Annotated in this window: 51 protein-coding genes and 1 tRNA gene (1 of these 52 running past the window's edge); 18 read left to right on the top strand and 34 right to left on the bottom strand. The window is 60.5% G+C overall.

Annotated elements, in window-relative coordinates; all coding sequences use genetic code 11:
- Positions 1–526, bottom strand: partial view of a class I SAM-dependent methyltransferase gene (locus V7714_RS14985; RefSeq protein WP_335710430.1) — the 5' end (the start) only. It extends 623 nt beyond the left edge of the window; only the first 526 of its 1,149 coding nucleotides appear in the window; its start codon is at positions 524–526; its stop codon lies off the left edge, out of view.
- 50 nt (positions 527–576) lie between these two features.
- Between V7714_RS14985 and V7714_RS14980 the strand changes: the two genes are divergently transcribed.
- The 8 genes from V7714_RS14980 (at position 577) to V7714_RS14945 (ending at position 7,914) form a co-directional block, all read left to right on the top strand.
- A complete protein-coding gene (locus tag V7714_RS14980) occupies positions 577–1,317 on the top strand; it encodes a pteridine reductase (RefSeq protein WP_335710429.1) in 741 nt (246 codons plus the stop codon).
- A gap of 101 nt (positions 1,318–1,418) precedes the next feature.
- The gene (gene ttcA / locus V7714_RS14975) at positions 1,419–2,363 is read left to right on the top strand and encodes a tRNA 2-thiocytidine(32) synthetase TtcA (protein ID WP_335710428.1); all 945 of its coding nucleotides are present in this window, start codon (positions 1,419–1,421) and stop codon (positions 2,361–2,363) included.
- Complete coding sequence (locus tag V7714_RS14970) at positions 2,363–3,148, top strand: polyamine aminopropyltransferase (RefSeq protein ID WP_284196966.1); 786 nt, start codon at positions 2,363–2,365, stop codon at positions 3,146–3,148. Before ttcA ends, V7714_RS14970 begins: the two co-directional genes overlap by 1 nt.
- 127 nt (positions 3,149–3,275) lie before the next feature.
- Positions 3,276–3,794: an RNA pyrophosphohydrolase gene (locus tag V7714_RS14965; protein ID WP_335710427.1), complete on the top strand. Its 519-nt coding sequence runs from the start codon at positions 3,276–3,278 to the stop codon at positions 3,792–3,794.
- A gap of 129 nt (positions 3,795–3,923) precedes the next feature.
- Positions 3,924–4,937, top strand: a complete 1,014-nt coding sequence (gene galE / locus V7714_RS14960) for a UDP-glucose 4-epimerase GalE (protein ID WP_335710426.1) — start codon at positions 3,924–3,926, stop codon at positions 4,935–4,937.
- 103 nt (positions 4,938–5,040) lie between these two features.
- Positions 5,041–6,102: a dTDP-glucose 4,6-dehydratase gene (gene rfbB / locus V7714_RS14955; RefSeq protein WP_335710493.1), complete on the top strand. Its 1,062-nt coding sequence runs from the start codon at positions 5,041–5,043 to the stop codon at positions 6,100–6,102.
- Complete coding sequence (gene rfbA, locus V7714_RS14950; protein ID WP_335710425.1) at positions 6,099–6,980, top strand: glucose-1-phosphate thymidylyltransferase RfbA; 882 nt, start codon at positions 6,099–6,101, stop codon at positions 6,978–6,980. Before rfbB ends, rfbA begins: the two co-directional genes overlap by 4 nt.
- Complete coding sequence (locus V7714_RS14945; protein ID WP_335710424.1) at positions 6,961–7,914, top strand: glycosyltransferase; 954 nt, start codon at positions 6,961–6,963, stop codon at positions 7,912–7,914. Before rfbA ends, V7714_RS14945 begins: the two co-directional genes overlap by 20 nt.
- Positions 7,915–8,060: 146 nt before the next feature.
- Here V7714_RS14945 and V7714_RS14940 read toward each other — a convergent pair whose 3' ends face one another.
- From V7714_RS14940 to V7714_RS14905, 8 genes are read right to left on the bottom strand one after another with little or no spacing between them, the layout of a single operon-like run.
- On the bottom strand, positions 8,061–8,690 hold the full coding sequence (locus V7714_RS14940; protein ID WP_335710423.1) for a sugar transferase: 630 nt from the start codon (positions 8,688–8,690) through the stop codon (positions 8,061–8,063).
- A complete protein-coding gene (aroB, locus tag V7714_RS14935) occupies positions 8,690–9,757 on the bottom strand; it encodes a 3-dehydroquinate synthase (RefSeq protein ID WP_335710422.1) in 1,068 nt (355 codons plus the stop codon). The genes V7714_RS14940 and aroB overlap by 1 nt, the downstream gene beginning before the upstream one ends.
- Positions 9,738–10,283 (bottom strand): shikimate kinase, encoded by a 546-nt coding sequence (locus V7714_RS14930; protein WP_308447505.1) that lies wholly within the window; start codon positions 10,281–10,283, stop codon positions 9,738–9,740. Before V7714_RS14930 ends, aroB begins: the two co-directional genes overlap by 20 nt.
- Before the next feature lie 20 nt (positions 10,284–10,303).
- A complete protein-coding gene (gene pilQ / locus V7714_RS14925) occupies positions 10,304–12,382 on the bottom strand; it encodes a type IV pilus secretin PilQ (protein ID WP_335710421.1) in 2,079 nt (692 codons plus the stop codon).
- On the bottom strand, positions 12,379–12,912 hold the full coding sequence (locus tag V7714_RS14920) for a pilus assembly protein PilP (protein ID WP_335710420.1): 534 nt from the start codon (positions 12,910–12,912) through the stop codon (positions 12,379–12,381). The genes pilQ and V7714_RS14920 overlap by 4 nt, the downstream gene beginning before the upstream one ends.
- 14 nt (positions 12,913–12,926) lie before the next feature.
- Positions 12,927–13,592, bottom strand: a complete 666-nt coding sequence (locus V7714_RS14915; RefSeq protein ID WP_335710419.1) for a type 4a pilus biogenesis protein PilO — start codon at positions 13,590–13,592, stop codon at positions 12,927–12,929.
- Positions 13,589–14,185, bottom strand: a complete 597-nt coding sequence (locus V7714_RS14910) for a PilN domain-containing protein (RefSeq protein ID WP_335710418.1) — start codon at positions 14,183–14,185, stop codon at positions 13,589–13,591. The genes V7714_RS14915 and V7714_RS14910 overlap by 4 nt, the downstream gene beginning before the upstream one ends.
- Entirely contained in the window at positions 14,182–15,252 is a 1,071-nt protein-coding gene (locus V7714_RS14905) for a pilus assembly protein PilM (protein WP_284196955.1), read from the bottom strand. Before V7714_RS14905 ends, V7714_RS14910 begins: the two co-directional genes overlap by 4 nt.
- Positions 15,253–15,423: 171 nt before the next feature.
- Here V7714_RS14905 and V7714_RS14900 point away from each other — a divergent pair, with 171 nt between their 5' ends.
- Complete coding sequence (locus tag V7714_RS14900) at positions 15,424–17,733, top strand: penicillin-binding protein 1A (RefSeq protein WP_335710417.1); 2,310 nt, start codon at positions 15,424–15,426, stop codon at positions 17,731–17,733.
- 97 nt (positions 17,734–17,830) lie between these two features.
- Here the strand turns inward: V7714_RS14900 and V7714_RS14895 are convergent, their stop codons facing one another.
- The 6 genes from V7714_RS14895 to V7714_RS14870 form a co-directional block, all read right to left on the bottom strand.
- Positions 17,831–18,421, bottom strand: a complete 591-nt coding sequence (locus tag V7714_RS14895; protein WP_335710416.1) for a Maf family protein — start codon at positions 18,419–18,421, stop codon at positions 17,831–17,833.
- Between the two features lie 34 nt (positions 18,422–18,455).
- Complete coding sequence (gene rlmH, locus V7714_RS14890; protein ID WP_335710415.1) at positions 18,456–18,923, bottom strand: 23S rRNA (pseudouridine(1915)-N(3))-methyltransferase RlmH; 468 nt, start codon at positions 18,921–18,923, stop codon at positions 18,456–18,458.
- 45 nt (positions 18,924–18,968) lie between these two features.
- Positions 18,969–19,370: a ribosome silencing factor gene (gene rsfS / locus V7714_RS14885; RefSeq protein WP_284196951.1), complete on the bottom strand. Its 402-nt coding sequence runs from the start codon at positions 19,368–19,370 to the stop codon at positions 18,969–18,971.
- Between the two features lie 296 nt (positions 19,371–19,666).
- Positions 19,667–20,833, bottom strand: coding sequence for a methyl-accepting chemotaxis protein (locus V7714_RS14880; RefSeq protein WP_335710414.1), 1,167 nt, complete (start codon positions 20,831–20,833; stop codon positions 19,667–19,669).
- Between the two features lie 273 nt (positions 20,834–21,106).
- Positions 21,107–22,123, bottom strand: a complete 1,017-nt coding sequence (locus V7714_RS14875; protein ID WP_335710413.1) for a DUF2804 domain-containing protein — start codon at positions 22,121–22,123, stop codon at positions 21,107–21,109.
- Positions 22,101–23,357 carry a glutamate-5-semialdehyde dehydrogenase gene (locus V7714_RS14870; protein ID WP_335710412.1) on the bottom strand — a complete coding sequence of 419 codons (1,257 nt, stop codon included), beginning with the start codon at positions 23,355–23,357 and terminating at the stop codon, positions 22,101–22,103. Before V7714_RS14870 ends, V7714_RS14875 begins: the two co-directional genes overlap by 23 nt.
- 97 nt (positions 23,358–23,454) lie before the next feature.
- Here V7714_RS14870 and V7714_RS14865 point away from each other — a divergent pair.
- A tRNA-Ala gene (locus V7714_RS14865) sits at positions 23,455–23,527 on the top strand.
- Between the two features lie 686 nt (positions 23,528–24,213).
- Here the strand turns inward: V7714_RS14865 and V7714_RS14860 are convergent.
- The 4 genes from V7714_RS14860 to V7714_RS14850 all read right to left on the bottom strand — a co-directional run bounded on the left by V7714_RS14860 (position 24,214) and on the right by V7714_RS14850 (position 28,465).
- A complete protein-coding gene (locus V7714_RS14860; RefSeq protein WP_335710411.1) occupies positions 24,214–25,092 on the bottom strand; it encodes a hypothetical protein in 879 nt (292 codons plus the stop codon).
- Positions 25,093–25,099: 7 nt separating this feature from the next.
- A complete protein-coding gene (locus V7714_RS14855) occupies positions 25,100–26,785 on the bottom strand; it encodes a hypothetical protein (RefSeq protein ID WP_335710410.1) in 1,686 nt (561 codons plus the stop codon).
- A 105-nt stretch (positions 26,786–26,890) separates the two neighbouring features.
- Positions 26,891–28,129 (bottom strand): N-6 DNA methylase, encoded by a 1,239-nt coding sequence (locus V7714_RS20630; RefSeq protein ID WP_442891262.1) that lies wholly within the window; start codon positions 28,127–28,129, stop codon positions 26,891–26,893.
- A gap of 60 nt (positions 28,130–28,189) precedes the next feature.
- Positions 28,190–28,465: a hypothetical protein gene (locus tag V7714_RS14850; RefSeq protein ID WP_335710409.1), complete on the bottom strand. Its 276-nt coding sequence runs from the start codon at positions 28,463–28,465 to the stop codon at positions 28,190–28,192.
- A 127-nt stretch (positions 28,466–28,592) separates the two neighbouring features.
- On the opposite strand from V7714_RS14850, the gene V7714_RS14845 reads away from it, so the two are divergent.
- Together V7714_RS14845 and V7714_RS14840 are read left to right on the top strand one after the other, a co-directional pair.
- Positions 28,593–29,051 (top strand): MOSC domain-containing protein, encoded by a 459-nt coding sequence (locus tag V7714_RS14845; protein WP_335710408.1) that lies wholly within the window; start codon positions 28,593–28,595, stop codon positions 29,049–29,051.
- Between the two features lie 34 nt (positions 29,052–29,085).
- Positions 29,086–29,358: a DUF6968 family protein gene (locus V7714_RS14840; RefSeq protein WP_335710407.1), complete on the top strand. Its 273-nt coding sequence runs from the start codon at positions 29,086–29,088 to the stop codon at positions 29,356–29,358.
- A gap of 97 nt (positions 29,359–29,455) precedes the next feature.
- Here the strand turns inward: V7714_RS14840 and V7714_RS14835 are convergent, their stop codons facing one another.
- The 6 genes from V7714_RS14835 to V7714_RS14810 all read right to left on the bottom strand — a co-directional run bounded on the left by V7714_RS14835 (position 29,456) and on the right by V7714_RS14810 (position 38,079).
- A complete protein-coding gene (locus tag V7714_RS14835; protein ID WP_335710406.1) occupies positions 29,456–31,039 on the bottom strand; it encodes an RICIN domain-containing protein in 1,584 nt (527 codons plus the stop codon).
- A 216-nt stretch (positions 31,040–31,255) separates the two neighbouring features.
- Positions 31,256–31,594: a DUF1801 domain-containing protein gene (locus V7714_RS14830; RefSeq protein ID WP_335710405.1), complete on the bottom strand. Its 339-nt coding sequence runs from the start codon at positions 31,592–31,594 to the stop codon at positions 31,256–31,258.
- A gap of 77 nt (positions 31,595–31,671) precedes the next feature.
- Positions 31,672–33,546: an ABC transporter ATP-binding protein gene (locus V7714_RS14825; protein WP_335710404.1), complete on the bottom strand. Its 1,875-nt coding sequence runs from the start codon at positions 33,544–33,546 to the stop codon at positions 31,672–31,674.
- Between the two features lie 44 nt (positions 33,547–33,590).
- Positions 33,591–36,464 carry a type 2 lanthipeptide synthetase LanM family protein gene (locus V7714_RS14820; protein WP_335710403.1) on the bottom strand — a complete coding sequence of 958 codons (2,874 nt, stop codon included), beginning with the start codon at positions 36,462–36,464 and terminating at the stop codon, positions 33,591–33,593.
- A gap of 51 nt (positions 36,465–36,515) precedes the next feature.
- Positions 36,516–36,704: a DUF6229 family protein gene (locus V7714_RS14815; protein ID WP_290331372.1), complete on the bottom strand. Its 189-nt coding sequence runs from the start codon at positions 36,702–36,704 to the stop codon at positions 36,516–36,518.
- A 796-nt stretch (positions 36,705–37,500) separates the two neighbouring features.
- Positions 37,501–38,079, bottom strand: a complete 579-nt coding sequence (locus V7714_RS14810; RefSeq protein WP_335710402.1) for a hypothetical protein — start codon at positions 38,077–38,079, stop codon at positions 37,501–37,503.
- A 199-nt stretch (positions 38,080–38,278) separates the two neighbouring features.
- Here V7714_RS14810 and V7714_RS14805 point away from each other — a divergent pair, with 199 nt between their 5' ends.
- A complete protein-coding gene (locus V7714_RS14805; RefSeq protein WP_335710401.1) occupies positions 38,279–39,289 on the top strand; it encodes a helix-turn-helix transcriptional regulator in 1,011 nt (336 codons plus the stop codon).
- 121 nt (positions 39,290–39,410) lie between these two features.
- Positions 39,411–39,650: a hypothetical protein gene (locus tag V7714_RS14800; RefSeq protein ID WP_335710400.1), complete on the top strand. Its 240-nt coding sequence runs from the start codon at positions 39,411–39,413 to the stop codon at positions 39,648–39,650.
- An 8-nt stretch (positions 39,651–39,658) separates the two neighbouring features.
- Here the strand turns inward: V7714_RS14800 and V7714_RS14795 are convergent, their stop codons facing one another.
- Positions 39,659–43,018 (bottom strand): diguanylate cyclase, encoded by a 3,360-nt coding sequence (locus V7714_RS14795; protein WP_335710399.1) that lies wholly within the window; start codon positions 43,016–43,018, stop codon positions 39,659–39,661.
- A gap of 271 nt (positions 43,019–43,289) precedes the next feature.
- Here V7714_RS14795 and V7714_RS14790 point away from each other — a divergent pair, with 271 nt between their 5' ends.
- Positions 43,290–45,962, top strand: coding sequence for a cation-translocating P-type ATPase (locus tag V7714_RS14790; RefSeq protein ID WP_335710398.1), 2,673 nt, complete (start codon positions 43,290–43,292; stop codon positions 45,960–45,962).
- 23 nt (positions 45,963–45,985) lie between these two features.
- Here V7714_RS14790 and V7714_RS14785 read toward each other — a convergent pair whose 3' ends face one another.
- Both V7714_RS14785 and V7714_RS14780 read right to left on the bottom strand, forming a co-directional pair.
- Positions 45,986–46,567 (bottom strand): hypothetical protein, encoded by a 582-nt coding sequence (locus tag V7714_RS14785; RefSeq protein WP_335710397.1) that lies wholly within the window; start codon positions 46,565–46,567, stop codon positions 45,986–45,988.
- A 163-nt stretch (positions 46,568–46,730) separates the two neighbouring features.
- Positions 46,731–47,573 (bottom strand): heme-binding protein, encoded by an 843-nt coding sequence (locus V7714_RS14780; protein ID WP_335710396.1) that lies wholly within the window; start codon positions 47,571–47,573, stop codon positions 46,731–46,733.
- 568 nt (positions 47,574–48,141) lie between these two features.
- Between V7714_RS14780 and V7714_RS14775 the strand changes: the two genes are divergently transcribed.
- Together V7714_RS14775 and V7714_RS14770 are read left to right on the top strand one after the other, a co-directional pair.
- Positions 48,142–50,073 (top strand): thiamine pyrophosphate-binding protein, encoded by a 1,932-nt coding sequence (locus tag V7714_RS14775; protein ID WP_335710395.1) that lies wholly within the window; start codon positions 48,142–48,144, stop codon positions 50,071–50,073.
- Positions 50,074–50,135: 62 nt separating this feature from the next.
- Positions 50,136–51,722, top strand: coding sequence for a flavin monoamine oxidase family protein (locus tag V7714_RS14770; protein WP_335710394.1), 1,587 nt, complete (start codon positions 50,136–50,138; stop codon positions 51,720–51,722).
- A 97-nt stretch (positions 51,723–51,819) separates the two neighbouring features.
- Here the strand turns inward: V7714_RS14770 and V7714_RS14765 are convergent, their stop codons facing one another.
- From V7714_RS14765 to V7714_RS14740, 6 genes are all read right to left on the bottom strand, one after another.
- Positions 51,820–52,299 carry a DUF1203 domain-containing protein gene (locus V7714_RS14765; RefSeq protein WP_335710393.1) on the bottom strand — a complete coding sequence of 160 codons (480 nt, stop codon included), beginning with the start codon at positions 52,297–52,299 and terminating at the stop codon, positions 51,820–51,822.
- A 167-nt stretch (positions 52,300–52,466) separates the two neighbouring features.
- The gene (locus tag V7714_RS14760; protein ID WP_335710392.1) at positions 52,467–52,949 is read right to left on the bottom strand and encodes an SRPBCC family protein; all 483 of its coding nucleotides are present in this window, start codon (positions 52,947–52,949) and stop codon (positions 52,467–52,469) included.
- On the bottom strand, positions 52,946–53,290 hold the full coding sequence (locus V7714_RS14755; protein ID WP_335710391.1) for an ArsR/SmtB family transcription factor: 345 nt from the start codon (positions 53,288–53,290) through the stop codon (positions 52,946–52,948). The genes V7714_RS14760 and V7714_RS14755 overlap by 4 nt, the downstream gene beginning before the upstream one ends.
- 238 nt (positions 53,291–53,528) lie before the next feature.
- Positions 53,529–54,365 carry a PA4780 family RIO1-like protein kinase gene (locus tag V7714_RS14750; protein WP_335710390.1) on the bottom strand — a complete coding sequence of 279 codons (837 nt, stop codon included), beginning with the start codon at positions 54,363–54,365 and terminating at the stop codon, positions 53,529–53,531.
- Positions 54,366–54,822: 457 nt separating this feature from the next.
- Positions 54,823–55,302 (bottom strand): DUF1579 domain-containing protein, encoded by a 480-nt coding sequence (locus V7714_RS14745; RefSeq protein ID WP_335710389.1) that lies wholly within the window; start codon positions 55,300–55,302, stop codon positions 54,823–54,825.
- Positions 55,303–55,428: 126 nt separating this feature from the next.
- On the bottom strand, positions 55,429–56,922 hold the full coding sequence (locus tag V7714_RS14740) for an AMP nucleosidase (RefSeq protein ID WP_284196930.1): 1,494 nt from the start codon (positions 56,920–56,922) through the stop codon (positions 55,429–55,431).
- Between the two features lie 178 nt (positions 56,923–57,100).
- Between V7714_RS14740 and V7714_RS14735 the strand changes: the two genes are divergently transcribed.
- Complete coding sequence (locus V7714_RS14735; RefSeq protein WP_335710388.1) at positions 57,101–57,487, top strand: DUF423 domain-containing protein; 387 nt, start codon at positions 57,101–57,103, stop codon at positions 57,485–57,487.
- Positions 57,488–57,671: the final 184 nt, after the last annotated feature.

Genomic DNA, 57,671 nt, shown 5'->3' with positions numbered 1-57,671 from the left:
CCAGCCGGCATGGCATAGCATCGAGCACCTCGTTGCCGACAATGGCGCCGACAAACGCCTGCGGCAGCGCAGTCAGCCAGCTCACCCGTGCCAGCAAGTCGGGTTCGGCAGCCAGCGTCTCACGCTGCCGCTGCGCCAGCTCGGCCGATAATTCCAGAATCAGATAGCGCGCCGGCAACTGCCCCAGCGCAGCCAGCGCCTGCAGCATGTCCAGCGCCAACCTGCCTGAGCCCGCCCCCACCTCAAGCACATCGCCACCGCACTGCCGCAGCACCTGGGCCACAGGCCGGGCCAGGCACTGGGCAAACAGCGGCGACAATTCCGGCGCCGTGATGAAGTCCCCGGCGGCACCGAACTTGCGGCTACCGCCGCTGTAGTAACCCAGGCCAGGGGCGTACAGGGCCAGCCGCATATAGTCGGCAAAAGATAGCCAGCCGCCAGCCTGGTTCAGTTCATGCTGTATCAGTTGCAACAGGGCCTGGCTGGCGGCCTGTTGCGCAGCGCTGGGCGCGGGAAGGGAGGTCATGTGCTAGATTCGATGCCATCAGAGAACACGCAGTTTAACGAGGGTGCATCATGCAGGGCAAAGTGGCATTGGTAACCGGCGGCGCCAAGCGGGTAGGCGCCAGCATCGTACGGCGGCTGCATGGCGCCGGCTGGAACATCATGCTGCATTACCGCAGCTCCAGCACCGAGGCGCGCGCGCTGGCCGCCGCACTCAATCTGCAGCGCAGCGGCAGCGTCGCCCTGGCCCAGGCCGATCTGCTCAATATTGCCGGCCTGCCCATGCTGGTACAGCAGACCCTGCAGCAATTCGGCAGGCTGGATGCCCTGGTCAACAATGCCTCCAGTTTCTTCCCCACCCGCGTGGGCGATATCAATGAAGACAACTGGGCCGACCTGATAGGCAGCAACGTCAAAGCCCCCTTGTTCCTGGCGCAGGCCGCCGCGCCCGAACTGAAAAAAAGCCATGGCTGCATCGTCAGCATTGCCGATATCCATATCGAGCGCCCCATGCGCGACCATGTGGTTTACACCATAGGCAAGGCCGGCCTTGCCGCCATGACACGGGCGCTGGCGCGTGATCTGGCACCCGAAGTCAGGGTCAATGCCGTGGCACCTGGCGCCAATGTCTGGCCCGATGCGGACTCGGTGTTCGATGAGCTGCATCGCCAGCGCATCGTCGGCAGCATACCGCTCAAGCGCGTGGGCGAACCCGACGATCTGGCCCGCACCATCCAGTTCCTGATCGAGGATGCCCCCTACATCACTGGCCAGATCATCAACGTAGACGGCGGCCGTAGCGTATATCTCTGATTTGCCAGGGCGGCCGGCCATGCTGATTTTCGTGCAAGCAGACGGCGCCAAGGCAAAAAACCCTGTAAAATCACGCCCTTTCGCATTTCAGGGTGGCCGATATGGACGCCGTAATACAGAAGCCGGCACTGACCGACGCCGAGCAAAAAGCCAAATACAACTTTGACAAGCTGGCCAAGCGCCTGCGCCATGCCGTGGGTGACGCCATCGACGACTTCGGCATGATAGAAGCCGGCGACCGCATCATGGTCTGCCTGTCCGGCGGCAAGGACAGCTACACCATGCTGGATATCCTGCTGAGCCTGCAAAAGAGCGCGCCCATCGATTTCGAGCTGATTGCCGTCAATCTGGATCAAAAACAGCCCGGCTTTCCCGAGCACGTGCTGCCCGCCTATCTGGACAAGCTGGGCGTGCCTTACAAGATCGTCGAGGAAGATACCTACTCCATCGTCAAACGCGTGGTGCCTGAGGGCAAGACCACCTGCGGCCTGTGCTCGCGCCTGCGGCGCGGCATCCTGTACCGGGTCGCCGACGAACTGGGCTGCACCAAGATCGCGCTGGGCCACCATCGCGACGACATACTGGAAACCCTGTTCCTCAACATGTTCCACGGCGGCCGCCTGAAAGCCATGCCGCCCAAGCTGGTGAGCGACGATGGCCGCCATATGGTGATACGCCCACTGGCCTACTGCCGCGAGAAGGACATAGAACGCTACGCCGAACTGCGCGCCTTCCCCATCATCCCCTGCAATCTGTGCGGCTCGCAGACCAATCTGCAGCGCGTGGTGGTGGGCGATATGCTGCGCGACTGGGACAAACGCTTCCCCGGCAGGCTGGAGAGCATGTTCCGCTCCCTGCAGCATGTCGTGCCCTCGCACCTGGCCGATCCCCAGCGCTTCGACTTCAAGGGCCTCAAGACGCAGGACACCCCCTTCGAAGATGGCGATACCGCCTTCGATGCACTGGAACTGCCGCAACCGCCTGAGGGCAGCCTGCGCGGCATCAGCATCATGGATAGCCGCGACAAGCTGGAAGGGTGCCACTGATGCGGCGCTTCGGTAAGCGCGTGCACAAGTCGCCGCACGAGGAGGTCGTGGTCGACGTCAGCGAGAAGGACGGCATACGCTCGCTGCACCTGGGCTCGGAGGCCATACAGAGCTCCATGCGGGTACGCGACCCCTATGAGCTGGTGCTGGGCTACAGCCGCTGCATGTTCTCCTTCCTGCTGTTCCGCGAGCCACCGCGCAATATGCTGATGGTGGGCCTGGGCGGGGGCTCCATCGCCAAGTTCGCCTACAAGCACCTGCCCGAGACCCGCATCGTGGTGGTCGAGCTGCTGCCCCAGATCGTCAGCGTAGCCCGCTCCATGTTCTTCCTGCCGCCGGACGATGAACGGCTGCAGGTCATCGTCGGCGACGGTGCAGACCATATCGAGAACATGGTCAATCCGGTGGATGTGATCATGCTGGACGCCTACGGCGCCACCGGCATAGCCGAACCGCTGTCCACCGAGGACTTTTTTGGCCGCTGCCGCGATCACCTGACACCCGAAGGGGTGCTGATGGTCAATCTGTGGGGTTCGGACTCGCGCTTCAATGCCTATGTGGACAGGCTAAGCCGCGCCTTTGATGGCCTGGTGCTGTGCCTGCCCGCCCGCCAGCGCGGCAATGTCACCGCGCTGTGCTTCAAGCGGGGCTGCAACAGCCCAACCTGGTCGGCGCTGACCGAGAAGGCACTGGAACTGGAGCAGCGCTACCCGCTGGAGTTCGCCGAGTTCGCCAGCGACCTGAGCCGCATGAATGTGCACAACGACCGTCGGCTATTGATATAGCAGGAGTTTTTCCAGCCAGGCGCAAACCCCCGCCGACTTGCTGCAAAGCAGCATCAGCCTTTGCTTTCCATCACCGTGCCGATGTGAAAAAATCAAGACAACTTAACGATTTCCTACGGTGATACCCATGCTCGATCGAGACGGTTATCGCCCCAACGTTGGCATCATTATCTGCAACGACAAAAACCAGGTTTTTTGGGGCAAGCGTGTTCGCGAACATTCCTGGCAGTTCCCGCAGGGCGGCATCAAATCGGGCGAAACGCCCGAGCAGGCCATGTTTCGTGAGCTGATGGAAGAAACCGGGCTCAAGCCCGAGCATGTCCGCATCCTAGGGCGCACCCGGGACTGGCTGCGCTATGACGTGCCCACCCATTGGGTGCGGCGGGAGTGGCGCGGCACCTATCGCGGCCAGAAGCAGATCTGGTTTCTGCTGCGGCTGGTCGGCCGTGAGTGCGATGTCTGCCTGCGGGCCTCGCACCACCCGGAGTTTGATGCCTGGCGCTGGAATGAATACTGGGCGCCGCTGGAGGCCGTGATCGAGTTCAAGCGCGGCGTCTACGAGCAGGCACTGTCTGAGCTGGCACGCTTTCTGACACCCCATCCTCGCCAAAAAGCACTTCCACGACAACAAGAAGCACCACGCTGACTATACTCCTCGCTGAAACGCCTCTCGGCAGCTAGTATTCAGCTGCCGTTAGGCTTACACGGATTATATTGGCCCTTTGAATGCAATCGTGGTCTTGGTTGCGCCGCACAATAACGGTAGCATTGGCAGATGCGACAACAAATACTCGTTACCGGGGGAGCCGGCTACATAGGCAGTCATACCTGTGTGGAACTGCTGGCCGCAGGCTACGACCTGGTCGTCGTCGACAATTTCTCCAACAGCAAGCCCGCTGTGCTGGATCGCGTTGCCGCCATTGCCGGCCGCGCCATGATCTGGCACGAGGGTGATCTACGTGATCGTGGCTTGCTGCAGCGCCTTTTCGACAAACACCCGTTCGCGGGTGTGTTGCATTGCGCCGGCGTCAAATCCATCTCCGAAGCCCAGCAGTTCCCCCTCAAGTACTATCAACATAATCTCGAAGCCAGCCTGACCCTGCTCGACGCCATGGCGCGGCACAATGTACGCAGGCTGGTATTCAGCTCCTCAGCAACGGTCTACGGCGAAGCTGCCCGCGTGCCTTACCGCGAGGAAGCCCCGGTGGCGCCCAACACCGTCTACGGCCGCAGCAAGGCCATGGTGGAGGGCATATTGCACGACCTGGTACAGGCCGACCCCAGTTGGCGTATTGCCATACTGCGTTATTTCAATCCTGTGGGCGCCCACCCATCGGGCCTGATAGGCGAGGACCCCAGCGGCGCCGTCAACAACCTGATGCCCCACCTGTGCCAGGTTGCCGTTGGCCGTCAGGACGAACTATCCATCTTCGGCCATGACTACCCCACGCCCGACGGCACTGGCGTACGCGACTACCTGCATGTGTGTGATATGGCTGAGGGCCACGTCAAGGCATTGCAGCACACCGCCGGCGAAAGCGGCCTGCTGACCCTGAACCTGGGCATGGGCCGCGGCCACAGTGTGCTGGAAGTCATACGCGCTTTCGAGCAGGCCTGCGGCCAACGTATACCTTCGCGCTTCGTGGCACGCCGCCAGGGCGACCTGGCCAGCTACTATGCCGACCCCAGCCGGGCGGCCGATATACTGGGTTGGCGCGCCAAGCGCGACCTGCTGGAAATGTGTGCCGACGCCTGGCGTTGGCAATCGCAAAACCCGAACGGCTACTGAGCCGCCCTGCTCTACACCCGCCGGCCCATTCGTTGCTCCCGCACAACAGGCCGCCGGGGTTGGCGGGCCCGCCCAGCACTGCCGCCTTATCTATTCGGAGTGCATCTTGATTCTTGTTACCGGCGGCGCGGGTTTTATCGGCGCCAATTTTATTCTGGAGTGGCTCAAGCAGTGCGACGAGCCCGTCATCAACCTCGACAAGCTGACTTACGCTGGCAACCGCGACAATCTGCAAGTCCTGGCCAACGATGATCGCCACCGCCTGGTACAAGGTGACATAGGCGACAGCGCCCTGCTGGCACAGCTGCTGAGCCAGTATCAGCCGCGCGCCATCATCAATTTTGCGGCGGAATCGCATGTAGACCGCTCGATACACGGCCCGGCCGATTTCATCGAGACCAATGTACTGGGTACATTCCGCCTGCTGGAGGCCACACGCGCCTACTGGCAAGGCCTGGCGGCGGCGGCCAAGGCCGACTTCCGCTTTCTGCATGTCTCCACCGACGAAGTCTACGGCTCGCTGGAGCGGCAAGACCCTGCTTTCGCCGAAACCCACCAGTACCAGCCCAACAGCCCCTATTCCGCCTCCAAGGCGGCATCCGATCATCTGGTACGGGCCTGGCACCATACCTATGGCCTGCCGGTACTGACCACCAACTGCTCCAACAACTACGGGCCGTATCAGTTTCCAGAGAAGCTGATACCGCTGATGATTACCCACGCGCTGGCCGGCAAGGCCCTACCCATCTACGGCGATGGCCAGAACGTGCGTGACTGGCTCTATGTGGGTGACCACTGCGCCGCCATACGTCAGGTACTGGGTCACGGCCGCCTGGGTGAGACCTACAATATCGGCGGCTGGAACGAAAAGCCCAATATCGAGATCGTCCACCTGATCTGCGACCTGCTGGACCAGGCCCACCCCCGCCAGGATGGCCGCTCCTACCGCGAACAGATCAGCTATGTGACCGACCGCCCCGGCCATGATCGCCGCTACGCCATTGATGCCCGCAAGGTGGAACGCGAGCTGGGCTGGCGCCCCAGCGAGACCTTCGAGACTGGCATACGCAAGACCATAGACTGGTATCTGGCCCATCCCGACTGGCTGGCCCGCATTGCCAATGGCAGCTATCGTGCCGCGACCACAGAGAGCGTACCCGCATGAAGGGCATCATCCTGGCCGGTGGCTCCGGCACCCGCCTTTACCCCGCCACGCTGGCCGTCAGCAAGCAGCTGCTGCCGGTATACGACAAACCCATGGTCTATTACCCCCTGACCACCCTGATGCTGGCGGGGATACGCGACATCCTGCTGATCTCCACCCCGCAGGATACGCCGCGCTTCCAGCAACTGCTGGGCGATGGCTCGCAATGGGGCATACGGCTGCAGTACAAGGTGCAGCCCAGCCCCGACGGGCTGGCGCAGGCTTTTATCCTGGGCGAGGAATTCATCGCCGGCGACAGCGTTGCCCTGGTGCTGGGTGACAACATCTTCTACGGCCATGATTTCCAGTCCCTGCTGACCAATGCCGCCCAGCGCAGCGAGGGCGCCACCGTATTTGCCTATGCGGTGACCGACCCGGAGCGTTATGGCGTAGTGGAATTCAATGCACAGGGCCAGGCTGTCAGCCTGGAGGAAAAGCCCAAACAGCCCAAGTCGCGCTATGCGGTGACCGGCCTGTATTTCTACGACCACCGCGTGGTGGAAGTGGCCAAGTCCATCCAACCCTCGGCACGGGGCGAGCTGGAGATTACCGACGTCAACGCCCGCTACCTGGAATGGAATGCGCTGAACGTGGAGATCATGGGCCGGGGCTATGCCTGGCTGGATACCGGCACCCATGAATCCATGCTGGAGGCCTCTCTGTTCATCCAGACCCTGGAAAAGCGCCAAGGCCAGAAGATAGCCAGCCCGGAGGAGGTCGCCTTCCGCCAGGGCTATATCGACGCGGCGGCCCTGCAACGGCTGGCCCAGCCCATGGCCAAGAATGCCTACGGCCAATACCTGCTGAGCCTGCTGGCAGATGACAGGCCGTTCCGCTGATGCCAGCACCATGCGGCTAGGCCTGCTGGTCCCCACGCTGAATGCCGGCCCCCGCTGGGTCGAATGGCTGGCCGCCCTGGCCAGCCAGACCCGGCAACCAGACCGCACCCTGATCATCGACTCCAGCTCCAACGACCAGACCGCCGAGCTTGCCCGCGATGCCGGGCTGGAGGTGTGCAGCATCGCCCGCACGGACTTCGACCATGGCGGCACCCGCTTGTGGGGCCTGCAACGGCTAAACGACTGCGATGTGGTGGTCTGCATGACCCAGGATGCCCTGCTGTCCTCGCCCGAAGCCCTTGCCAGGCTGCTGGTGGCGTTCGAGCAGACCGATGTGGCCGCTGCCTATGGCCGGCAGCTGCCCCACCATGACGCCACGCCGCTGGCGACACATGCCCGCCAGTTCAATTATCCGGCCCGGTCCCACGTGGTGAGCTACGCCGATCGGCAACAGCTGGGCATCAAGACTGCTTTTTGCTCCAACTCCTTCTCAGCCTGGCGCCGACGCGACTTGATGGCACTGGGTGGCTTCCCACAGCGCACCCTGCTGGCAGAGGACATGCTTGCCTGCGCCAGGTTGCTGCAAGCAGGTTTCCGCGTCGCCTACGTGGCAGACGCCTGTGTAGCCCACTCGCACAACTACCCGGCCACGGCCGAATTCCGCCGTTACTTTGATACCGGCGCCCTGCATGCGGGCGAACCCTGGCTGCTGCACAGCTTTGGCCAGGTGGCGGGGGAAGGATTGCGCTATGTCAGGTCGGAGTGGCGCAGCATGCGCATGCACGGCCGGATATGGCAGTGGCGCAGCCTCAAGGCTAGCGGCATGAAGTGGCTGGGCTACCAACTGGGCAAGCGCTCGCGCCGGCTACCCCGTTGGCTATGCCAGCGCCTCAGCATGCACCCGCGCTGGTGGCAGCCCCCCGGCCGGCCTTAGCGCGGGCTATGGGCTTGCATCGCTGCGGCGAGGTGAAGTGGGTGATTGCCATCAGGGGATAGCCCAGGGTATCGGGCATCGCCGGTGCTTAGCGCCAGCATCCCTCTGTGCAAGCCCCATCCATAAGCGGTGTCGTTATCCGACTTTCAGTAAGCACCGCGCCGATTCAGCACCACCAGGCAGGTACGTAGCAGGATGGTGAAATCCAGCCACAAGCTCCAGTTGCGTACATAGTGGGCATCCAGCGCCACGCGCTGGGCATAGCTGGTGTCATTGCGGCCACTTACCTGCCACAAACCGGTAATACCAGGCCGAACCGCCAGGTAGCTGGCCAGGGCCTCACCATAGCGCGGCAACTCCTCGCTGACGACCGGGCGCGGCCCCACCAGGCTCATCTGCCCTCGCAACACATTCCATAGCTGCGGCAGCTCATCCAGGCTGGACTTGCGCAGGAAGGCACCCAAGGGGGTAACACGAGGATCCTGCTTCAGCTTGAAATCCTGCTGCCATTGCCGTCGTGCCTCTGGATCGCGGGCCAGCAGATCAGCCAAGCGCTGCTCGGCATCCACATACATGGTGCGGAACTTGTAGCAATGGAAAGTCCGGCCATGGCGGCCCACCCGGACATGGCCAAACAGCGGCCGTCCGCCCTGCAGGCACAACAGGCCATACAGCAGCAGCAGCACAGGCGCACACAGCAACAGCGCCAGCAGACCCAGCAGAATATCCAGCAGACGCTTGGTGCCGCTGTTGAAGCGGCTCAACAAGGGCGACATCAGCTCAGCAACTGGCGCAATTGCGCCGTATCGAGATGGGTCACATAGGCCTGGCTCATCGCGCGCAACAGCACGAAGCGTATACGGCCGGCTTCCACCTTCTTGTCCTGCGCCATCAATTCCAACCAGCGCTCAAAGCCCAGCGCGGGCGCCTCCACAGGCAAGCCGGCAGCCTGTAGCAGGCGGGCAATGCGCGCCACATCATCCTCGCTCAATTGCCCCAGCAGGTGCGATGCCTTGGCGGCCAGCAGCATACCCACCGCCACCGCCTCACCATGCAGCCAGGTACCATAGCCCAGGCCCGCCTCTATGGCATGGCCAAAGGTATGGCCCAGGTTCAACAGGGCACGCTGGCCTTCCTCGCGCTCGTCCGCCATCACGATGCGGGCCTTGTTACGGCAGGAACGCTCAACGGCATAGGCCAGCGCCGCAGTATCACGGGCCATCAAGCGGCCCATGTTCTGTTCCAACCAGACAAAGAACTCAGGGTCGTCGATCAGGCCGTATTTGATCACCTCAGCCAAACCTGCGGCATATTCCCTGGCGGGTAGACTATGCAAGGTAGCCAGGTCTGCCAGCACCAGTCTGGGCTGGTAGAACGCGCCTATCATGTTCTTGCCCAGCGGATGGTTGATGGCCGTCTTGCCACCCACCGAGGAATCCACCTGGGCCAACAAGGTGGTCGGCACTTGGATGAAAGGCACGCCACGCTGGTAGATGGCCGCAGCAAAACCGGTCATGTCGCCGATCACCCCACCGCCCAGGGCAATCAAGGTGGTCTTGCGCTCACAACGGCTGGTCAGTAACTGATCCATGATCTGGTTCAAGGTCTCCCAGGTCTTATAGGCTTCACCGTCGGGCAGGCAGATAGGCAGGACGCTCACCCCCTGCGCCTCCAGAGCAGCCTGCAAGGGTGCGAGGTAGAGCTTGGCCACGGTAACGTTGGTCACCACGGCCACCTTGGGCAAGGGCAGCAGCCGTACGATGGGACTTACGTCCGCCAGCAGATTGCTGCCGATCAGAATGTCATAGCTGGCGCGGCCCAGATCAAGATGAACGGATGTCATGGCGTTGGGACAACTCGGTAAGTATGGATTGAGCCAGTTGCTGCACGCCCTGCCGGCCGGTATCGACCACCAGGTCGGCCAGTTCGCGGTAGATGGGGTCGCGCTCGGTATACAGCTGCTCCAGCTTGGCCCGAGGATTGGCGGTCTGCAGCAGGGGGCGGTTTTTGTCCTGGCGGGTGCGCTGGTAGAGTTCCTCTACCGAAGCCCGTAGGTAGATCACAAAGCCATGCTTGCGCAGGCAATCGCGATTGGCCGGATTCAGCACCGCACCGCCACCGGTCGCCAGCACGATATCGCTGAGCGCCGTGAGGGCACGTATGGTTTCCACCTCCCGCGCACGAAAGCCCGCCTCGCCTTCGATTTCAAAGATGATGGGCACCCGCACACCGGTGCGCGCCTCTATCTCATGATCGGCGTCATAGAAGGTTTTGTTGGACAGGCGCGCCAGGCTGCGACCTATGGTCGTCTTGCCTGCACCCATCAACCCCACAAGAAAAAAATTGCCCGGCAAATTCATGCCGGGCATTGTAGCGTATCAAGCTGAGATCAGCGCAGTGTCAAGGAGTCATCCAGGATGCGCGGGGTCACAAAGATCAGGAGTTCCTTCTTGCTGGTGCTCTTGAGCTTGGACTTGAACAGGTTACCCAGGTAAGGAATATCACCCAACAACGGCACCTTGCTCTCGCCGTCGTTTTCCTGCATTTCGTACACACCACCCAGTACGGCGGTGTCGCCACTGCCGACCAGCACATTGGTCTGCACCACCTTGGTTTCCACCACGGGGAACTGGCCACCCTGGGTCAGCACGTCATTACTGACCTTCAGCTCCATGAACACGCGCCGGTCCGGGGTAATCCGCGGGGTCACTTCCAGCTTCAGGGCCGCTTCCTTCTCCTGCGGCGCAGCGCTATCGCCCGAACCACCCGGTACGATGATGTAGTACTTGCGGCCTTGCGAGATCGTAGCCTTCTGCTGATCGGCCGTAATCACGCGGGGGCTGGACACGGTACGACCCTTGCCCTCGGCTTCCAGCGCCTGCAGCTCCAAGCTGACCAGCATACCAGCTGCTGCATTCAACAAAGTCACACCCATCGAGCCGCCCGTCGTGGCGGACGATGGCAGATTCACCACAGAACCCTGGCTACCTTCCGTACCCATTGTTTTCCCGTTGTTCAGGATATCAATGGCGGCATTAGTGGTATTGCTGACACCGATGCGGGTATCACTATCCAGGGTACGGTTTGCACGCAAGCCCAAGCGCACACCCAGCTCACGACTGAAGGTGTCATCGGCCACCACGATACGGGCTTCGATCATCACCTGACGCGAAGCGGTGTCCGTCTTCAGCAACAGGGCGCGGACATCATCCAGCTTGGCGGGGATGTCGTTCACGATCAGGGTGTTGGTACGTGGCTCGACGATGGCAGTGCCCTGCTTGCTCAGGAAGGGCTGCTTCTCGTTCATCAGCATGTCCCGAACATCTTCAGCCTTCTGGTAGTTCAACTGGAAGGATTCGGTACGGGTAGGCTCAACCTCGGCCAGCTTCTTCTTGCTTTCGGCAATCTGGGTTTCGCGCAGGGCTATTTCGTCGCGCGGAGCCACCCACAACACATTGCCATTCTCACGCTTGTCCAGACCCTTGCTCTGCAGTATCAGTTCCAGCGCCTGGTCCCAAGGCACGTCCTTCAGCCGCAGGGTCAGGTTGCCGTTGACGGTATCGCTGGTAATGATGTTCTTGCCGGTGAATTCGGCAATCACCTGCAATACCGTACGCACTTCCACGTTCTGGAAGTTCAGCGACAGCTTGTCGCCCTTGAAAACAGGCTTATCCAGCTCAGCCAACTTCTTGGCGCGCTCGTCTATGCTCTTCACTTCTACAGTAAAGCGATTCTCGGTCTGATAGGCCGAATACTCCCATATACCGCGCGGTTCGATCACCATCTTGACCGTGTCGCCCTGGCTATAGGTATCGATAGTCTGCACGGCAGTGCCAAAGTCGATCACATCCATGCGACGCTCAAACTGGCGAGGCAGTTGGGTCTTGGCGAACTCCAGCACCAGCGACTTGCCCTGTTGCTTGATATCAATACCAATGGAAGGACTGGACAGGTCGATCAGGATCCGACCATCGCCATTGGAGCCACGACGGAAGTCCACACTGCGTATCGCTTCCTTGCTGGCGTTCTGGGCGGTGGAGAACTGAGCCGTCGTATTGGTGACCGCCATCGCAGCCGCCGTCGACTTGACCTTGATCTTCAGCTTGTTGCCGTCCACCTGGGTCTCGTAGGTCGCACCGCGCAACAGGCTCAACACCAGGCGGGTACGGCTGCCCGATTCGGCAATGCTGATGGATTTGAGGTTGCCGCTCGACACCGGCACGGACGACTTGCCCGAATCGTTAACCGTGTTATTGAAGTCAAACGCGATACGAGGCGGCGTATTCACAGCAAAACTCGCCGGCACTTGCGGCGCTTTCTGCATCACGACCGTGATTTCCTGGTGATCGGCAGACTCGGCCTGCACTTCGATAGACTTGATCGCATTGGGCTCGTTAGCATGGGCAACACCCATCAACAAGACCAGCGCAATACAACCCAGCCATCCCTGCATCCGCTTCCTAATCATTTGTTTTGCTCCGTATCGTCCAACGCCAGTACGCTTGTTCTCTCAACCCAGTCGCCGCCACTGTCTTCCACAATTTCTTTCAGTGTCAGGTCTGTCTCGGTAATGGTAGTCACCATGCCAAAGTTCTGGCCTATATAACTACCTAGCTTCACCCGGTACAGATTGCCATCCGGCGTGCGGATCAAGGCATTCAGCTCCTTGCCGCGCTGCAACGTACCCACCATCCTCAACTTCTCCAGATCGTAGGCTTCCAAGGTTTCCTTGGGTCGATTCAAATTGGGTGCCAAACCACCACCACCACCCTTTTTCGCCACTTCCATCTTGTTGCGGCTGAACGGCTCAACAATATCGAATGCAGCATAAATAAAGGGCTGATAAGGCTTTACCTCCGGCAGCGGTTCAATCCGCCCCCGCAAGTTGGCGCTTTCTGCATCCATCCACACCTGCAAATCCTCAAAGCGGCTGTCAGAACACGCTGTCAATAGCAAGGGCAGGAGCAGCAGGGTTGATGACTTCTTCATCGCGATCATCCTTTAATCCCTAATCACTGCTTTTTCTTCTTGGCCTCGGCCTCGGCCTTGCGCATTGCAACAGCCTCCTCCGCATCAAGGGCTCGATAAGTCTTGGCTACGGCCTGCATGGTCAGCACGCCCCCCATTGCAGCACCAGTCTTGGCATCCACATTGTTAGTAGGCGTATTGATCTGGATCTCCCCCAAGGTCACGATGCGCGACAACTGGGCGATATCGCTGGCAAACGCGGCTAGGTCGTGATAATTGCCATTGATCTTCAGGCTGACTGGGCGCTCGGCAAACTCCGTAGTCTTCACCTCAGCCGTGGTGGGCTTGAACAACTCAAACTGCAAGCCACGCCCCACGCCAGACTGATTGATCTCGGTAATCAGCGTTTCCATCTCTGCCTTGCTGGGCAGTTGCTTAAGCAGGGCGCCAAAGGACTCCTGGATATCCGCGAGCTGCAAACGATAGGCTTCCAGGTTAACCGCCTTGGCCTTCTTATCCAGGAAAGCTGTCTTGAGCTCCGCCTCCTTGGCTCGACCCTGGTCCAGGATTTCCAGTTCGCCTGCCAGCAGCAGGAAATAACCCAGCACTATCACTACTACAGAAAACAGGGCGAGGGTGACCAGCTGCACTGCCGCCGGCCAATTCGCAATATCCTTGGGGTCTAGCCGCCGTAATTCATCTAGATTCATGGCTTTGGCGCCTCTTTCTTGTTGGCCTTGCCCTTCTCATCAGCCTCGTCCTTCTCGCGCGTCACTTTCACGTTCAGACTGAACTCGTTGACGCGTTGACCGCCTGCGGTATTCGCCTTGATCTCGATCAGATTGGGCTGCTCGAAAATGAAGGAATCCTCCAGGCTGCGCATCAAGGTGGATACCCGCGCACTCGACTGGGCATAACCGATCAACAAGAGCTGGTCGTTGGTCTGCTTGATCTCCTTGAGGAAGATCCCCTCGGGCACCTGGCGCGCCAGCTGGTCCAGCATCTGCACGGCTTCACCTCGATTGGATTGAAGGCGTTCAACCACCTTCTTCCGATCCAGCAGTTGCTGACGCTCTTTCTTGAGCGTTTCAATCTCGGCAATCTGCTTGTCCAGCTCCGCATTCTTGTCCGTCAGAAAAGCATTACGCTCTTCCTGGTTCGATATCTGGGCGCTGATAAGCAAATAGGCAAACACCACCACAGCAGCACCGACCAGAACCGACATCGCGGACAACGCAGTAAAGCGCCGCACCCGAGCCTTACGCTTCTGCTCCCGGTGCGGTAAGAGGTTGATACGTATCATTGGTCAAACCTCCTGAGTGCCAAGCCACACGCAATGAGCAAGGAAGGAGCATCCAGGAGCAGCTGACGGGTCTTGATTCGGCTGGACTGCGTCATATTCAAGAAAGGGTTGGCGATCATGGTACTGACCTGGGTTCGACTGGCCACAACCTCATCCAGCCCGGCAATCACACTGCACCCACCCGCCAGCAGGATATGATCCACGCTGTTGTACTGGGTGGAGGTGAAGAAGAACTGCAGAGCGCGGGAGATTTCCATGGCCAAGGAATCCATGAAAGGCTGCAACACTTCGGGTTCGTAGTTATCCGGCAGGCCACCATTACGCTTGGCAGCTTCCGCTTCTTCAGCAGACAGACTGAACTTCCGCTGTATGTCCTGGGTCAACTGGTTACCGCCAAATGCCTGTTCACGGGCATAAACCTGCACACCATCGCGAACAATATTGATATGCATCATGGCGGCGCCAATATCAACAATGGCGATGGTCTGGTCCTTGCCGGACTGCGGTAGCTGATGCTCAATCAACTCATAGGCGGCCTGCGTGGCAAACGACTCCACATCCACCACCAGGGCTTTCAGACCGGCGGCTTCGACCACGGCAACCCGGTCTTCGACCTTTTCCTTGCGGGAGGCGGCAATCAGGACTTCCACTTCATCCGGCGTAGCGGGCGAAGGGCCCAGCACCTGGAAGTCGAGGTTGACCTCATCCAACGCAAAGGGGATGTACTGGTTGGCCTCTGTCTCGACCTGCATCTCCAGTTCAGCCTCGGTCTGCCCGGCTGGCACGGTGATTTTCTTGGTGATGACAGCGGCCGTCGGCAACGCCAGCGCCACGTTACGGACGCGGCTACCCAGCATGCGCCAGGCTCGCTTGACGGCCTCACCCACCACCTCTAGATTCGCGATATTGCCATCGGCAATCGCGTCCTTGGGTAGTGGTTCAATGACATAACGTTCAACGGCAAGGTGCTTGCCCGTCTCCGACAACTCCACCATCTTCACCGCCGATGTGCTGATATCAACACCGATCAGTGGAGGGGCTTTGGGCTTTAGGAAATCGAGGTTCAACTTAAATTCCCTTTATGAATTAGCACTTTGGCAGCACTTTTAAATATAGTAGTCACTTTAAATCGTAGCAGCCCACCATCAGGGTGTAAAGGCAATTTATGCATTTATCTTAAACTGTGCCCTAACTGACGTATCCTACTTATCCCGCACCCCAAAAAATCGTACTTGGCAATGAAAAAACGCTGGCTGCTACTCACCGTCGCTCTATTGAGCCTCATCCTCATCACCATGATAGGCGTTCTGGCGATCGCCATCGCCGTCACTTACCCCAAGCTGCCCTCGCTGGCGGTGCTCACGGACTACCAACCCAAGATTCCCCTGCGCGTGTACACCCAGGATGGTGTACAGATAGGCGAGTTTGGCGAGGAGCGCCGTGCCTTCGTGGCCATAGGCAAGGTGCCCGTGCTGATGAAGCAGGCCATACTGGCAGCCGAGGACGAGCGCTTCTATCAACATGGCGGCGTGGATTACATCGGCGTCGGGCGAGCCGTACTCTCCAATCTAGTCAGCGGGCACGCGCAGTCGGGCGCGAGTACCATAACCATGCAGGTGGCGCGCAATTTCTTTCTGTCCAGCGAAAAGACATTTACCCGCAAATTCAATGAGGCGCTGCTCTCATTCAAGATTGAGCATAGCCTGAGCAAAGACCAGATACTGGAGCTGTATTTCAACCAGATATACCTGGGCCAGCGCGCCTACGGTTTTGCCTCGGCCGCTAATATTTACTATGGCAAGACACTGGAGCAATTAAGCATCGCCGAGATGGCCATGCTGGCAGGCCTGCCCAAGGCACCCTCCAGCTACAACCCGGTGGTCAACCCGCCACGCGCCCAGCAACGCCAGCGCTATGTGCTGCGCAGAATGCGCGAACTGAATTTCATCAATCAGGTGCAATACGAAGCGGCCGTGAAAGAGCCCCTATCGGTCCGCCGCATAAGCGAATCATTCCCAGTACAGGCCGGTTATGTTGCCGAGATGGTCCGCCAAGCGATGCACGACAAATATAAGGACGCGATTTACACCAAGGGCTATCGCGTCTATACCACCCTGTCCGCCGCGCACCAAACGGCAGCCCACGAAGCCGCCAAGCGCGGCCTGCTGGACTACGATCGCCGGCATGGCTATCGCGGCCCCGAAGGGTTTATCGAACTGCCCGCCGGCGTGATCGCCCCCACCGAGCAGCTGGAGGATTTCCTCTCCACCCAGAAACAGCTCGGCGAACTGTCACCTGGCATCGTGCTCGCCGCCGAGCGCAATCTGGTCAAGGTGTATCTGCGCGGCGGCAAGATAGTCGATGTCAGCGGCAAGGGCCTGCAATTTGCCGCCCGTGCGCTCAACACCAAGCTGCAGCCCGCCCAGCAATTGCGCCGTGGCTCGGTGGTGCGCATGCAGCTCAAAGGCAATGACTGGCAGATCGTCCAGTTGCCCGAGGCCGAAGTCGCCATGATCTCGCTGGACCCTAAGGATGGTGCCATCCGCGCCCTGGTCGGCGGGTTCGATTTCGACAAGAACCACTTCAACCACGTCACCCAGGCCTGGCGCCAGCCCGGCTCCAGCTTCAAGCCGTTTATTTATTCGGCCGGCATAGAGCGCGGCTTCACACCCGCCAGCATCATCAATGACAGCCCACTGGAGATAGACCCCTCATCCATTGGCGGCCAACGCTGGGAGCCCAAGAACTTCGACGGCAAGTACAGCGGCCCCATGAGCATGCGCGATGCCCTGACCAAGTCCAAGAACCTGGTTTCCATCCGCATCCTGCAGGCCATTTCACCCGAGTATGCCCAAAGCTATATCAGCAAGTTTGGCTTCGAGGGCCGTAACCACCCGCCCTACCTGACCATGGCTCTGGGCGCCGGCAGTGTCACCGCACTGCAGATGGCCGAGGGCTACGCCGTGTTCGCCAACAGCGGCTACCGGGTGCGGTCCTACTTTATTGATCGTATTGAAAACAACCAGGGACAGGTCATCGCCCGTACCGCCCCCGAGGTGGCCGGCATCAATGCCCCCCGCACGCTGGATGCCCGTAACGCCTTTATCATGACCAGCATGATGAAGGATGTGACCCGCTTCGGCACTGCGGCCAAGGCCAATGTCCTGAACCGTACCGACCTGGCCGGCAAGACCGGCACCACCAACGACACCTTCGATGCCTGGTTTGCCGGCTATCAGCAAAAACTGGTGTCGGTGGTATGGATAGGCTTTGACCAGCCCAAATCACTGGGCGGCGCCGAAACAGGCGGCCACGCTGCCCTGCCGATCTGGATCGACTATATGGGCAAGGCACTGAAGGGCGCGCCCAACTACCAGTACCCAATACCCGAGGGCGTGGTGACCCAGACGATAGAAACAGGCCGCGGACCACGCGAGGAATACTTCTACGCCGAGTTCCTGGAAACCAATAGCGAGCTGGGGCTGGGCGGTAGTAACGCCCCCGCCAGCCAGACCATCAATGACGAGGTGAAAGACCTGCTGTTCTGACCCTTGCCATGTGCAATAAGCAAAGGGGTGTGCCCAGGCACACCCCTTTGTACATCCAGCCCACCAGCAGCCCGCCGCCAGCCGATTCCGGCAGCGGTTACAGTAGCGGGTAATCGAACCGGCGCAATAGCTCGGCCGTCTCACATAGCGGCAAACCCACCACACCGCTGAAACTGCCCTGCAACTCAGCGATCAAGATAGCGCCCAGGCCTTGGGCACCATAGCTGCCCGCCTTGTCCATGGGCTCGCCGCTGGCCACATAGGCCCGTATCTCTGCCTCGCCCAGATCGCGAAAGCGCACCTGGCTGGTGGAAACCGCAGTCTCCGTCCGCTCGCCATCCGTCAAGGCCACGCCGGTCAACACCTGATGGCAGCTGCCGGACAAGCGCATCAGCATGGCCACGGCGTCTTCCTGGCTTTCCGGCTTGCCCAAGATCAGGCCATCCAGCGCCACCGTGGTATCCGCTGCCAACAGCAACCGTGGCGCACGTCCCTCGCGGCGATAGGTCGCCACGCCTGCTTGCGCCTTGGCCCTGGCCAGACGGCTGACATAAGGCAGCGCCTGCTCGCCAGGCAGCGGCGACTCGTCTATCTCGCAGCGCACCAGCTCGATAGGCACACCGATCTGGCCCAACAGTTCACGCCGGCGCGGGCTGGCCGAGGCCAGGTATATCGTGGGTTTGGTCATGGTCAAGACTCAGACTGCGGCCAGCCGACAGCGGCTACTCGCGATGGTAAGGGTGGCCCTGGTTGATCGCCACGGCGCGGTACAACTGCTCGGCCAGCAGCACCCGCACCATGCCGTGCGGCATAGTCAAGGCGGAGAGCTGTAGCAGATCGTCGGCCTGCCGTTTGACATCAGCATGCAGGCCATCAGCCCCGCCTATGACAAACGCCACATCACCGCCCTCGCGCTGCCAGCCCTTGAGCTTCTCGGCCAGCTTCATCGACGTCCAGGCCGCACCACGCTCGTCCAGGATCACCTTGCGGCAACCAGGCGGCAGGGCCGCCTGTATGCGTTCACGCTCGGTATCCATGGCCCGCTCCACGCTGGAGCCCGCCCGCTGGCCCGGCTTGAGCTCAATCAGCTCGATACTGGCCTCGCGCGGCATGCGCTTGGTGTATTCCTTGAAAGCCGTTTCCACCCAATCGGGCATCTTGTGGCCAACGGCAATAATGAAAAGCTTCATGCAGCGTACTCGACAGCCACGGCATACACCGTGGCCGGCGCCTTATCAGACCTGGGGATCGTCGTGTGCCTGTATGGCTGCTTCCCAAGGCCGCGTGGGGTTGAAGGTTGGCTTCTGGCCGCCCCACAGCTGTTCGATATTGTAGTAGTCACGCACGGCCGGCAGCATCACGTGCACGATCAGCGGACCAACATCAACCAGCACCCATTCGCCGCTCACGTCGCCTTCCATGCCGAGTATCTCGGCACCGGCTTCCTTGAGCTTTTCGCGGGCGCTGTTGGCCAGCGCCTTGACCTGGCGGTTGGAGCTGCCCGACGCCACGATCATGCATTCGAACATGGCGGTCAGCTTGGTGGTGTCGAGCACCAGAATGTCTTCGCCCTTGATGTCTTCCAGGGCGGCTACGGCGATGTCACGCATCTGCTCGATAGTCAGGTGTTGAGTCATGGAGTCTGTTTCTTCCCAATAATGTCTTGCAGCACAGCAGCCGCGGGACGTTCCGCATTCATAGCTGCTAAGCCATAGAAAGCAAATGCCGCTCGGCGCAATCTGGCACGGCGTCCGGGCTCACTCGGCAATTAAAACTGCCAGTAGCGCAACGAAGGCGGTGCCCGACCAGGCGAGCGGCGGCATAGGCAAGCGCGGGATTGTACCCGCATATCTCAGACAGGTCACGCTAAGTGTTTGAATTCTCGGCAGGACTTGTTTCGGCACGCCGCCATCGAGGCCGGCGCACCATCGAATCACATGGATTTCTCGAACTTCGCCACGATGGTCTTCAACGCCTTGGCCGTCGCAGCCAGTTGCTCTGCTGACTTGGCCACGTCCTGCGCCTCGCGATTATTGGCATCAATGGTACCGGCCATACGCTCTATGGTGCGGGCCACTTCCTCCGCCGCCGACGACTGCTGCCGCAGGGTATTGGCAATCCGCCCGGTCATCTCCACCGTATGCTCAGAGGCCGCCGCCACCGCCGCCAGGTTCTGGCTGCTGGCCTCGATCGACGCCGTCCCGTTGGCCACCTCGGCCACCGCATCGTCCATGGTCATCAGCGTCGCCTGGGTCACCATCTGGATATTGGTTACATTGTTGCTGATATCCTGGGTGGACTGCGAAGTCCGCTCGGCCAGCTTGCGTACCTCATCCGCCACCACCGCAAAGCCACGGCCCGATTCACCGGCACGGGCTGCTTCAATCGCCGCGTTCAAGGCCAACAGATTGGTCTGGTCGGCAATCTCCTTGATGGTGCCGGTCATGCTGCCTATGCGCGAGACGGCCTGGTTCAGGTCGTCCAGGGTAGAGCGGGCCTCGCCCACCACCTCCACGATGCGGCTGGTCGATGCCAGGCTGGCCTGCATATTGGCCTCACCCTCGCGCACCACCGTCTTGGCCTTCATGGCACTCTCGGCCGTCTCGTGGGTAGCACGGCTGATCTCGGTCACCGACACGCTCATCTGCTCGGTGGCGGCGCTCACCTGCATGGCTTGATCGCTCTGCTGCCCGGTCTGGGTCGCCAGCAATTCCGCCGCGCCATCAAGATGGTGCGATTGCTCCGATATCTTGTGGGACGACGCCAGCACATCGGCAATCAGGCTGCGCAGCTGGTTGGACAGCGTCTGCACATACTGGATGGTATCGGCGAACTCGTCAGTAGACTCCACATGCACCTGGTAGCGGAAATTGCCGTCCTCGATATGCTTGAGCTGCGTGCGTATCTTCTCTATGCCATGACTGGCCCGGCTGGCCCACCAACCACCGCCGACAACAGCGACGATGGCGCCAAACACGGCCACACCCCAGACGGCGCCGCCGCCCCACCCCATGCTAGCCACCAAGGCGGTGGCCAGGTTCAGTACGGCAAGGCCCAGGAATGCCAGCAAGGCACGTTGGGTGAACGAGAATATCTGCATGGCGGCTCCGGTACCGATAACAGGGCACATACCCTGAATTGAAATAGCGCTACGCTAACGATAGTGCGCCACAGGCCACTGCGGCAACATGACTCGCAAAGATATAATCTTTGCGCAACAGTACAAGCCAGGCCAGAAACAGCCCAGGCAGGCCCAAGGGCAATACAGCCACCTGCGCGCCATGCCATCCCAGTAGCGCCAGCTGCCGCCCAGCGTGCCTGATCAGGCTAACACAGGCACCGCCAACGCCACGTTGACCCCCATCAACACCCGCTACCAGCGGGAGTGGTGATCCTCCGCCACCCCCAGCAAGCCCGCCACCAGATAGGGCTCGGCCTGGGCCGACGCCTTCACCCAGCCATGGTAGGTACCCACCGGCTGTACATAGCGGCTAGCCGCCACGATCAGATCCCGGTCTTCGCGCCGCTCGCCTTCGGGGTGGAAATGCAGGTCAAGCAAGCCATCGTCGGTGCGCACATGCCAGGGCGCCAGTGTATTGGCCTGGTCATAGCTGAATTCGGCCGCACCCAGCGCAATCAACTGCCCCTGCAGCCACAGCACATTCTCGTGGTTACCAAAATAGCCGGCCTGCAGGTTGAACCCCACCTCAGAACCATGCGCTGATGCCCACAACCAGCGGGTATCGCGCGGCAACAGCCCGTTGGAATGATCCAGGCTGGCGTGCCCGCCATCCAGGCAATACACCCGCCCGCCCACACGCGCCTCGCCCTGCACCTGCAAGGCAGGCGACTTATGGGTGGCATGCCACACCCCACCCGCCACCGGTCCAGTAGCAAACAGCCAGGGCGCCGCCGCCTGGCCATCCAGCGCGGCCCGCACGCTAAAGCCATCCGGCCCATCCACCTCCAGCACAAACTGGTCCGCCGTCGGTTCCCGCATCTGCACACGGGTTCCCCGCCAGGCAAACCGGCTCTCAGCCCCGGCAGCCGGCACATCGGCCACACGGGCCGTCAGCCCCGGCACGCCATCGCGTGATGTGGCCGCCAGCACCTTGCCGCTGGCCCGGTCAAACAGGTAGGCAAACGCCGCATTGGTCCAGCCCACATGCACCACCGCCGCCCCAATAAAGCAATCGCCGCAGGCAATGCCCATATACTGCCAGCGCTTGTGGTGGAACAGGCGCCACCACGCAGGCCGCTGCAGGCCCGCAGGCAGTGCGCGCCAATCTATCTCGCCACAACGGCCGGCAAATTGCCCGGCCAGGGGCGCCACGGCATCGGGTACAGCGGCCGGCGCCGCCAGCAAATCACGCACGAATCTGGCCGTCACCCAGCACCACCCACTTCTGACTGGTCAAGCCATCCAGCCCCACCGGGCCACGGGCATGTATCTTGTCGGTCGAGATACCAATCTCAGCCCCCAAGCCATATTCAAAGCCATCGGCAAAACGGGTCGAGGCATTCACCATCACGCTGGCCGAATCCACCTCACGCAAAAAGCGCCGCGCCTTGCTGTAGTTCTCGGTCACGATGGCATCGGTATGGTGGCTGCCGTAATCATTAATATGGGCAATCGCCGCATCCAGGTCCTCCACCACCTTGATCGCCAGTATCGGCGCCAGGTATTCGGTAGACCAATCGGCCTCAGTCGCCGCCAGCACCGCCGGCAGCACATCACGGGTCCGCGGACAGCCCCGCAGCTCCACCCCCTTGGCACGGTAAATCTCCGCCAACGGCGGCAGCACCAGCTCCGCCACATTGTCGTTCACCAGTAGCGTCTCCATGGTGTTACAGGTGCCGTAGCGGTGCGTCTTGGCATTGTCGGCAATCCGCAGCGCCTTGTCCGGGTCGGCCTCGTCGTCGATATACACATGGCAGATACCGTCCAGATGCTTGATCACCGGCACCCGCGCCTCTCGGCTCACCCGCTCGATCAAGCCCTTGCCGCCACGCGGCACGATCACATCCACATACTCGCTCATGGTAATCAGCGCGCCCACCGCCGCACGGTCGGTAGTCTCCACCACCTGCACCGCCGCCTCCGGCAGGCCGGCGCTGCGCAAGCCCTCGCGCACCAGCGCCGCCAGCGCCTGGTTGCAACGGGCCGCCTCCGAGCCACCGCGCAGAATTGCCGCGTTGCCCGATTTCAGGCACAGCCCCGCCGCATCCGCCGTCACATTCGGCCGCGCCTCGTAGATGATGCCTATCACCCCCAGGGGCACCCGCATCTTGCCCACCTGTATGCCGCTGGGGCGGTAGGCAAAGTCACTCATCTCCCCCACCGGGTCTGGCAGGGTAGCAATCTGCCGCAAGCCCTCGGCCATGCTGGCCACGCCCTTGGGCGTCAGCGCCAGCCTGTCCAGCAAGGCCGGCTCCAGCCCCGCCGCCTGCGCCGCCGCCATATCAGCCGCATTGGCCGCCAGCAGTATCGCCGCATCGCGCTCTATGCCAGCCGCAATGGCCAGCAAAGCCGCGTTCTTGGCATTGGTATCCGCCCGCGCCAGCAAACGCGATGCCGCCCGCGCCGCCCGCCCCAATTCGTTCATGTACGACTGCACGTCCATTGCTGATTGCTCCGTCAGATCTTGGCTCCAGTCGATTCTGCCAGAATCCGCCCCACCTTGTCGGCGCCACGCACGCCACGCTATATTTACCCCACTTGGGCCGATAGCTCAGCTGGGAGAGCGCCGCGTTCGCAATGCGGAGGTCGGGAGTTCGATCCTCCTTCGGTCCACGTCGAACTCTTCTAGAGAAGTCCAAGCAAGTGTGGCGGGAACCATAAAGTTGCCGAAATGGAAGCCTTATACTTCCACTTTGCGCAAAACAGCCCGAATAAACGTCAGAACGATTGATGCCAAAAGTTGAAAAAGCTCAGGGATACCTGGGCTTTTTGCTTTCTTGGTCACGCCATTGCAAGGACTTGGCGGGATTCAATGATTCTGAAACTCTGAATAAGATAGGCATATGTAGCGGAAAGGTTATGGTTCCACTTTGGGGGTTGTGGAAAAGTTATAGTTCCACGTCGGTACCATGCTCAGTGTTGGGCCAATAGTCGCCAAATCTTTGGGATTTCGTTCATAGGAGCCCCTTCAATGCTCCCCCAAACCATCTTCGGGGTTTGATAAAACATCGAGCAGCCCAATCACGGAGGGAGTGCTCACTGCTGTTGCGGTGATGTCGGGCACGCCCTTGGCCGCATTACTTCCTGTCCAGGCAAAAATCCCCGGAAACAAAACCTGCCACGATAGCATGCACCTTATTTGCCGTGTCTCAACGAAACATTGGGGTAAGACACGACTATCCCCAAAGATCAACAGGTCGCACCGAGGGCATTGGGAAGGTTCATCTATATGCAGCCACCGTTACCAACAATGACAGACTCAGCGGCAGCTAAGCTAAGCTAGGGAATGCATATATACTTTACGCTTGTGGCACCAATTTGCCCGGCTGCCTGCGGGTGTGGGCACCACTTTCAAAGTTGCTCTTTTGCTTTATAAATTCGTCATACACTTCGCGACAGCTAAGCCTGGAGCGTGCGGCGCTTGTGGTATCGCAAAATAAGTTGTAATAGGACACAAATAGCTTCTTATCATCCTTCCATCGACCTCGGCAGCCCTCCATTACCCGCGTAATGATTTCGTTAAACAGATGGTTATTCAACACCTTCACAAAGCCCGTCGAAATTGCAATTGCATTCTGCAACGAGGAATAGTCTAACTGCAATGGCTTTTCAAGAAGAGCTTTATGCTCAGTCAAGCCAAGAGCAATTGCATTGGACACCCCTAGCTTACCGAACCGGTGTACAGCGCAGTGTCTAATTTGACATACTTTCAGATAGTCCTTAATCGCGAGATCGACATCTTCAGGTAAATTTCCTTTCACGGACAGGAAAGTACGCATCGAATCTACTATACTTTCTCGCGAAACGAATGATACGCGCTCAAGAAGCGCCTCCGGCATCATACCCTTAGATAGATGGAGGGCCGCCCCAAAAGAAACATCTCTTGACTCAACCGCCCTTTGACAGAGATCATCGAGTGTAATGATTTTTCTCAAAAGCGCTCGTAAATAGCTCTCTACGGCGGCAATTACACCTAGCATCACGAGCTGGCTCTGGAGATGATCGAAATTTGCCGGCGAAGGGGCTAGGCGATTGATTGCGTTGAGCCTGGCTAAGAATTCATCCAACGGAGAGGCTTGCGACTCCTGATGAGTTGAATCAAATAATGACACCGTATCGAAGATTGGGCTCGCTTGAACTTGACTTAGCGAGAGAGCGCTGCGAAATCTTTCTGCCATGATTAATTTAGCTCAAAAATTCATTCACGGTTAGCGTGATCTTGTTAATTATGTCTCCTGCGCGGACAGGGCCAACATAGTACGCCCTCTGGAGATCGCTAGAGGCATTTTGCGATGAATAGATATGCCCAATATTGCGCAGCTTCGTATCTTTGTGAATGCGAGCGATCATAGCTTGGCTAATGCCAGGTACCTTTTCCAACGGAAGCTTCATGCATTCCTCGAAAAGCGAAGCAGCGACTAGCTCCTGCCCGCATTCGTGGCAGAATCTCTGTGAATCATTTAGCCGCTTCGCGCCACAGCTTTGGCAAGGAGGCAAGTCCAATCGAAGCCCAGACAATTCCGCCTCATCCAGTAACGTAGACAGGTCACGCCTAATAGGATGCCTGGCAATCGGGCGCTGCATAACAATTGCCACCCCCTTAATAGATACACTTCTTCCTTCCTTAAACGCACCTTGCTGGTATAAGAACGCAAAATGCGGAACATACCTGTCATATTTTCGATTCGCTCCGTGCGACACGGCCTGCAAGGGGTAAAGAAGTCCAATTTCCACCAGGAATCGAAGCATCCTCTCCACTAGCGGAGATCGATCATCTTGCTGCTTGATTCCCAATATTATATTTCGAAGGCCCGCATCGGCCGCCTGGGCAGCAGACACATCTGCCACCGCCTTGTCAAACAGTTTTCTTCCTGCCGAGATAATAGAAGAGAATTGCGGAAGCTTTAGAGAAAGTGAATCATACTCTGCCCCAATAAGCTCCGCTTGGCGCTCAATAATTTTGTTAACCTTTTTCTGTGAGCTACCGGATGTTGTGTCAAAATACTCGCGGAGCAATCTGAGAAACACACGAGGAATTCCAAACGAGACATATTTAAATAGATCTAACGTCTCCGGCGTTATGGACTTAAGCTCGACCAGGGACAGACGACGATCTGCAATATCACCCATGATTTGCAAATAGTCAGCATCTTCAACGGACAACCACAGCGGCACCTCTTCAACCTCGTGAGATGCATGAAAAGTTGGGCCATATTGCGTCGACCCTGGATATACTGAAGCTTTAGGAGAAATCTTCTCTGCCTTCAGTAATCTAAACACCTCGAAAAACGCGATTAAATAGGGAGAGGCCAAACTAAGCGCCGCATCATCCAAGAGCAGTACGGCCCTATTGCGACCAGTAAGTTTTAGTGCAACAAAAACTGCCTTTATGACATGATCCACAGTCAGCTTATTGCCAAACTGTTCGTACAACTCATCCCCGCCCGCTCTCTCCAGCAAAGACACGAGATCACCTAGTTTCTGGAGACTAAGCAGTGGGTCTTGCTCCTCCAGTTGTTCAAATGCTAAGCCCATGTCGGCTAAGCACTGATAAACACCCAGCAACAGTCTTGCGAGAACCCAGGAATGGAATTTCTTCAGCGCATTTGGTGATTTTTTTAGCAGCGGCTCGAGATTCAGATAGCGATTGAATGTCGCGTACACCGCAAGTGGAGAACTTTTATTCTTTAGCGCATACGCATATGTGTGCCTCATTATATGAGTCTTCCCAGCGCCGCGAGGGCCAATCAGCAACTTTGCGCCAGGCGAGAGCAACTTCTGTTGTGCGTGCTGGAATATCTTCCCATCCACCAAGGACAACTCAATTTGATCCAATGAAAGCTGATCTGCGCGCTCTTCAAATTCAGACATTCTGCCTCCTCAGCAGCGTTACTGCCCCGAGCTTATCGCTCTGTTGGTTCTTTGCGTGCCTTAACCTACCCAGTAGAATTCAGTATTCAAATGGCAACATTTGAACTATATATCTATTGGCATGCTTAATAAATCTCGCATGTTAATTTGACTTGCAGCGACGCCGTAAGCATGAGTTTCCAACCAGTATTGACCAGCTTCGGAAGCAAGCATATGCAATACCCGATCCCTATACTCTGCGGATACCGAAAGTTTATATAGACAGTCGCTTAACGCCACACGTCCCTTTGCGATACCAATAACCTTTTTCGCAGCATTGCGACCTACTCGAGCTACTACCACATCCCCTGGCTCAGCTACGACCTGACTTCGCGTCGCTGCCGCCGGTGAGAAGGACCGATGCGAAAAGTCCATCCACTGTCCATGCATGCGAGACTCTATTCCGGTAGTATGCAGCACAAACGACTGAGACTGCTTGACTTGTGCACTATTTTGCCTGCCCCTCTTTAACTCCAGGGCAATATTAAGGAGTCTATTCCCGTAGTAACTATTAGACTGGTTCGTAATGTGGTATGCGTAGTCCAGTCGGCGTATAGCCTGCTCGCGAGTCACCTCAATGGTCGGAACCTCTTCATACTTCTCGGGAAGATATGACAACTTTACACTGTCGCTTGAAGGCGTTCGTTTACTAATAATAAGTATGTGCGCCAACGCGTCAGTCCCTAAGAACGACCGTCTAGGCAATCTGATCGAACGTACCAAGTCGTATTTTTCTAGCAACGAAGTCCGAAATCCAACGTACTTGTCAGCGCTCGCAATGGAGTCTGGGACGATAATCCCCACGCTCCCTCCAGCGGCTAACAGGCGAAGATTCTGCGCTAGGAAAAGTACAGCGGCGTCGGTCGTTTTGACTGCAGGGAAGGCGCCGCTTAGTCCCACATCTTCTAAAATCTCTCCATACCCCTTCCGCCATCTGGGTACCAGGAATGGCGGGTTGCATATCGCAACATCGACGGGGGCACTATGCGATTGCGTGAGGGCGTCGTGGAGTTCATAGTCGAGCGCATCTTGCGGCAGATGATGATGCTTACCCTGGAACCCGCCTATCTGTAGACGGTTTGATAGAATGGAGGACGCATCAGTGTCAACGTCTACGGTGATGATCGCGGCGTCAATCCACTTCGAAGAGGCCGCGAGCGTGAGCGCACCTTCTCCCGCCCCCAAGTCCAGTACGGTCCGGGGTGTGATTTCCGGCAGTTGCTCAATCAGCGCTTGGCTAACTGAAGGGCACGTGTAGTACCTTCCTAGGCTATCAGTCCGTTTTGCGTGCTTGTTCGTTCGCATTGCCTATAGTCTCGCGCAGTTAAGAACAGTTTAGCTTCAGCTCAACCATCTAGGAAACACTTATGTGCTTACGGCGTACCGGGGTCGCGCTAGGCAAGGTGGCGCCAGCACATCCACGCACTCCCACATCTCAAGCTTCACTTGGCCAGCCGCAAAGACTGCGTACAGATCGTTGATCCGTGTACGGTCTAGTTCGGTCGGTACTTGAGCAAACTGCAGCTCACCCACATACAGGTATTGCCTATCATCCGGGCCGAATGCCGTTTGATACTGCCTGAGCTCAAAGCCGGCTACCTGCTTCAGATTAGGCAGAATCAGGTCGAAAACATCGAACATACGTACGCTCCCTTTTGGGGAGAAGGTTATGCTTGGTGTCGTAGTCGACCTGAGCATACGCACACCCGCCAGATTTTGGCGCTCGAAGCAAGTTTGAGCAAACAATGCCTTACACCAGGAGCATGCAGTGATCGTTGAGCGCATCTTCATCAGCCCAGAGCGCGGCGTCGCGCAGCTGGAGTGTGAGCACATCACGCTCCATAGCGGCATGGGCATAGTGGGCGACCGCTACTTCGGTAAGGATACTTATCCAGGCCAAAACCTGACCTTGGTTGAGGCCGAGGTGATAGAGCAGTTCTGCGCAGAGCACGCGCGCACGGCCGACCTTTCGCTAACGCGCCGCAACCTGGTCACCCGTGGCGTGCGCTTGAACGATCTGGTAGGTGTGGAGTTCACCATCGGTACGGTAAGACTGCGCGGTGTCGAGTTGTGTGAGCCTTGCGTCCTGGTGGGCAACAACCTCAGCAGCGTATCCCTTACGCCCGCGGCGGTGATCAAGTACTGGGTACACCGTGGCGGGCTACGTGCCGATGTGATCAGTGGCGGCGAGATTGCCCGTGGTGCGCGTATTGAGATGGCCATTTAAAAAACACGCCGACTGCCTGGAGGAGGTCATAAGTATGGAACACGCGGTTACCCGAACACTTGCCCTGGTCGCCGATGATGGCAGCCTCACACCGCTGACTTGTAGTTTGAGCTGGCCCACGCCAACAGCATCGGGGAGCTATCAAGTAAGCCTGGCACTGTCCGACAACTCCGGCCCCAATCTCCCCATCGTAGGCGTAGACGCGGTTCAGGCACTGGAACTCGCCATGCGCATGATGGACCAGTTGCTGACAAGCACCGGCAGAAAAACCAAGGTGGTCTGGCCAGACGGCAGTGATTACGCTTAGCGCAAAGGTAAAGCCCCTGCTTGAAGCAGGGGCTCCTCATACCAGCCAATCTGCCCAGGCCGCTCCTCTAAGCAAATCTGCCTGATTACCTACACCGTTACCGCATCGGCATCCGCAAATACTGGTTATCACCGGTAAACCGCTGCAGCGGCTTGGGGTCCTCTGCCCGGCAGCCGGCGCATATCAGTTCGATATTGCCGCCGTTGGTAACCCGGAAAGAATCCAGGTTCCAGTTATCGCCGCCTATACCGCCGCCGAATGTCGTGGTCAGCACAAAGCTGGTGATATCGGCCTTGCGGACCGGCCGGTTCAATACCAGGGGTACGGTCTCCTCATAGTTGTCTACCCACCTGGCCTGCCGGTTAACGTTGAGGAAGGTCTGCGAAGTGCCGTCGGTGTAGCTGACGGTCACGTTCACATTGTCGTTGCCGCCGCGCAGATCATCTCCCCCGGTACGGAAGCTGGCGTAGATGTGCCGTATGCTGCCGTCTGGCTCGTTGGCGGCCAGCGCATCCAGCCTGGGTGGGGTCACGGCGGCGTATTTGCGGTCGACAAAGTAGGTGCGGCGTACGGCTGGGTCTTCGACATAAAAGAAGGCCTTGCGTGTCACATCAGGCACCATGGTCATGGTCTGGCCCGGGTAGTTGGGGTCGTAGACAAAGATTTTCAGGTCTTGCTTGTGGCTGCCCAGATCGCCCCGGTAGCGGCCCAGCGCATAGCCCACGGCCAGCACCTGGTGATCACCGGCCTTCCATCCCTCAAAGTTGGCCGTGCCGCCCTCATACAAGCCCAGCGGCGCAGCATTGAAGCTATTGATCATGTCTTGCAGCTCTTGCAGCCGGCCGCCACCGCTGCCACGCAAGCCCCACTCAAAGAATTCTGCATCCCGCCAGCCGAATGGGTTCAGCCTAAGCTCCATCCATTTGTCCAGCTGGTTTTCCATGGCAGCCTTGTTCTGCCTTGCATAGATGTGCGACTGCAAGGGCGTGCGGTTGGCCGGCGTATAGGTCTGCGGCGGGATGGCCATGCCCAGGCTGAAATAATCCATGGCGCTGTAGACCATGCCGCCGCACAGGCCGCCGTAGGCATAGCTGGCGTCCACACCCTGAAAAGTATTGGCGAACTTGAAACCATGGGTGGCCTGCACAAAACCGGTCATCCGCCGCCCATCACCCGTCCACTTGATCAGGTGCCATTTCTGGGTATCGGTATAGCTGATGCTATTGGTGAAGCTGACAATGCCGCCATCCCGCCGCCGGGTATCGGTCACCGCCAGGTATTTATTGGTCTTGGATTGGATGGTGTAAAAGCCATCGCCCGCATCAACCACCCGCCACAGCTGGCTGTCCTCTTCCAGATCCGGGTCCAGCGTGGGTACCAGCACACGCTTCTGGGTCAGGAAAAAGCCTGTTTGCGACTTGATCTGGTAGAAACCATCGGCCTTGGGGATAAAGCGCCAGGTATGGCGATTCGTGTCACCGGCGTTGAACCTGGACATGGAGGCAATCGACCCCACGGCCGGCACCGCATCCCTGATGGAGAGATAGCGGTAATCGCTATTGCTGCGCAGGGCAAAGGTGCCGCTGGCCAGGTAATCCGGGCCGGCCAGCACCTGTACGTTCAACAAGGCCAGCCACGCACAGGCCAGCATCAAACGGATAAAACCACATTGGCGTGACATGATTCCTCCTTGCCTTGTGTCGGCTGCCCGCCATAGCCAGGGGGCGGTAGCCGTCCCTTGGTCTTGGCGTGGGTTCTCGTACGGAAAATATAATATGAGTGCCGCCAGAACAAAGAATCACCCATATGAGTGAAGCCGGTACTAGTTGGCATGAGCCCTGGCGAGAGCAAGGTGGCAGCCCATCCGCGCTGCCCGCAGGTGTGTAGCCTGCCGGCACTACCCGCCCTGCAAACGCGCCTGCATATCCCGATAAGCCGTTTCAACCAGCGCCATCAAGGCCAGGCCGTCTACCTGCTGACCAGGCCGTAGCTTGACATGGCGCATGTACTTGCCCGTGCCTTCCAGCAGATGCTCAGGGTCGGCCAACTCGGCGCCGCGAAAGAAGCCGACATTGACATGGGCGGTAAAGGCATTGACATAGGCAAACGCCGCATCGCCCACGCAGGCAGTGGGATGGCCATCGTGCAATAGCTCACGCACGTCGTCGCCACAGGCGCGGATAAGGGCAAACCACTGCTGAGCGATTGCCCCCAACTCGCCCGGATGCGCTTGCATCCAAGCCTCGATGGCTGGGTCGTGTCTGACGGCAGTGGGAAATCGCAGCAGCGGGCTCATCATGGCGTGTCGTGTTGCTATGCCATCCCCACCTGCGACTCGCCAGCCACCTGCACACCCTCTGCCAGGCCATTCAAGCGGCTTTGCAAGGTATACAGTTCGGCATATTTGCCATTCTGCTGCATCAAGGCTTCGTGGGGCCCGGCCTCGACCACGGCGCCACGCTCCAGAAAATAAATGCAATCCACATTGCGTACGCTGGCCAGGCGATGGGTGATCAGAATCACCGTGCGGTTGTGGGCAAGCTGGCGCAGCGACTCGTAGACCGCATGCTCGGCCTTGGCATCCAACGGCGCCGTGGGTTCGTCCCAGATGACCAAGGGCGCATCCCGATACAGGCCTCGCGCCACGGCCAGGCGTTGCCATTGCCCGCCGGACAGATCATGCCCGCCACTGAATTCGCGTGACAGCAGGGTCTCCCAGCCACTGGGCAATTGGCTGATAACTTCAGCGGCACGGGACTGGTGTGCGGCATCAAGCAGGGCCACATCAGCAGGGTCAGCCCTGTCGTAGCGCCCCAGGCGGATATTGTCCCTGGCACTACGGGGCCAGCGTATGGGGTCCTGCAACACCATGGCAACCCTATCCGCCAGGCTGCCGGGGTCCATCTGCCCAAGCGGTACACCATCCCAGCTGACGGTGCCCCCGCTAGGCTGGAGCAAGCCAGCGATCACCTTGGCCAGCGTCGTCTTGCCCGAGCCGTTCTCGCCCACCAGGGCAATGGTTTGCCCCGCCTTGATCTGCAGCGAGATATCGCGCAAGGCAGCCGGCCCGTGCGTGCCAGGGTAGCGAAAGGTGACGCGGTCTAGCGTCACCCGTTGCGGGTTCGTGGGCGCCACCTGTTTGCCCACCGCTAACCTGCGCTGCGCCGCCTTGTCGATAAATTCGCAGTAGTCGCTGATATAGAGCGTTTTCTCGAACAAGTCGTGACTCACCTGCATCAGGCGTGCCAGTGCCAGGCTGGCGCTGCGTATGGCGATGACGGCCGTGCCGGCAATCGCCAGATCCAGCCACTGCCAATGCAGCATGAAACCCAGCGCCGCAAAGGTAGCCACCAGGCCCAGCGATGACAGCAGCCTCCCCAATGTGGTGGCACGCGCCTCGCGCAAGCCCAGCGACACCAGGTGTTGCTGCAGGGCGAGGGCGCTGCGATGGTGCTCTGCCAGCACATAGGGCTGCGCCTGATTGGCGCGTATCTCGGCCGCAGCATCCCGGTTGGTCGCCAATTCGGCCATCATCTCCAGTTGCCGCGACAGATCGATGGTCACCGACATGCCGGCATATTGCACACGCGCCCCCGTCAGCGCAGCCCAGCCCTCCGGCAGCAGGGCCAATACCAGTATCGGCAGCAGCAGCGGGTGCAGCCAGCACAGCGCAATACTGGCGCTCAGCACAGCGAGGCCCGCACTCAGGGCTTCGACCAGGCTGTTGGTGGCGCCCTCCATATGCATGACACCCCGCATCTGCGCCCGGTGCATCTGGTCGTAGAAGTCCGCGTCATCAAACGAGGCCAGGTCCACCCCGACGGCTGCCTGGCAAAGCGCCTCTTCTGCAGCCCTGTGCACCTTGGGCCCCATATGGGCCTTGGCCATGGCCGTGACGGCGTCCAGCGCCATGCGCACCAGGTAAACCAGCAGCAGCAGGCCTATCGCTGGCAGCGCCAGGCGCAGCGAGGCAAGGCCGCCATGGGCGCCGAACAACTGGCTCAGCACCTCAGGCGTCAGCAGAAAGGCCCAGGTTGCCGCCGCACCGGCCAGCAACTGCGCCGCCACCACCACCAGAATGGCCCTGGGGGCGGCTCGCCGCAGCAGGGCGGCGGTCGGCCGGATGGCTTGATTCAGCCGACGCAGTACCCCACGCAAGCCAGGGGCGGCCGACTCGCCACGGTCCAAGCGCCAGAACGGCGTATCCAGCGTACTTTCTTCAGCGCTTTGGCTCAGAGCCCACCCCCACCCAAGGTCAAGACAGAAGGCAGATCGCAGTCCGGGTGGGCTCGCAGCAACTGGTACACCACGCCCCCCAAGCCGGACAACAAACCCGGCGCGAAGGTATTGCGGGCAATCCCGCTAACCGGCCCATGATCTTCGATACTGGTCAATATCAAGGACAAAACCTGCTCACGGGTCAGCCCCTCGGGTGCCTCACCCAATGCCATGGCGCGATGCAACAGCTCCCAGGCACCCAGATCGCCATGGCAGGGGCAATGATTCTGGCCAAAGCCGGCGCGCCAGGCTGCCGCTGCGGCAATCCGCACGCGCTGCCGATTGGCTGGCTCCGCTAGGTATGGGTCCAGGTGCAGATGCGCCAGGCCTATGCCCACGGCACCATGGCACCATGCCGCCACGCTCCTGACGGGCAGATCACGCAAATCCAGCCAGTTCTGCTCGTCTTCGTCATACAGCTGGTCTTCAAAAGCAAAGGCCGCCTGCGCCATGTCGGTATAGCGCTGCTGGCCCGACTCGCGCCCCAGCCAAGCCAATGCCCAGCCTATGCCGGTAACGCCATGGGCAAATCCGCCTATGCCCTTGGGCCAGCGCTCGTGCGTCCAATGGGCAGTCGTGCCCTGCTGCTGGGCACGGTCGCACAACTGGTCGCCAATCTCGCAGGCCATGCGCAGATAGCGGGTATCGCCTGTTGTACGCGCCAGCACCAGCAAAGGCACGATGGCGCCGCTGCGGCCGGTCAGCAGATCGTTCACTTCGTCGGCAGCGGCTGCCGCCGGCAGCATCTCGGCCAGTGCACAGGCGCGGGCTACCCCATCACCACCGTCCATGCCCCAGGCCGCCAGTGTCAGCCGAGTCCATATCTGCGAGCCCAGGCCGATATAGCCGCCCGGCTGCAAGGGACGCATCTTCTGGGTGCCGGCGCGCTTCCACTCCTTGACCACCCAGTCCTCCAGCAGGTTGAGCGAGTGCAATACGTCGGCCAGCAAGCTGTCCAGGCCCGCCACTGGGTCGGCACGGCCCGCTTCCACTTCTTTCAGATAGGCAGCCAGCAGCAGCGCCACGCCGCTGGTGCCGCCGTACATATCGTCCTCCAGCGGCTGCACCGACCAGCCATTGGCCCCCACTATCGGCGCAATCCAGGCTGCAGTCCCGTCCTTGCCGCGTATGGCGGCCGACTGCATGTCCGTCACAATACGCGCCGCCAGCACGCGTCGGCGTACCTCCAGTTCATCGACACGGGGCTGCGCCGGCAATATCGAGACATCTTCTGGGTACCAGCCATCCGAGATAAAAGCACTCACCAGGCTGGCCCGTATGACCTTGCGCTCCAGGTCGAAATCTGCGGCGCGCCAGCCCTCCAGCACGGCCTCCACCAGATTGCAGGGCTTGAGCCAACGGGTATCCCGGGGGCCGTCCAGCACGCCATGCCCGGCGATGGCGGTAAAGAATGGAATATCGCCTTCCAGCAGGTCGTCTATCTCGGCATTGATCACGAGCGGGTCGGATGGCGCTGAGATGAAATTGACCGCCATGGTAGCCAGCAGATGAAACGCCTTGTCGCGCGCCGGCCCCTCCTTGTGCAGCGACACTGGGTGCCACAGCATGCGGCTGATTTCCGCGTAAGCCTCAGTCGGCCGGGGGACAAATCGGATGCGGCATGACTCAAAGGCCCGCAGGCGATCATATAAGGTACCCTCAGCATCCAGCCGCTGCAGGGTTGCCGTCAATTCATCAAATGCGGACAACACCTCCGGCCAATAGGTGCCCAAGGCGGGTTCGGGGCTAGGGTGGTTCTGGCTGCGCGGCATCTCCATGGTGGTCCGGCCCAGCCTAGCCTGGTCAGAGCCCGCATTGACGACACCCGGTACATTCAGCACAGGCTGCTGGCCCGGTAGCATGCCCACGCTGGAGACATCCACGCCACGCCAGCCCAAGCCACGGCCACGGCCGGGCAACATGCCCACATTGAGTACCGATTCATTCACCAGCAGGTTGGCCTCGTCTACCGCCGCCCCCAAGCCAGAAGGCCTGACTGGCAGCCGAGGCGCAAACAGCGTTTCGCAGTCCACCACGATAGGGCTGCCGCCATGGGCAATCAGGTTCTCGGCATGCAGATCGTTGCCGCCCAACAGGCGCATCAGCGCCAGCCAGTGGCCTATGCCACGGTAGAAGGCCCGAAGCTCCTGCTCATCGGCTGCGTAGCGGTGCGCCACAAACTCAGACCAGCCATGCTCGCCGCGCAGCAGCACGCGGGGCACGCCTATGGTCATGGCACGGCCATGCGCCTGGGCAATGTCGCGGACAAACTCTCCCAGCGCCACATCCACCGCCATGGAACGCGGCTTGTAAACGATACGGCCACCTTCGCAGCGGACGATGCCTACCGTCTGGCCCTGCTGGTGACTATCGCCAGCCCCCAGGCTCAGCTCCAGCAAGCGCCCTACTGGCTGGCCACACAACTCAGCGAGTGCGGCACGATCCGCCGCCCAGCGCTGGGCGAAAAGCAAAGAGGCCGCACACCGGTTCCGGATGACGGTATCGATACGGCGCAGCATCGTAGGGTACGGCCCCGCCAAGTCATCCCAGAACTGGCGTTGCGATGCCATTTCGATGAACTCGGCCCAGCGCAGGGCGGGGTCCTCTGCCACCAGCTTGCCGGTCACCCGCGCTGCGTTCAGTTCCAGCAGCAGCAAGCGCCCCAACTTGGCGTGCAGTACTTCCTGTAGCGCTTCGCTCGTCACTCGCAGAATGACTTGCGACTCCCCTTCGAGCAGCCCAGCAACTGAAAAAAGCTGGGTTGCCAGCTCGTCAACGTACGGCGAGATCAGGCAACCCAGGCATTTATCGAAGTTACTGGTGTCCATAGCTGACACCATCATTCAATAAACCTCTCTACTTGGTTTCGATGCGTTTGCTTAACAGCACATATAACGCGACGAACCAGTGCAAGCCGTGCCACAGCCGCCAAAGGTCAAGGGACGGATGGCCATGGTGATGTCGGCTTCGGCGTACTCACCGCTAACGAACAAGGAACCAGCGGGATTCTCTTCGCTGGCTTCATTACGCCACAGGTCAACAAGGCTTGCTGCGTCGATGCTGTTCATAAGTCTTCCTTCTCACGGTTGGTAGATTGAGTGTGTTGGAGGGCCCCTGCAAAGCATCGCCGCCGGTACTTTGCAGGGGCTCCCCATGCTGCCGATAAGACGCTTTTGCCATCGCTCGGCAGCCGAATTCAAGCTACACCAACAAACTTGGCGAATCGAACAATTTCTTATGCATAGCGGGTTATTGAATCAATCTCGCCACATCTTAATCCTGTACCCCAAACCCCTATCCAACCCTTACCTTATTATTCGTTTTGGCAATCTGCCACTGGCATTATCGAAGCGTGATTATAAGAAAATACGCTGATATACCTGCCTGGCAAGCTGCACTGCACCGCCGCTGCAATCAGACCGCACCAACTACCCATAAAATCATTAACAAACAATACATTACGCGAGATATCAATTACAACACCCCAGTTTTCACCTGGGCAATCCAGTGCATATGTCGCATCGCATCAAACACGATTTACCCTTGCTGAATAAAACAAGATGGAATAAATCCACATATAGACACCAACAGTTAAATCTTATGCCGCGCAACTAATCCACCTGCGCTCGGCAGCCGCACCCAACTCAATTCCGCTGGCGATCGTTTTTCGGCGCGCTTGCCTGGCTGACCAAGCCGCCCGTCCACCCCCGCAGACATCCAGTTTCACGCATCAGGGTAGGTCACGGCTTGCGATTGATCGCTGGGCGCAGCGTGACGCCAGCAAGCGACGAGGAATGGATAGGGTGTACCGCCCAGCCGCACCGGCCCAGGCAGAACCCGGGCCAGTACGTCAGTACCCTGCCATCACTTGGCCCGACGCCACTCCATCACCCAGTTTTGCGCCCAGTTCTGGCCGCCATCCTCCGAAACCACCTGGCGCCAACGGCAGCTATGGGGGGTGATGCTGTCCCAGATACCGAGCGAGATCGTCTTGCGGCCTGCCACTTCCTCCTCGGCCCAGAACAGCCCGACACCTTGCTCGAAGCTACCCAGCAATCCCGGGGGCGTCAGCGCGCCGCTGCGGGCATTCACCCAGAAGTCGGACCACCGCTGCTGCTCAACATCGAGCAGGCGCAAGCCCATGCCACTGAAGTTACGAGCCGGGATGCGCAATTCCTCAACGCTGCCTACGCCGCCCAAGATCGTCCAGCAGGTGGCCTCGCCCTCGAAATGATCCCACTCCTTTGCCCCAGATGGCAGGCGCCAGTGGCGTATCTTCCACTCGCCCGCCAGGAAGTTGAAATCGCCAGGCTTGCCCGGTGTCGGCAGCTTGGGCAGCGGCGGTACCGCATCCAGCACAGGGGCGTTGCTCGCCAAGGCAGTGCCGGGCAACAGGGCTGCAGCACCGGCAGCCATCATCAAGGTACGGCGGGTTTGGTCCATCTCTATCTCCAGTTGTCAGGATTGCAGGGGAGGCATGGGCCGTGGGGCCACCCATGCAGTGGCGCTCTACGCCGCAATACATGCCGGCATCGACCGCGCCCTTGCACACAGGGCACCTGAGGCTGGAAGAAATGCTACGCTTCAATACCTGACATCCTGTGGCAGGTATTTTCTTGCCCCACCTGATACCCGCCCAACCATGCGATCCAGCCGCCTGCTCTCCATCCTGATGCTGTTGCAATGGCGCGGCTGCCTGTCGGCCACGGTGCTGGCGCGCGAGTTTGAAGTGTCGGTACGGACCATCTACCGCGACGTGGATGCGCTGAGCGCCAGCGGTGTTCCCGTCTATGCCGAGCGGGGCCGACAGGGCGGCATCACCCTGCACCCGGGGTATCGCACCCGCCTGACGGGCCTGACCCCTGGCGAAGCAGAGAGCTTGCCGCTGGCCGGCATTGCCACGGTAGCGCGGGATCTAGGCCTGGGGGCCGAAGCCGCAGCCGCGCAGTTGAAACTCATGGCCAGCCTACCGGTAGACGCTGGCGAGGGGGCACTACGCATCGCCCGCCGATTCCACATCGACCCACTGCCCTGGTATCACCGTGCCGAAACCGCCCCCTGCCTGCCGGAACTGGCCAGTGCCGTCTGGCGCGAGCGCTGCATACAGATTGACTACGAGAACTGGCAAGGCCAAACCCGACATGAGCTGGAGCCGCTGGGCCTAGTGCTGAAAGGGGGTCTTTGGTATCTGGTCGCCAGCCGTCGCGGCAAACCGCCGCGCAGCTACCGCGTCGCCAGCATACGGTCGATCACAGTCCTGGAGCGCACCTTCAGCCGCCCTGCCAGCTTCGACCTGGCCGTGCACTGGCCCGCTTCGGTGGCTGATTTCGAGCGATGGCTGATGAAAGATATCGCCACAGTCAGACTGTCGGCCGAGGGATGCCGCATCCTGCGCGCAGTCAGCCCCATGGCGGCCGAGCAGGTAGAGGCCAGCAGCCGGCCCAGTACGCGCGAGCACTGGATAGAAGCAGAAATGCCTATCGAGACACCGGAATATTCAGCACGCCAACTGCTGCGCCTGGGCGCCGAGGTCGAGGTACTCGCGCCGGCAGCGCTACGTCTGGCACTACAGCAGGAGGCACGGGCAGTGCTGGCGCTCTACAGGCAGGAGCCAGACCCTGGCACCGGCCAGGCTGGTAGCGGCAAGGCCTAGCCACCCACCACACCTCCCAGATTAACGCCCTTTAATCACCCGCCCAGACTGCGTCAAGGTTGGGAGGGCGATGATCAATCTGCGCACGTAGTACCTGCGCTCACCACCTAAGGGGACGAGCATGCACTACCTCTCCCGATCTTGGATATGGATCGCCCTGCTTGGCCTACCTGGCAGCCATCCGCCGACGGTGACACCCCAGCTGGCGGTAGCCGCACAAGCGGCCGCCCCGGCCACCAATGTGCAAGCACAGCAGGCGGCGGGGTTCCGATCGAAAACCGCACGTAGCAGCCAGCTGCTGTTCCTGTTCGAGGATGGCCAACCGCCGCCCGACAAGAAGCCAGCGCACGGGCGACTCTGACCCCTGGGTCAGCGCACCCCGCGGATCTGGCGCACCTTGCTGCCGGCCTGCAGCTCGGCCAGCACGGTATCGAGTGCGATGGGCCGGCCCACCGCATAGCCTTGGGCGTAATCCACACCCAGCTTGGCCAGGCAGTCGAATATCTCCTGCGACTCGACAAACTCCCCTACCGTAGCCGCACCCAGCTGATGGGCCAGTTGGTTGATGGTGGCGACAATGGCGGCATCGGTGGGATTGCGATCCAGATTGCGGACAAAGCTGCCGTCTATCTTGATGATATCGACGGCAAAGTGCTTGAGGTAGTTGAAGGAACTCAAGCCAGCACCAAAGTCGTCCAGCGCGACCTTGCAACCCAGTTCCCGCAGGGTCTTGAGTATATGGGATGCCACCGACAGCTGATTCATCAGTGCAGTTTCGGTCACCTCGAAATGCAGCTGGCGGGGCACCATGGCAGACTGGGCGATCTGCTGCAGCAGATAGGGCAGGAACTGCGCATCGTTGAAGGAGTTGGCCGACAGGTTGATGCCCACCGACACATGCGGGTGCGCCGCCAGCGCCGGGCCCAGATTGCCCAGCACTTCCTGTATCACCCATCGATCTATGCTGCCCATCAGACCAAAACGCTCAGCCGCCGGGATGAATACACCTGGCGACATCAGGCCGCCTTCATGGTCGTACATGCGCAACAGCAGCTCGAAGTGGCGATGAAAATCGGCATGGCTGGCCGTGGGCACGATCTCCTGGGCGTAGAGGGTAAACCGGTGCTTCTCCAGTGCCTCCCGCAGGCCGCTGGCCAGCAGTATCTCGTGGTGCTGGCGTTTGACATCGTCCTGGCCGGCGTAATACAGCGACACCCGGTTGCCACCGGCCTGCTGGGCCGCGTAGCAGGCCACATCGGCCTGGCCCATGATCTCGCCGGTGCCCTGGGTGGACGGCAGGATGGGGGCGATGCCTATGCTGGCCCCCACCACATAGACATGCCCCTCCCATGGGAAGCGCAGGCCGGTAACCGCTTGAATGATCTTGTTGCCCATCTCCTGCGCCTTGCCCAGATCGCAGTTCAACAGCAGCAGGGCGAATTCATCGCCGCCTATGCGGGCGATGGTGTCGGAGTTGCGCACCTGCTCCATCAGCAGCAGGGCCAGTTCGCGCAGCAGCATGTCGCCTGCGGCATGGCCGGCAGAATCATTGACCACCTTGAAGTGATCGATATCGATAAAGCACAGGGCATGCTGGCAGTTGCGCTCGCCAGCATTAACGACAGCACGCTGCAGCTCCTGCTCGAAGCGGGCGCGGTTATACACGCCGGTCAGGGCGTCATGGGTGGCGCTGAAGCTGAGTTCCTTCTGCAACTTGTGGCTGCTGGTCTGATCGTGCCAGACCAGCACGGCGCCGGTCACTTCACCGTTGCTGGCACGCACCGGGGCGGCGGTATGCCGTATCTCGTAGCGCTCGCCCGTTTTGCTGATCAGCGTCACCCCCTCGTCGCGGCAAAAGCCATGCATCTGCTGCAGGCTCAGCTTGATGGGGCTACCAACAGGCTCGCCGGTTTCGCTGTGCAGTGCCCTGAATACTTGCTCATAGGGCACGCCTTTGGCCATGGCCAAAGTCCAGCCCGTCATGGCCTCAGCCGCTGGGTTCATATACGAGACCGTGCACAGGGCATCGGTCAGCAACACGGCATCGCTGATGGTGTCTATGGTCGTTTGCAGCCGCTCCTGGGCCTGGAACAGCAATTCCTTGGCACGGCGGGCATCGGTCATATCACAGCAAGACCCCAGCAACTGCGCCGGCAAGCCCGGCCGGCTAGGCAGCAGCCTGGCGGCAACACGCAGATGCCGCATATCGCCTCTGGGCAGCACCACCCTGACCTCAACATCCAGCTGTGTCTCGCCGTTGGCGGCAAACCGCACCGCGCGCTCAAAGCCCTCCCCATCCAGCGGGTGCATCAAATAGGCCCAGGTATTCAGCGCAGGCCGGAAGTTCGCCTCCGTCACCGCATGCAAGGCATGCATACGGCCATCCCATAGCAAGCCCCGCTCGGCATCCCACGACCACTGCCCCAGGCCGTTGCCCTGCGCCAGTTGCTCCAGCCTGGCTCGGTCCAGTTGCAGCGCCTCTTCGGCCCGCTTGCGCTGATCTATATTCTCGATCTGCGAGACAAAATACAGCGGCGTTCCCGCTTCATCGCGCACCACCGACACCGCCAGCTCCACCCACAGCACCCGACCATTCCTGCAGATGTAACGCTTCTCCATCTTGTAGGTATTGATGCGGCCGACCAGGATGTCATGCACCAGATCCAGATCGTCCTGCAGGTCGTCCGGGTAGGTCACATCCTGAAAACGCATGGTGGCCAGTTCCTGCTCGCTGTAGCCCAGCCAGCCGCACAGCGTCGGGTTGACCTTAAGCCAATTGCCTTCCAGCGAGACCAGCGCCATGCCTATGGCAGAGAACTCCATAGCCCCTCGGAAACGGGCCTCGCTGATGGCGGCCTGAGCCCGGCTAGCGCGCAGCTGTTCAATGACCACGGCCAGGAAGTAGGCCGGCACCAGTGTCAGGGCGATAGGCAGGTGGTGCAGCGGGGTGCTGGCCTCGCGCGCGCCCGCTGGCGAGAGCCAATCCAGCCCGATCAGGGTAAGGATGAACAGAGCATTGATGCCGCCTATCAAGGCAGTGCCGAACACGCTAAGGCGCAAGGCCACCAGCAACAAGGGCAGCATGATGTAGGCAAAGGGATAAGGCAGATGAACCAGGGCAAAATAGGCCGTGCCCATGGTCAGCGCCAGCAGCATCACCACATCGCCGCTCTGCCGCCCCGCCAGATGATTGCGCCAGGCTTCGCGGCTGCTGTTGAGCAGCAAGGGCAGCATCACCAGCAGGCCGATGGCATCGCTGACATACCAGCGCAGCCAGTTATGCTGGAAGGTGGCCATGTCGCCGGTACCAAATGCCGCCGCGCCAATCACCGACGCCAACAATGGCGGCATGAATACGCCGGCCCACAGCACCCGTACGGTAGACGACATATCGCTGTCGAACGCGGTACTGATGTTATGTACCCGCAGTGCCCAATAGCCTATCAGTATCTCCACCAGATTGGAGGCGACAAAGAACAGCGTCAACTGCAGGGGTGCGCCGAAAGCCAGGTTGGCCAGCAGGTTGGCCAGCGCTACCGGCGGCAGTATCAGGCTCCACCTGCCTGGATAGTGCAACAAGGCAACCATGCCCAGCGCATTGGGTAGCCAGAGGCCGGCGATGCCACCCGATAGCTTGAACAAGCCGACACATACGGCGGCCAGCACAAAGTACAACAGGAACAAAGGCAACGTCAGCGTCAGTAGGTCTTGCCGCAAGGCAGGGCTCATCACGGGGCTCCTCGATACCTCTGCCTATGAAGTCAACCAGCGCACCCCTGGCAGTTGGATGCCGGACCCGCCTGGGCATGGCTGCCCTGGGCCCGACGGCTGTGCATACTCAACCTTGGCAGGCGGCGGGCGGCTTTGCCAGCCAGCCGACAAATGGAGCGACCTCCGGCTCCCCCGCCTTGATATGGCGCAATGCACCATTTGCCGCCGAGCACTACATTACGGTCATAACCAGAACACGATTCGTTCGATCTATGGGAGGAAACGCCGAATGCACCCTTGGCATGCCATGGAGCCGCCCCATGTGGCGGCGCACTTTGAGGTGGATGCCCAGCAAGGCCTGGATGAGGCGGAAGCTGCGACCAGGCTGCAGCAGCACGGTCGCAATCGGCCCAGCGCGCCGCCCACACGTAGCGGGCTCGCGCGTTTCCTGTCGCAATTGCTGCAGCCCTTGATACTGGTGCTGATAGGCGCGGGTGTCATCACCGCCTTGCTGGGCGAAACGGTCGATGCCAGCGTGATCCTTGGCGTGGTGCTGATCAACGCGCTGGTGGGCTATATCCAGGAAGGCAAGGCCGAAGCCGCGCTAGCCGCACTGGCACGCTCCATGACTATGGAGGCCACCGTGCTGCGGGGTGGCAACCGGCAGCGGCTGGATGCCGCCCATCTGGTTCCCGGCGATGTGGTGGTATTGGCGGCAGGCGACAAGGTGCCGGCAGACCTCAGGCTATGCACCGGCAAATCCCTGCGTACTTCCGAAGCGGCATTGACCGGGGAATCCACACCGGTAGACAAACACGCCCAGGCCCTACCCGCCGAAACCGTACTGGGTGACCGGCGCAACATGGCCTATGCCAGCACCCTGGTCGTGGCAGGACAAGGCAGTGGCGTGGTAACAGCAACCGGCGATCACACCGAGGCGGGCAAGGTCTCGGGCCTGATTGCCGGAGCGGCCGAGCTGAGCACACCACTCACCCGCAAGCTGACGGTATTCACCCGCTATCTGCTGGTCGCCATCCTGGCCCTGGCGGCCCTGACCTTTGCCGTAGGTATCTGGCGCGGCGAAAGCGCCTTCAATATGTTCATGGCCGCCGTGGCCTTGGCGGTGGGTGCCATTCCCGAGGGCTTGCCCGCTGCCGTGACGATAACGCTCGCCATCGGCGTAGCACGCATGTCCAGGCGCCGTGCCATCATCCGCAAGCTACCCGCCGTCGAAACCCTGGGCAGCACCACGGTCATCTGCTCCGACAAGACTGGCACCCTCACCGAGAATGCCATGACCGTACAGGCCATTTGGTCTGGCGGGACTAGCTATACGGTGAGCGGGCTGGGTTACGATCCGGTGGGCCAGATAGCGACGGCCACACAGCCCGCCGAGATCACACCGCCCCTACGCGAGACGCTACTGGCCGGCGTGTTGTGCAACGACGCCAAGCTGCTGCCAACAGCAAGGCAATGGACGCTGCTGGGCGACCCCACCGAGGGCGCCCTGCTGGTCGCAGCCAGCAAGGCTGGGCTGGACTGCAACACGCTCTACAGCGTCTTTCCCCGCCTGGATGAATTGCCATTCGACCCCAACCGGCAATACATGGTCACCCTGCACGAGATCGAGGGCGAACGCCTGCTCTATGCCAAAGGTGCCGTGGAAAAACTGCTGCCCGCCTGCGGCACCATGCTCAATGCCAACGGCCAACCCATACCGCTGGCGCCAGAGGTCATCCACCGGGCGACCGCGCAAATGGCCGAAGCCGGCCTGCGGGTACTGGCCCTGACGCGCTCCACCCTGGCGGCCAAGCGGGTACTTGATCACGACTGCCTGGGCGCCGACCTGGTGTTTCTCGGCCTGATGGGGATGATAGACCCGCCTCGACCTCAGGTACGGGCATCCATTGCGGCCTGCCACAACGCCGGTATCAAGGTAAAGATGATTACCGGCGACCACCCCGGTACTGCCCGCGCCATTGCCTGCCAGCTAGGCATTACCGCTAACGACAGCAGGGCCTGGACCGGGCAGGAGCTGGCCCAATTGGACGATGCCGCCCTCTGTAGGGTGGCGCGAGATATCGATGTCTTTGCGCGGGTAGAGCCGGAACAGAAGTTCCGGCTGGTGCGGGCACTGCAAGCCAATGGTGAAGTGGTCGCCATGACCGGTGATGGCGTCAACGACGCCCCCGCGCTCAAACAGGCCGATATCGGTGTGGCCATGGGCCTGGGCGGCACCGCCGTGGCCCGAGAAGCGGCCGCCATGGTGCTGACCGACGACAACTTCAGCACCATCGAAGCCGCCATCGAAGAAGGCCGCGGCATCTACGACAACCTGCTCAAATTCATCGTCTGGACCATCCCCACAAACGCTGGCGAGGGACTGGTGATACTGGCAGCCATACTCGCCGGGGTCACCCTGCCAATCACGCCCCTGCAAATCCTCTGGATCAACATGACCACCGCCGTGCTGCTGGGCATGATGCTGGCCTTCGAGCCGCCCCGGCGCGACATGATGCAGCAGCCGCCACGCTCCCCCACGGCGCCCTTGCTGAGCCCCACCCTGCTGCGACGCATTGTGCTGGTGAGCCTGCTGATGCTCATAGGGGCATTCAGCCTGTTCGAGCTGGCGCTACGACAAGGCAGCACCCTGGCCGAAGCACGTACCGTCGCCGCCAATGTGTTTGTGTTGATGGAAATACTCTATCTGTTCAACTGCCGCACCCTGAGCCAGCCCTGCTGGGCCAATGGCTGGTTCAGCAATCACTGGGTATGGCTGGGCAGTGCGGCCATGCTGCTGCTGCAGTTGGCCTTCACCTACGCCCCAGCCTTCAACACCGCCTTCCAAACCGCCCCGATCAGCGCACAGTGGTGGCTCACCATCACCGCCTTTGCCACAGCTAGCAGTGTCCTGATCGAGCTGGAAAAAGCACTGACACACCCCAGGGGTAAGGAAGGCTGATACGGCATCGCACCCAGCGGCGCTTACTTGGGTGGGATAGCCCCGGCAGCAGGCCAATCAGTGTCGCCTATGCGCTTGAGATCCATTTCAAAGAAACGCACAGGGTCCTTGCCCGGCATCAGCCGGTCGCCGACCTCCTTCCAGCTACCTTCCTTGATGGTGGCCGTGTAGCGTATGGTCATGGGCCCGGCGGGGATTTCCCAGACAAAGCCCTGCTCTGTGGGGGTCAGCGCAAAATCACCGGCATTGCCCATGGCATAGGAGTGCAGCGTATAGGCATTGCTGGCGGGGTTGTAGGAGATCGTGCCGAAGGCGTTGAAGCCCACCTTGCCATCCGCCAGGTAACCACGCCCTTCCACCACCTTGACCGACCCATCCAGAAACGGCCCGACACGCTCAGTCTGGGTAACCGTGTGCTTCTCACCCGAAGGCAACAGCGTCCAGGCGGTGCCGCGCCAGCTGCCATCCATAAAGGCCAGTTTGGCCATGGCGGCCTGCTGGGCGGGAATGACTTTGGCCGGATCAGGCCGCATGGGGCCGGCGGCCAGGCTGCCGATGCTGGTCAGCAGTAGCAGGGCGGCGGCAGTTGCGCGCAAGGTATGCATAGGGGGCTCTCTTGTTCGATAGGGGCGGTAGCAAGCGTACACGGTAGAAAATATAGGGGGCGACAGAATATCGCCCCCGGACGCCTGGCTGTTGCGCACATTCAACATGGCCCCAGCCCCCCAGCAGGGCGGCCCAAGCCGCGCTACCGGGCGCATGTCTAGCCTATTGCTTCACCATGGTAGCCACCGAGATATGCGGCCAGTCTATGCCGTCAAAATTGAGTATCACGGTCTGGGTGTACTGCAACTGCATGAACTGCTCACCATCGGGCAGCTCCACCGTCTCTATCCAGAATATGGCGTCCAGCTTGGTGGCATTGGCGTTCTGGGTGATGAAGGGAATGTTGACGATACCGCCCACCGGTGTGGTGGAAATCTCCAGCACCACGGTATTGATGATGTTCTGCCCTTGTATGGCATCCACCAGCAACTGGTTGGGATTACCCACCATGGCCTGGGTAATGCCGGGGGGCAGGTCGGAATGCAGGTAAGGGTCCAGATAACCCAACTGGCCGGTGCCAGGCCCCGTGGGCGTAGAGCTGACCGGTGCAATCTGCGGGCCGCCGTTGACCTCGAACGCCGTGCCCTGAGCCAGCAATGAATCACCGTGCGGAATGGTGGATTGGCGCACGATGGTTGCCGGGGCCGAGGGGTCGCTGGTGGGCGGGACATTCAGCCAGATTCCGGGCTCGATATGCAAAGCGGCATGGCTCTGCTTGTCGCTGACACGCTGCAGATAGGTCAGGCCGGTCAGAAAAATATCGTCCTGCAGCGAACCCCGGTTAGGGACAGGCGCTCCGATGGGTGAGAAGTCCAGCACTTCATGGGTAGCGTTCAGCATCAGCCTGAAGATGCCGCCATTTTGCTTGTTGGGCAGGGCAATCAGATTGAAGCCGCTGCCTATCCAGCTGCCGGCCAGATTCTTGAGCAGGCCCAGGGGTGAGGCGGTTGAGGTCGATGGCAGGCTGGCGCGCATCAATTGAACGGGTGGGCGGGCTTGATTCACGATGGTATTCCTCCAGTGACGGTTGGGTAGGCACGTACATGAATGCCGTGCTTTTCTTGCTTGTTGCCGGACACGCCAAATGGCGATGGCAAAAGACCGGCGCAGGCCAGATCGGGATGGCTAGCTCCGTTCTATGGGATGACCAAGCCCCACGCATCATTCATTTGGGGGACGCTGGATTTATTCCGCCCGCCGGCCATGCCAGCCCCCTGGCAACCCTGCTATGTCTCCCCCATTTGAATGAAGGTAGCCAAGCCACCGTGTGCTAAAGCTATTGCATGGCATCCGCAATCTGTCCTGCCGCCAGGCCATGGACAGACCGAGATGGCATGAAAGCGACCCATAGAGGTCAACAAGGAGCGAGGAATCCTGCCCCCTGCCATGGTCCGGCCCCACCGGCCACGGCCGGCCATCACGCACTCTCCTGCCTTACGCCTCCTTGCCGGGCCATGCCCATTCAGACAGATACGAACGGCAGCAAGACCGTTCGCCCGCTCGCGGCCCCGGCCACTGGCGGACTCCCCACGGGCTGAGGGCCCGATAAGCAACACAAGCAAACGGAGGATGTATGACAACGGCAACAACAGCTGGTCAGCCCCGCTGGGCCAGGGACTATGTGTTCGATATCTTGAGTGAGCTGGGCATCCACTACATTTTTGGGGTGCCGGGCACCAATGAAATCCCCATCATCGACGGCACCGCCTACCCCGAGAACGAGGTCGAGTACATCGAGTGCCTGCACGAGAATATCGCCATCGGCGCCGCCATGGGTTCGGCCCGCATGACAGGCAAACCCGGCGTGATGGTCGTGCATGTCACCCCCGGCATCGCCCACAGCATAGGCAACCTGTTCAACGCTGCGCGCTCGCAGGTACCCCTGGTCATACTCTGCTGCCAGCAGCAGAACGAGCTGGTCACGCAGGAGCCCTTGCTGGCCTCCAACCTGGTGGACCTGGCCAAGCAATACACCAAATGGGCACACGAAGTCCGCACGCCGGAAGAACTGCCCATGGTGCTGCAGCGCGCCTTCAAGGAGGCCATGGCTCCCCCGAACGGCCCGGTGTTCGTGGCCATCCCCTGGGAATTCACCATGCGCCGCATCGGCGACCATGATCGCGTGCCCGGTGTCACCCGCATCTCGCCACACTTTACCGGCGACCCGGAGACCATACGCCAGGTAGCCACCCTGCTGGCCGAGGCCAAGAATCCCCTTATCGTGGGCGGCGATGCCGTGGGCTATGCCAATGCCTGGCCCGAGATGCAGCAACTGGCCGAGCTGATCGGCGCACCGGTCTTGCTGCAAACCTTCAGCAGCGTGGCCAACTTCCCCAATAACGACTACCACTGGCAGGGCGAGCTGCCGGGCAGCCAGCAAGCCATGCAGCAGGTATTCGAGGGCCACGATGTGGCCTTCCTCTGCGGCTTCAGCAACCAGGCCCAGATCACGGTATTCAAATACACCCAGGGGGCGCTGATCCCCCCCCATGTGCGCCAGGTCTACCTCACCAACAACACCTGGGACATAGGCAAGAACTACTACGGCGAGGCCGCCATCCTGGGCGATATCAAGGCCACCCTGCCACTGATCAACACGCTGATCGCCCAGCAGGCGCCCGCCGCGGCCGCACAACGTAATCAGCACCTGCGCGAGCTGGATGCCGCACGACGGGTATCGTGGGATCAATACCTGGCCCAGGCCATGCAGCAGAAGGAAATCTGGGCCGTAGTGATTGCCGACGCCCTGCGGCAGGAGATAGGCGAGCGCGGCCTGGACAAGAAGTTTGTCTATGTCCACGAGGCGGTCTCCGATCCGGCGCCATTCCAGTACCTGCTGCCCTTTGGCACCGAAGGGGGCGCACCCATCAGCTACTACTGCGTGGGCGGCGGCTCACTCGGCTGGTCCATGCCCGCCACGCTGGGCATCAAGCTGGAGCAGAACGGCTGGCAGGACATCGAGACCCAGCTGGTGGTATCGGCCACCGGCGATGGCTCCTCGCTGTTCTATCCGCAAACCTGGTGGACGGCAGCGCATCGCCAGCTGGGCGTGCTCTACATCATCACCAACAACCACGAGTACCACACGCTACAGCTGGGCCTGCAGCAGGTTATCCAGGCCTATGGCTCGGCACCGGGCTACGGCTGGACACCCAAGACCAACGACCCGGACTACCTGCGCATACGCGGCCCGGCCCCCGATTTTGTCGGCATGGCCAAGGCGCTGGGCGAGCTGGGCGGCGAGGTAGTGCACCTGCCCGAGCAGGTCAGGGCTGCCGTGCGGCGCGGCATCGATCATGTGCTGCACACCCGCCAGTCCTACATCCTCGACATGCGTACTGCACAGAATACCCCCACCACCCCATCGCTGGCCGAAGCCAACCGCATGGCCCTGGCCCGCTATGTGGGGCAGCCGCCATTGGACAGCTTCCATCACCCAGCCAGCCAGGGCCTGCTCAAGGGCGATGCCGGCGGCGCACAGCCCAATATCCCCATCCTCTTCTAAATCGCAGGCAATAACAGGGCGCCCGGCAGCAGGCGCCCACTCAATCCAAGGAGATCAGTATCATGGCTAACGAAACCGTAGATATCGCCATCATCGGCGCAGGGGTGTCAGGGGTCTACAGCGCCTGGCGGCTCAAGCAGGCCCACCCAGGCAAGAAGATTGTCGTGTTCGAGGGCTCCGACCATGTCGGCGGCCGCCTGCTATCGGTACAGCCGCCCGATATCCCCAATATGGTGGCCGAACTGGGCGGCATGCGCATTCTGCCCGCCGTACAGCCGCTGATTACGGCACTGATCGCGGAGCTCAACCAGTCTCTGCCCCCACACGAGCAGATCGAAACCTATCCCTTCCCGGTAGACCAGGACCAGAACCTGGCCTATCTGCGTGGCGTCTACCTGCGCCTGAGCGACTTCACCAGCGAACCGGACAAGGTGCCATACCAATTGTCCTTCCTCGACAGGGGGGCCACTGCAGGCAGCATCATCCTCAATGCCATCGAGCAGATCGTACCCGGCATCACCGCACCCCACCTGACCGAAGAGCAGCGCCGCACCATGGCGCAGGAAGCCAGCTTTGGCGGCCTGCCGCTCTACCAGCAAGGCTTCTGGAACGTGCTGCTGCGGGTGATAGACGGCGAGGCCTATCAGTTGGGGGTGGATGCAGGCGGCTACAACTCCACCCTGTCGAACTGGAACGCGGCCGATGCCATCCCCTGGTATCTCTCCGACTTTGGTATCGACCCGCAATACAAGGGCTTCTGCAAGGGCTTCCAGCAGGTACCCAAGTCCATCGCGGCACTGTTCCAGCATGCCGGTGGCGAGATCAGGCTGAACGCCACGGCCTCCCGGCTCAAGTGGGAAAACGAGGTGTTCGAGTTTGCCGTCGAGGGCAAGGTCATCCGGGCACACCAGCTCATCCTGGCCATGCCGCGCCGCGCCATCGATCTGCTGGCCGCCACCAGCCCCATCCTGCAGGAAATCCAGCGCCTGACCTCCAGCGTCACCCCCAGGCCACTGTTCAAGCTGTTTACCACCTACAACAACCCCTGGTGGCGCGCCGCCGGCTATACCAATAGTGACAACGTCTACGTGCCGGTGCAGGCAGGCCGCTCGGTCACCGACCTGCCGGTACGGCAAACCTACTACTGGCCACAAAGCGATGGCCAACCCGCCGAATCCGGCCGCGCCATGCTGCTGGCCAGCTACGACGACGGCACCAACACCGGCTTCTGGGACGGACTGCGCCCGCAGCGCCATCAGCTCAAGCGCAGCGGCCAGGAAGTCGCCGCGCTGGCCGACCCCTTTGTTGGCGAAGCCACCGCCAGCCAGACCGAATCCACCTGGCACCAGTACAAGGCCCCCCGCTTGATGGTGGCCGAAGTCGCCCGGCAGCTGGGCACCATGCACGGCCTCAACTACACCCCCGAGGTACGCAACGCCGCCTTCCGCGACTGGGGCGACGACCCCTTTGGCGGTGGCTGGAACAGCTGGAACATTGGTGTGAAGAGCTGGGAGGTGAAGAAACAGATCATCAAGCCACTGGATATCTGCCAGCTCTACATCTGCGGTGAAGCCTACTCTGATGCCCAGGGCTGGGTGGAGGGAGCCTTGCAGACGGCCGACATGATGTTGAAACGCATGGCTTGCTAGGCGACCACCACCTTACAGTGGCTCACTAAGGCCCGGGAAATACCCGGGCCTTGGTACGAGAGTGCCCGCTACCCACTGTGCACTGGGTAAAGCGACCTCATGATGCCCGCCTTAGACAACATCCAAAGCAGCCATAGCCGGCAAAGCGGGCCAGTACAAACGCCACCTCATCCCGCTCCCATAAGCCCTGCAGGCAGGCCTCCGCATCCGCTGCCGTGGCCACGAAACCATCGGCTATACGTTCGCTGGCCGTATAGGCCCGCAGCACCAAGGTATCTTTGAAGTAGTCCGCTACAGGCGCCAGCGGCAGAGCCTGGGTATTGACGGTGACCGGGCTCGCATCCCGCAAGATAAACACCGGGCCAAACTCGTGGTAGGGCCCCGGTAGGCTAAACGGGCTATAGCTGGCCAGTATCAGCGCCTCACCGGGCCGGGCACGCCGAAGCACATCGCGGCAGGGCTCCCCCCCTTGCGCCTGATGGTATTCCACCGGCTGCTGCTGATCATCCAGGCCGTGCATGCGTGCACGGGTCAGAAAGTCGGCCCTGATGGGCTCGATGCGGTACGGTATGGACATGGCGCTGCCTTTGCATGAACGGCCCAACAGGCCGCGATGCAGATAAGGTAGGCTGCCTGTACGCACGCCGACACCCGATTCCTGCTGAGTCGCTGGCAACTCCCTGCGCCAGCGCTGCCAACAGAAAGCCCAGCCAGCGGCTGGGCCTTGGTCATCACAGCAGCGCTCTACATCCGCTTGGCGTAGGCCACCAATTGATCCAGCGCCGTGCCCCAGCCTTGGTGAAAGCCCATTTCCTCGTGTCGCTGCCTACCGGCTACGTCACGGTGTATGGCCACGGCCCGGTAGCGGGTGCGTCCGCCTGCCAGTTCATCCAGCAACAGCATGGCACTCATGAAGGGTTCCGCCGCCGGGCGGTAGCCAGGCAGCAGGGCATCGGTCCAGACCAGGCGTTGGCAGGGCACCACCTCCAGATAGCAACCAATATTGGGGTAGTCCTGGCCTTCCGGCGAACGCATGGTGGTGCTGAACATGCCACCGGGGCGCAGATCAATCTCACAATGCGACACCGTCCAAGGGGCTGGGGTGAACCAGTGGGGTATATGCTCAGCCTGGGTCCAGGCAGCCCATACTAGCTCGCGCGGTACGTCTATCTCTCGTTCCAGTACCAGGTCCAGCTTGGGGTCCGGGGTCCATGGGGTTGCGGTCATGTGTTTTTCTCCTTGAGTGCCATAAGGTAGTGGTCAAGTTGATCGAGTCGACGCTCCCACAGCGTGCGGTGTTGCGCCAGCCAGTCTTCCGCCAACTGCAGACGGGCAGCGGCCAGCTGGTATGTGCGTATCCGCCCCACCTTGCTGGAGCTCACCAGGCCGCATGCTTCCAGTATCTTCAGGTGCTGCACGAAGGAAGGCAGCGCCATATCGAATGGCGTAGCCAAATCGCTGACCGTAGCCGGGCCACGGCTTAGTCTCTCCAGCACCTTGCGGCGGGTCGGGTCGGACAGTGCGCGGAAAACACCATCTATGGGCTCAGCGCCATGTGACAAGATCATTCCTCCTGACTGCAGGCTTATCCATGCAGCCTTACTACCATAGCAAATACTTAGGCATAAAACTAAGTATTAATCTCAAAAAAAACGCGAGTGGCGCGCTGCCAGCCCCGGCAACACCCCAGCACGCTACTTGTGACCACAAGAAATCCAGCCTAGCGGCGCTTGCCAGGTGAGCAATGGCCGTACAGGGGTACGGCAAGCTCGCTCAACAAGGCCAGAAAGGGGCTGTTAGCAGCGCCTAGTATGACATGCGCCGTAGCGCGTCTTCTTCCAGCGCCCGCTCTACATGGAGCAGAACATCGTCCACATCGGCAGGACGCTCATCCAGCACGACCCGGCCAGTCAAAGGCACATCAGGCAGCAAGCTACCTTCCTTGTAATGCGCCCAGATTTCCTTGCTGTACTGGCTGGCCTGCAGGGCCGGGGCAAATACGGCAAAGAAATTGCGCAGATTGTTCACATCGCGCTCCAGCATATCGGCCGCGCTATTGTTGCCAGCTGCATCGATAGCCTGCGGCAGGTCGATGATGACAGGGCCGTCCAAGCCAACCAGGATGTTGTATTCAGACAGATCGCCGTGCACCACTCCGGCACACAGCATGCGCACCACCTCCCGCAGCAATACCTCATGGTATTCCAGCGCCAGCGCCTCGGTCAGCTCCACATCATTGAGGCGCGGGGCGGCATTGCCATCGGCATCCACCACCAACTCCATCAACAACACACCTTCGTGGCAGATATTCGGTCTGGGCACCCTCACACCGGCGGCAGACAAACGGTATAGCGCGTCCACCTCGGCGTTCTGCCAGACCTCCTCCTGCATCTTGCGGCCATAGCGGCTACCCTTCTCCATCGCTCGGGCCTGCCGGCTGTTCTTCACCCGGCGCCCTTCCTGATACGACGCGCTCTTGCGGAAGCTACGTTGATTGGCTTCCTTGTACACCTTGGCACAGCAGATCTCGTCGCCACAGCGCACGATATAGACGGTCGCCTCCTTGCCACTCATCAACTGGCTGATGACTTCGTCTATCAATCCTTCTTCAACCAGGGGCAGGAGTCTTTTGGGTGTCTTCATCGTAATAGCAATAGGCCTGATAGGAGCAAGCCCCCACCGGTCAGGCCACGTAGGGACACACCGATGGGGGATACTCAGGAATAGGGAGCGCAGGCAGGATTGCCGCACAGGGAAAACACGCGCCGCAAAGCGGGCAGGCTCGCAACTGAAGCCGAGCCGAATCAATAGTTTAACAGCTCCCAGCCACTTGGCAGCGGTAGTATCAACGACTAGCCTGTCCCATCTGCCCCAAAAGCAGCGCCGGCCGACCACGTCTATGTCGCACAGCAGGCAGCTTACAGCGCCTTGGGCACACAGGCTTAACAACCAACCTGGCGCATGCGGGCGGTTGATCCAGCAGAAGCTACTCACGCCACGGCAAGCCATTGTCCCGGTGAGCAGTGCGTAGGCGCACGCCGTAGCTGCCCTCGCGGCTAGCCCACCATCCTGCTGCTGCGGCAGGATGGTGGGCAGCAGCTTATTTGCGCCAGTAGTTTGCCGTCATGAAACAATGCCACTGGCCATCGTCACCCAAGGTATGCGACTTGAGCGTACGGTGATCCGGGCTGTGCAGCTCGATGACATCACGGTACTTGCCCATCTTGCCTTCCACAGCAAAATCCGGCCCTTCGGCATCCAGTGACAATATCCTGCGATCCTTATCCAGGCTGCCATCGTAAACCCATAGATAGGTCATCATCGAGCCCACCCAGCTACCGCTGAAACGCCCTTTCTGGGGGTCGTAGCCCAAGGTCATCAGCATAGTGGCCATATCACCACCGGGCATTTCCCCACGCCCCTCCAGCAGCACCCACAAGTCACCCAGGGCGCGCACGCTCTCCTCGCCCTTGAACTTCATCAGTGGCTCATCCGGCCCCATCACGGCCTCACTTTCATAGCGCCACTCGCCCACCAACTGCAACAACCAGCGGTGCTCGTCCTGTGCTTCCATCTGCATGGTCAACCTCCTCAGTTATAGGGGTGGCCGCCTAGGCGGCCCTGCTGCCAAACCAGCATAGCAAGCCACGGTGCGGAAAGCGCCTGGCCAACTCGCTAGTCATGGCAGCACGGCGCAAGATGGGTGCTACTGGAATGCCACCTCGGCAAAGCTGCGCAGCTTGCGGCTGTGCAACTGGCCCAAGCCCTGCTCACGCAACAGCTCCAGGGCCCGTATGCCTATGCGCAGATGCTGGTCCACCCGCTCACGGTAAAAATGGTTGGCCATGCCTGGCAGCTTGATCTCGCCATGCAGCGGCTTGTCACTCACGCACAACAAGGTGCCGTAAGGCACGCGGAAGCGGAAACCGTTGGCCGCAATGGTGGCGCTCTCCATATCCAGTGCCACCGCCCGGCTCTGGCTGAAACGCCGTTGCGGCTTGTTGTCCGGCAGCAACTCCCAGTTGCGATTGTCGGTGCTGGCGACGGTGCCAGTACGCATCACCCGCTTGAGCTCCGCCCCCACAGCCTGGGTCACATCCGACACAGCGGTTTCCAAGGCCTGCTGCACTTCAGCCAGTGCGGGAATCGGCACCCACAGCGGCAGGTCTTCATCCAGCACATGGTCCTCACGCACATAGCCGTGGGCCAGCACATAGTCTCCCAATTGCTGGGTGGTACGCAGGCCGGCGCAATGGCCCAGCATGATCCAGGCGTGCGGCCGCAATACAGCCACATGGTCGGTCATAGTCTTGGCATTGGCGGGGCCGACACCAATGTTCACCATGGTGATACCGGCATGCCCCTCGCGTACCAGATGGTAAGCAGGCATCTGCGGCAGCCGCGGTGGCGCCACACCCAGGGCATCACCGGGCAGGGCCTCGCTGCCCACCCGCCGGGTAATCACATTGCCCGGCTCCACAAAGGCACTGTAGCCGCTATCCGGCTGCGCCATAGCCTCATGCCCCAGCCGCACGAACTCATCGATATAGAACTGGTAGTTGGTGAACAGCACATAATTCTGGAAGTGCTCAGGCGCCGTCCCGGTGTAATGGCGCAGCCGGTGCAGCGAGTAATCGACCCGTGGTGCGGTAAACAGCGACAAGGGCAGCGGATCACCCGGCTTGGGCTCGTAAGTACCGTTGGCAATGCCATCATCCATGGCAGTGAGGTCGGGCAGGTCGAACACATCCCGCATCAATGCCCGCCGCTCCGGGCTCAGGCTGCCTTCGATGTGATCGTGCTCGGCAAACGAAAAATGCACCGGTATGGGCTGGGTACTGGTGCCTATCTCCAGCTCGCAGTCGTGGTTCTGCAACAGCAGCGAAAACTGCTCCAGATAGTAGCCCGCGAACAGATCGGGGCGGGTCAAGGTCGTCTCGAAGCGGCCGGGGCCAGATACGAAGCCATAGCTCAGATGGGCGGTATCGATGCTCTTGTTACGCAGCGTCGTACGTATCTGAAAGCGCACAAAGGGATAACAAGCCCGCACATGCCCTGGCAACGGCTCACCCGCCATAAAGCGACGCATCGCTTCGCGCAGGTGCTTGAGGTTGTGTTCATAGATGCGCTGCACCTGCTTCAGTGCATCGGCAGCATTGGTGTAGCGACTAGGGGCGATAAACGGAGGGAGATGGGACATGGGCTCACACATTCAAAGGTGGGTCGCCTGCAGTGCATCCCTGGCATGGTGCAGGTAAAGGCAGGCGCAGGGCACTACTATAGCCAAACCACCGCGCCATGCCCACGCCTGGCAGGCAGCCGCCAGGCCATCCTACTGGCTTATCATGGTGTCCATTTCAAATAACAGGCAGCAAGACATGAACGCGCGACAACTGATTATTGCCGGCAGTCTCAATATGGTGATCGGCGTCGGTGCCGGTGCTTTCGGCGCACATGGCCTCAAAGCCGTGCTCAGCCCAGCCCAACTGGCCATCTGGCAGACTGCCGTCAGCTATCACCAGCTACACGCCCTGGGATTGATACTGCTGGGTGCTTTGGCATCCCGCCTGGGGCCAAGCGCCATGGCCCGCACCGGAAACTGCATGCTGGCCGGCATCATTGTGTTCAGCGGCAGCCTGTATGCCCTGGCGCTCAGCGGCATCAAGCTCCTGGGCGCCATTACACCCCTGGGTGGCGTGGCCTTGCTGGCCGCCTGGCTGATGCTGGCCTGGGCTGCATACCGTTCAAGCCAAGGGACAGAATAAGCCGTATCGGCGTGCCGTACCCGCATGAGAAGGATTCAAATGGCGTATCAGGCCTCTCCGCGAGGCCCGGATTGCCAGCGCGGTGGGTCAAAGGTCGGGAGAAGGCCAGAAGACCAAAGATCGGACAGTTCTTTTCACTGCATCCTTGCGTCCTCACCCCGCCCATCCTGCACCCGTCAAAGCC

The organism is Chitinimonas sp. JJ19 (genome assembly GCF_036961565.1).
In the GTDB taxonomy this organism is placed as follows: domain Bacteria; phylum Pseudomonadota; class Gammaproteobacteria; order Burkholderiales; family Chitinimonadaceae; genus Chitinimonas.
This window is presented reverse-complemented; position numbering and strand designations above follow the sequence as displayed.

Excerpts from the sequence above, each read along its gene's own strand:
- V7714_RS14835 (WP_335710406.1), bottom strand. The coding sequence starts at position 31,039 with ATGTCACGCCAATGTGGTTTTATCCGTTTGATGCTGGCCTGTGCGTGG.
- V7714_RS14900 (WP_335710417.1), top strand. The coding sequence starts at position 15,424 with ATGAAAAAACGCTGGCTGCTACTCACCGTCGCTCTATTGAGCCTCATC.
- V7714_RS14860 (WP_335710411.1), bottom strand. The coding sequence starts at position 25,092 with ATGGCAGAAAGATTTCGCAGCGCTCTCTCGCTAAGTCAAGTTCAAGCG.
- V7714_RS14940 (WP_335710423.1), bottom strand. The coding sequence starts at position 8,690 with ATGTCGCCCTTGTTGAGCCGCTTCAACAGCGGCACCAAGCGTCTGCTG.
- V7714_RS14815 (WP_290331372.1), bottom strand. The coding sequence starts at position 36,704 with ATGAACAGCATCGACGCAGCAAGCCTTGTTGACCTGTGGCGTAATGAA.
- V7714_RS14770 (WP_335710394.1), top strand. The coding sequence starts at position 50,136 with ATGGCTAACGAAACCGTAGATATCGCCATCATCGGCGCAGGGGTGTCA.
- galE (WP_335710426.1), top strand. The coding sequence starts at position 3,924 with ATGCGACAACAAATACTCGTTACCGGGGGAGCCGGCTACATAGGCAGT.
- V7714_RS14920 (WP_335710420.1), bottom strand. The coding sequence starts at position 12,912 with ATGATCGCGATGAAGAAGTCATCAACCCTGCTGCTCCTGCCCTTGCTA.
- V7714_RS14850 (WP_335710409.1), bottom strand. The coding sequence starts at position 28,465 with ATGTTCGATGTTTTCGACCTGATTCTGCCTAATCTGAAGCAGGTAGCC.
- V7714_RS14880 (WP_335710414.1), bottom strand. The coding sequence starts at position 20,833 with ATGCAGATATTCTCGTTCACCCAACGTGCCTTGCTGGCATTCCTGGGC.
- V7714_RS14745 (WP_335710389.1), bottom strand. The coding sequence starts at position 55,302 with ATGCAGATGGAAGCACAGGACGAGCACCGCTGGTTGTTGCAGTTGGTG.
- V7714_RS14810 (WP_335710402.1), bottom strand. The coding sequence starts at position 38,079 with ATGGACCAAACCCGCCGTACCTTGATGATGGCTGCCGGTGCTGCAGCC.
- rfbA (WP_335710425.1), top strand. The coding sequence starts at position 6,099 with ATGAAGGGCATCATCCTGGCCGGTGGCTCCGGCACCCGCCTTTACCCC.
- V7714_RS14820 (WP_335710403.1), bottom strand. The coding sequence starts at position 36,464 with ATGGACACCAGTAACTTCGATAAATGCCTGGGTTGCCTGATCTCGCCG.
- V7714_RS14765 (WP_335710393.1), bottom strand. The coding sequence starts at position 52,299 with ATGTCCATACCGTACCGCATCGAGCCCATCAGGGCCGACTTTCTGACC.
- V7714_RS14970 (WP_284196966.1), top strand. The coding sequence starts at position 2,363 with ATGCGGCGCTTCGGTAAGCGCGTGCACAAGTCGCCGCACGAGGAGGTC.
- V7714_RS14945 (WP_335710424.1), top strand. The coding sequence starts at position 6,961 with ATGACAGGCCGTTCCGCTGATGCCAGCACCATGCGGCTAGGCCTGCTG.
- V7714_RS14855 (WP_335710410.1), bottom strand. The coding sequence starts at position 26,785 with ATGTCTGAATTTGAAGAGCGCGCAGATCAGCTTTCATTGGATCAAATT.
- V7714_RS14830 (WP_335710405.1), bottom strand. The coding sequence starts at position 31,594 with ATGCAAGCGCATCCGGGCGAGTTGGGGGCAATCGCTCAGCAGTGGTTT.
- V7714_RS14895 (WP_335710416.1), bottom strand. The coding sequence starts at position 18,421 with ATGACCAAACCCACGATATACCTGGCCTCGGCCAGCCCGCGCCGGCGT.
- V7714_RS14790 (WP_335710398.1), top strand. The coding sequence starts at position 43,290 with ATGCACCCTTGGCATGCCATGGAGCCGCCCCATGTGGCGGCGCACTTT.
- V7714_RS14910 (WP_335710418.1), bottom strand. The coding sequence starts at position 14,185 with ATGATACGTATCAACCTCTTACCGCACCGGGAGCAGAAGCGTAAGGCT.
- V7714_RS14775 (WP_335710395.1), top strand. The coding sequence starts at position 48,142 with ATGACAACGGCAACAACAGCTGGTCAGCCCCGCTGGGCCAGGGACTAT.
- V7714_RS14965 (WP_335710427.1), top strand. The coding sequence starts at position 3,276 with ATGCTCGATCGAGACGGTTATCGCCCCAACGTTGGCATCATTATCTGC.
- V7714_RS14750 (WP_335710390.1), bottom strand. The coding sequence starts at position 54,365 with ATGAAGACACCCAAAAGACTCCTGCCCCTGGTTGAAGAAGGATTGATA.
- V7714_RS14740 (WP_284196930.1), bottom strand. The coding sequence starts at position 56,922 with ATGTCCCATCTCCCTCCGTTTATCGCCCCTAGTCGCTACACCAATGCT.
- V7714_RS14915 (WP_335710419.1), bottom strand. The coding sequence starts at position 13,592 with ATGAATCTAGATGAATTACGGCGGCTAGACCCCAAGGATATTGCGAAT.
- pilQ (WP_335710421.1), bottom strand. The coding sequence starts at position 12,382 with ATGATTAGGAAGCGGATGCAGGGATGGCTGGGTTGTATTGCGCTGGTC.
- V7714_RS14795 (WP_335710399.1), bottom strand. The coding sequence starts at position 43,018 with ATGAGCCCTGCCTTGCGGCAAGACCTACTGACGCTGACGTTGCCTTTG.
- V7714_RS14805 (WP_335710401.1), top strand. The coding sequence starts at position 38,279 with ATGCGATCCAGCCGCCTGCTCTCCATCCTGATGCTGTTGCAATGGCGC.
- aroB (WP_335710422.1), bottom strand. The coding sequence starts at position 9,757 with ATGACATCCGTTCATCTTGATCTGGGCCGCGCCAGCTATGACATTCTG.
- V7714_RS14755 (WP_335710391.1), bottom strand. The coding sequence starts at position 53,290 with ATGATCTTGTCACATGGCGCTGAGCCCATAGATGGTGTTTTCCGCGCA.
- V7714_RS14840 (WP_335710407.1), top strand. The coding sequence starts at position 29,086 with ATGGAACACGCGGTTACCCGAACACTTGCCCTGGTCGCCGATGATGGC.
- V7714_RS14760 (WP_335710392.1), bottom strand. The coding sequence starts at position 52,949 with ATGACCGCAACCCCATGGACCCCGGACCCCAAGCTGGACCTGGTACTG.
- rsfS (WP_284196951.1), bottom strand. The coding sequence starts at position 19,370 with ATGACTCAACACCTGACTATCGAGCAGATGCGTGACATCGCCGTAGCC.
- ttcA (WP_335710428.1), top strand. The coding sequence starts at position 1,419 with ATGGACGCCGTAATACAGAAGCCGGCACTGACCGACGCCGAGCAAAAA.
- rlmH (WP_335710415.1), bottom strand. The coding sequence starts at position 18,923 with ATGAAGCTTTTCATTATTGCCGTTGGCCACAAGATGCCCGATTGGGTG.
- V7714_RS14870 (WP_335710412.1), bottom strand. The coding sequence starts at position 23,357 with ATGGACGTGCAGTCGTACATGAACGAATTGGGGCGGGCGGCGCGGGCG.
- V7714_RS20630 (WP_442891262.1), bottom strand. The coding sequence starts at position 28,129 with ATGCGAACGAACAAGCACGCAAAACGGACTGATAGCCTAGGAAGGTAC.
- V7714_RS14930 (WP_308447505.1), bottom strand. The coding sequence starts at position 10,283 with ATGCCCGGCATGAATTTGCCGGGCAATTTTTTTCTTGTGGGGTTGATG.
- V7714_RS14785 (WP_335710397.1), bottom strand. The coding sequence starts at position 46,567 with ATGCATACCTTGCGCGCAACTGCCGCCGCCCTGCTACTGCTGACCAGC.
- V7714_RS14735 (WP_335710388.1), top strand. The coding sequence starts at position 57,101 with ATGAACGCGCGACAACTGATTATTGCCGGCAGTCTCAATATGGTGATC.
- V7714_RS14980 (WP_335710429.1), top strand. The coding sequence starts at position 577 with ATGCAGGGCAAAGTGGCATTGGTAACCGGCGGCGCCAAGCGGGTAGGC.
- V7714_RS14800 (WP_335710400.1), top strand. The coding sequence starts at position 39,411 with ATGCACTACCTCTCCCGATCTTGGATATGGATCGCCCTGCTTGGCCTA.